Genomic DNA, 52,368 nt, shown 5'->3' on the forward strand with positions numbered 1-52,368 from the left:
GACGACTACATCCCGCAGCCGGAACGTCCGGTCGACATGCCCTTCCTGATGCCGGTCGAAGACGTCTTCTCGATCTCGGGTCGTGGTACGGTCGTGACCGGTCGCGTCGAGCGCGGCATCGTCAAGGTCGGTGAAGAAGTCGAGATCGTCGGCATCCGTCCGGTCCAGAAGACGACCTGCACGGGCGTTGAAATGTTCCGCAAGCTGCTGGACCAGGGTCAGGCCGGCGACAACGTGGGCGTGCTGCTGCGCGGCACCAAGCGTGAAGACGTCGAGCGCGGCCAGGTGCTGTGCAAGCCGGGTTCGATCACCCCGCACACCAAGTTCGTGGCCGAGGCCTACATCCTGACCAAGGAAGAGGGCGGCCGTCACACGCCGTTCTTCACGAACTACCGTCCGCAGTTCTACTTCCGCACGACCGACGTGACCGGCATCGTGAAGCTGAAGGAAGGCGTCGAGATGATCATGCCCGGCGACAACGCCGAGCTGGACGTCGAACTGATCACCCCGATCGCCATGGAAGAGAAGCTGCGCTTCGCCATCCGTGAAGGCGGCCGCACCGTCGGCGCCGGCGTCGTGGCCAAGATCGTCGCCTAAGCGATGGATCCGGGTCCTGGGACCCGAACAGTAAGCGTACCGGCCTCAAGCAGCCCGAAAGGGCGGCAGGCCAAGCGTAAAGCGTACAGAGCGGCCCCCGGAGCGATCCGGGGGCCGTTTCTGCATGCGCCGCCATCCGGAAACAGGACCGGCGCGTCGCGTGAGCGAGCGGGGGATTCCCTTGTTGAGACGAAAGAAACCGCGAACGGCGGACAACGGACGTCGGGTGCGTTCACCAAAGCTCTCAACCGTGTTGAAACAGGCCGTATGCGAGGACGCCGAGCGGAATGGAATTTGCTGGCCGTTTCGCGCAAAGGGGGAGCCATGTCCGGCGCACTGACAGTCCAAATCCGTGATGTGGCGAGCCTGACCGCTGAAGAGCGCGGCCTTTGGGCCGGGTGGCAGGCGGCCGACCCTGATCTGTCCAGCCCCTATTTCCGTCTGGAGTTCGCTGAAATCGCCTCAAGGATCAGTCCGGGCAGCGCCCTGGCGGTCTTCCGTCGGGACGGGGAGGTGGTCGGCTACTTCCCCTATCAGAAGCGCGGCGGGGCCATCCTGCCGATCGCCGCGCCCATGAATGACTATCACGGGGTCATCGGCCCGGCGGGGCGGCGTCCGACGCTGGTCGAAACGGCGGAACTGCTGGGCGGCGCGCGTTTCAGCGTCAATGGCTGGGTGGGGCGGGAACCGGGCTTCAGCGTCAATGAGAGCTTCCGCACCACCATTCCCGACGACGGCGGCTATGACGCCTGGTACGCCGCGCGTCGCTCGGCCTTCGGCAAGTATTTCAAGGACAAGGAGCGGGCGCGCCGCAGCATGGCGGCCGAGTTCGGCGATGTGGAGATTCTGATCGGCCAGCGTGACGGAGCGCTGCTGGACGAACTGATCGCCCTGAAACGCGAACAGTACCGCCGCACGGGCCGCCACGACGTCTTCGCCTGCGGCTGGACGCGGGATCTGCTGCACGCCCTGATGGCGCATGAGGGACCCGACTTCGGCGCCTCCCTGGCCGTCCTGCGGGTCGGCGGGCGTATGGCGGCGGTCGAGTATTCCCTGCATGCGGGGCGGCGGTATCATTTCTGGTTCCCGGCCTATGTCCCGACCCTGGCGCGTTGCTCGCCGGGCATCATCCTGAGCATGGAGACGATCCGGCTGGGATCGGAGGCGGGCTATTGCGACTTTGACTACGGCTTCGGCGGCGAGGCGTACAAACGCTACTTCTGCGATACGGTGCAGCCGGTGATCGAGGCGACGGTTCTGCGGTCCGGGCTTCCGGCCGTTCTGGGACAGGCCGGGGCCTCTCTGCTGTCATTGGCCGGTGCGGAGCGCGGGCGTCGCCTGCGTCAGAGCGTGCGCCGGCGCTGGAATGTCATCGAGGCGTGCGAGGTCACGTCGTCCGGCCGTCTTCGCGGGGCGGCCATGGCCGCGGGCGCGGCCCTGTCGAAAGCAGCAGGCCGGGGGAGGTCTTCATGATGGAACAGGCCCAGTCTATGTCCGGGCGCCGTACGCGCTATCCAGGTCCGATCGCGCAGGCGGGAACGATCGCCCATGATCTGATCGCCCAGGGCTTCGCGGACGACGCGGCCCTGGCGGCCCTGCTGGACCGCTATCCGGCGGACCTGTTCGACATCAACCTCTACGACTACGACGATGAGGGTCAGGTCAGTCTGAAGACCGGCGCGCGCGGCCGGCTGGACGGCGGCCAGTTGCTGGAGGCGATCCAGCAGGGACGGCTCTGGGTCAACCTGCGCGACGTCGAGACGGGCTGGCCGGAACTCTGGGCGGCGGCGATGGCGGAGTTCGCCAAGGTCGAGGCGGCCTATCCGGGGCTGAAGGCGGTCAAGAACGCCGGACAACTGATCCTGTCGTCGCCCAAGGCGCGGGTGCCCTATCATTTCGACGCCGCGGGCGTGGTGCTGTTCCACCTGCGCGGTCGCAAACGGATCTTCGTCTATCCGGGCGACGAGGCCCATCTGCCCGAGCGCAGCATGGAACAGGTCGTGGCGCGGCAGACGACCGAGGAACTGCCCTACAGGCTGACGTTCGAGGGCGACGCCCAGGTGGTGGACCTGGAGCCCGGCCAGGCCCTGACCTGGCCCCTCTACGCGCCGCACCGGGTTGAGAACCTGGACCGGTTCTGCGTCTCGCTGTCGATGGATTTTCAGACCTGGCCCTCGCGCTTCCGCAACGGCGCGCTCTACACCAATGCTGTCGTTCGCAGTCGAGGCGGCGCGCCGCGCCAGACCGACCGGATGGGGCAGGGCGAGTTGGCCCTGCGCTGGGCGGCGTCGCTGGCCCTGAAGCGCATGGGAGCGCTGAAGAGCAAGATCGCGCACTTCGAGCGCCAGTTCGAGCCGGAGGTCGGGGCGGCTGACGGCGCGGGCGCGCTCAAGGGCTGAGCGCCGGAAGGCCGTATTCTTACAACGACTTCATGACCTCGATTTAAAATGACTTGGGGCGCGGCGGGGGCCAGTTTCTCCTCACATCTGGAGAGGGACACCGCCATGAAGTTCGCAGTCTACGCCGCCGCCTCGGCCGCCGTTCTCACCGCTTTCGCCGTTCTTCCCGCGGCGGCCCAGGAAGCCGAGATCCGCAACGCCGTGGCGCGCGTCATCGTCATTCCCGAGGACCGGACGGATATCGCCGTCGAGATCACGCAGGGCTCCGCGGACCTGCCTCGGCTGACTGTCGAGCGCCGCGGCGACAAGGTCCGCATCGACGGCGGCCTGGGGCGTCGTCGCAGCATGCTGCAGTTCAACAACGACAGCATCCGCAGCTGCAACAACGGTCGTGCCGACGCCCGCCAGCCAGGCGAGGGGGCGACGGTGGAGGTCGCCGGCAAGGGGCGCATCCGTCTCGAGGACGCGCCCCTGGTGGTTGTCCGGACGCCGCGTGATGTCGATGTGAACTCGGGCAGCGGCGTCTATGGCGCGATCGGACGCGGCGCGCGGTCTGTCGAACTGGGCGCCGGGGGATGCGGCAACTGGACCGTGGCCAATGTCGACGGGCGCCTGGAGATCGGCGTCGGCGGCTCCGGCACGGTGCGCGCCGGCACGTCGCGTTCGCTGGAGGCTTCGGTGGGCGGTTCCGGCTCCATTCTGACCGGCGCGACCGGGGGGCTGGAGGCTTCGGTCGGCGGTTCCGGCAATATTGTCGTGGCCGGAGTGGATGGTCCGGCGGAGGTGTCGATCGGCGGTTCTGGCGACGTGAACATTCGCGGCGGGCGGGCGTCGACGCTGGAGGTGGCGATCGCCGGTTCGGGCAATGTCCGCTTCGACGGCGTGGCCAACAGCCTGGAAGCCTCGATCGCCGGTTCCGGCGACGTGCGCGTCGCCGAGGTGACCGGACCGGTTTCGCGTTCGATCGTGGGTTCGGGCGAGGTGCGCGTCGGACGCTGAGCCGAACCGCATCGCCATGAGAGAAGGCCCGGGAGCGTGGAACCCCCCGGGCCTTTTTCACGTCTGGTCTTCGGGCAATGAAAAACCCCGGCGGATTGCTCCGCCGGGGTTTCCCACGTCTTGCGGTCGAGGACCGCCAGGACGGCTTAGTTACCGAACAGGCCGGTGAAGGCGTTGCTGGTGCGGCCCAGGTTGGCGCCGGCTTGGTCGCGGGCTTGCAGACCGCCGCCGAAGCTGTAGCGCATGCCGATCTTGATGACGTTGGCGTCGACGTCCAGGTCCGAGGACTTGACGTAGTCGTAGCCGCCGAAGACCGAGTAGGGCGAGTTGGCGAACTGGTACTCGGCGCCCACGCCGGCCGACCAAGCGTCAACGTCGCCGGCGCCCAGGAAGATGTTGTCGGCGTCGATGTTCGAGTACGAAGCGCCGACGTTCAGGCGCAGTTGCGACGTGGCGTAGAAGGCGGCGTCGCCAGCGACGGTCCACATGTCGGCGTCAGCGGCCGTGCCGTATTCGACGACGCCGGTCAGGGTGGCGCGGTCGAGATACTTCTGACCTTCCAGACCGAAGTTGGTCATGGTGGTGTTGGCGAACTCCGAAGCGCCGACAAAGCCGCCGAAGCGCATGTCTTCGATCTTCTTCGTCAGGTGCACGGCGCCGGCCAGGGTGGTTTCGTCGCCACCGTTCTCGACGTCGGTGTAGGCGCCTTCAGCGTTGAAGGTCACGGTCCAGTCGCCGAAGACCGGCGAAGCGACGACGCCGTCGATGACGCCGCGGTTGATGTCGGTGCCATCAACGTCGGCGTAGTTGTAGGCGACGCCGACCGAGCCGACAGCGTCTTGGGCGAAGGCGGGAGCGGCGATCAGGGTCGCGGCGGCGACGGAGGCGAGGAAGACGGTTTTCATTATGAGTATCCTTTTTATGCGCCGCCGGGTTCGCACCACGACGGCAAGGGGAAGATAGGCCCCGCTTTGTCATTTTGCCGTTGTGAACTTGTCATATTTCAGCGGTTTGGGGCTGATGTTGCCGATGAGTGACGCATTGCGGCACGTTTGCGTCGCGGGTCGGGGCGACAATGCGGCGAACGATTAACCGGACGGTCATGTGGCCCCGCTTTCGCCCCAGGGGTTAATTCGGAAGGCTGTCGTCGGCCTTCGGGCCCCTGTAATAGAGAGGGCGAACCGCAGATCGGCGGCGGGCGGGCGATGAGTCGCAAACCCTTGCTGCATGGCGGTTTCGGCGCTTGACGGAAACGGAATCAAAGGGCATAAGCGCCCCTCTTGTTGGACCGGCTGTGCATCTTCGGGTGCAGACGCGGTTCGCAGGAACGACCTAAGTTACTGTTCTTTGCAGCATTCTTGGGACTTTACGGCCTTCGCGGTGTGCTGCGTGGGCCGATCGTTTTTGCGGATTTGCGTTTCCTGGGGGCATCGCCCCGAGGCTCTGGTCTTTGAAATGGTTCACAGGGACGCGGTTCCGACCGCTTGGGAATAACAACCGATATGGATCAAAGCATCCGCATCAGGCTCAAGGCCTTCGACCATCGCGTCCTCGACTTTTCGACGCGCGAGATCGTCAACACCGCCAAGCGCACCGGGGCGACCGTTCGTGGTCCGATCCCGCTGCCGACCCTGATCGAAAAGTTCACCGTGAACCGCTCGCCGCACGTCGATAAGAAGTCGCGTGAGCAGTTTGAAATCCGCACGCACAAGCGCGTGCTCGACATCATCGACCCCACCCCGCAAACCGTGGACGCGCTCATGAAGCTCGACCTGTCGGCCGGTGTGGACGTCGAGATCAAGATTTAAGAAAGAAAGAGGCGGGATCCGACATGCGTACGGGCGTGATCGCCAAGAAACTGGGTATGACGCGCGTCTTCGCTGAAGACGGCGCGCACATCCCGGTCACGGTTCTGCAGCTTGACGGCTGCCAGGTCGTGGGTCAGCGCACTCAAGAGCGGGACGGCTACGTCGCCCTGCAACTGGGCGCCGGAACCAAGAAGGCAAAAAACACCAACAAGGCTCAGCGCGAAGTGTTCGCCAAGGCCGAGGTTGAACCTAAGCACTATGTGACCGAGTTCCGCGTTGACGCGGATGGTCTGCTGGACGTGGGCGCCGAGCTGTCGGCCGATCACTTCCTGGCGGGGCAAAGGGTCGACATCCAGGGCGAGACCATCGGTAAGGGCTTCGCCGGCGCCATGAAGCGCTGGAACTTCGGCGGTCTGCGCGCCACGCACGGCGTCTCGCTGTCGCACCGCTCGCACGGCTCGACTGGCCAGCGCCAGGACCCGGGCAAGACCTTCAAGGGTAAGAAGATGGCCGGCCACTACGGCCAGGAAGTCGTCACCCAGCAGAACCTGACCGTCGTCCGCGTGGACGCCGAGCGTGGCCTGATCCTGATCAAGGGCGCTGTCCCGGGTCACGACGGCAGCTACGTCAAGGTCCGCGACGCTGTTAAGAAGGCCCGTCCGGCTGACGCCCCGTTCCCGGGCGCCGTCAAGTCGACCAAGGCCGCTCAACCCGCCTCGACGCCGGCTGAAGAAGCTCCGGCCGTTGAAGCGACCGAAGGCGGTGAAGCGTAATGAAACTCTCGGTCATCAAACTCGACGGCAAGGCTGCTGGCGACGTTGAACTGTCGGACGCCGTCTTCGGCATCTCCGACATTCGCGGCGACCTGCTGGCCCGTACCGTCAACTGGCAGCTGGCCAAGCGTCGCGCCGGCACGCACAAGGTTCAAACCCGCAACGAGAACTCTCGTACGGGCAAGAAGATGTACAAGCAGAAGGGCACCGGCGGTGCTCGTCACGGTTCGCGTCGTGCGCCGCAGTTCGTCGGCGGTTCGCGCGCCTTCGGTCCGGTCGTTCGCGACCACGGCTTCTCGCTGCCGAAGAAGATCCGCGCCCTGGCTCTGCGTCACGCTCTCAGCTCGAAGGTCAAGGCCGGCGATCTGGTCGTGGTCGACAGCGTTTCGGTCAAGGAAGCCAAGACGGCCTCGCTGCGCGAGACCTTCGGCAAGCTCGGCTGGACCAAGGCCCTGATCATCGCGGGTCCGGAAGTCGATACGAACTTCGGCCTGGCCGCTCGCAACATCCCGCACATCGACGTCCTGCCGAACGCCGGCCTGAACGTCTATGACATCCTGCGGGCCGACAAACTGGTGCTGACCAAGGCCGCCGTCGAGGCGATCGAGGCGCGCTTCGCTGAGAAGGAAGCCGCATAATGGCCGCCGCTCAACCCACCGCCAAGCACTACGACACCATCCTGGCTCCGGTGATCACCGAGAAGGCCACGATCCTGTCGGAGCAGAACAAGGTCGTCTTCCGCGTCGCCGGCACGGCGACCAAGGACGAGATCGCCGCTGCGGTCGAAAGCCTGTTCAAAGTCAACGTCCTCAAGGTCAACACCCTGGTTCAAAAGGGCAAGACCAAGCGCTTCCGGGGTATCCTCGGTCGTCGCGTGGACATCAAGAAAGCGATCGTGACGCTGGCTGACGGCCAGTCGATCGACGTCACGACGGGGCTCTAAGACGATGGCCTTGAAAACCTACAATCCGACGTCGCCGGGCCGCCGCGCCCTGGTGCTGGTCGACCGGTCCGAGCTCCACAAGGGCCGTCCCGAGAAGTCGCTCGTTGAAGGCCTGACCAAGTCGGGCGGTCGCGGGCAGGGCGGTCGCGTGGCCGTTCGCTTCCGCGGCGGCGGCGCCAAGACCCTGTACCGCAAGATCGACTTCAAGCGTCGCAAGTTCGACGCCATCGGTACGGTCGAGCGTCTGGAATACGACCCGAACCGTACGGCCTTCATCGCCCTGGTGACCTACGCCGACGGCGAGAAGACCTACATCATCGCTCCGCAGCGCCTGAAGGCTGGCGACACTGTCGTCGCCGGTGAGAAGGTCGATGTGAAGCCGGGCAACGCCATGCCGCTGCGCTCGATGCCCGTGGGTACGATCATCCACAACATCGAGATGAAGCCGGGCAAGGGCGCCCAGCTGGCCCGTTCGGCCGGCGCCTACGCCCAGCTGGTCGGTCGCGATCAGGGCTACGCCCAGATCCGCCTCGGCTCGGGCGAGCTGCGCATGGTCCTGGACTCGTGCATGGCCACCGTCGGCGCCGTGTCGAACCCGGACCACATGAACCAGAACCTCGGCAAGGCCGGTCGCGTTCGTCACATGGGCTGGCGTCCGCACGTTCGCGGCGTCGCCATGAACCCGATCGACCACCCGCATGGTGGTGGTGAAGGCCGGACCTCTGGTGGTCGTACCCCGGTTACGCCGTGGGGCAAGGACACCAAGGGCACCCGCACCCGCAAGAACAAGGCTACGGACAAGTTCATCATCCGTACCCGTCACGTTAAGAAGGCTCGCTAAGAATGGCCCGCTCCTCCTGGAAAGGCCCGTTTGTCGACGGGTATCTGCTCAAGAAGGCCGACGCCGTTCAAACGTCGGGCCGCAAGGACGTGATCAAGACGTGGTCGCGCCGCTCCACCATCCTGCCCCAGTTCGTCGGTCTGACCTTCGGCGTCCACAACGGCCAGAAGCATGTGCCGGTGATGGTCAACGAAGACATGGTCGGCATGAAGTTTGGCGAGTTCGCCCCGACCCGGAACTTCCCGGGTCACGCGGCGGACAAGAAGGCCAAAAGGAAGTAACTGATGGCCAAGTCCAACAACCCCCGCCGCGTCGGCGCCACCGAGGCTCGCGCCAAGCTGGTCAACGTTCGCATCAGCCCTCAAAAGCTGAACCTGGTCGCCGCTTCGATCCGCGGTCTGCCGGTTCAGAAGGCGCTGAACGAGCTGGAATTCAGCCACAAGCGTATCGCTGGCGACGTCCGCAAGGTCCTGTACTCGGCGATCTCGAACGCTGAGAACAACCACAACCTCGACATCGACAACCTGTTCGTCGCCGAGGCCTTCGTGGGCAAGAACCTGGTGATGAAGCGCTTCGCGAGCCGTGCTCGCGGTCGCTCGTCGCGCATCCTGAAACCGTTCAGCGAGATCACGATCGTGGTCCGTGAAGCCGGCGAGGCCGCCTGATGGGACAGAAAATCAATCCGGTCGGTCTGCGCCTTGGCGTGAACCGCACGTGGGACAGCCGCTGGTTCGCCGGCGGCGCCGACTACGCCCGCCTGCTGCACCAGGACCTGAAGCTGCGTACGTGGCTGAAGGAACGCCTGGCCGCCGCCGGCGTGTCGCGCATCATCATCGAGCGTCCGCACAAGAAGTGCCGCGTGACGATCTACGCCGCTCGTCCGGGCGTCGTGATCGGCAAGAAGGGCGCTGACATCGAGAAGCTCCGCAAGGACATCTCGGCTCGCACCGAAGGCGAAGTTCACCTGAACATCGTCGAAGTCCGCAAGCCGGAAACCGACGCGCAGCTGATCGCTGAAAACATCGCTCAGCAGCTGGAGCGCCGGATCGCCTTCCGTCGCGCCATGAAGCGTTCGATGCAGTCGGCCATGCGCCTCGGCGCCAAGGGCGTCCGCATCAACGTCTCGGGCCGTCTGGGCGGCGCCGAAATCGCTCGTATGGAATGGTACCGCGAAGGTCGCGTGCCGCTTCACACCCTGCGCGCCGACATCGACTATGGCTTCTACGAAGCCAAGACGACCTACGGCATCATTGGCGTGAAGGTCTGGGTCTTCAAGGGTGAGGTGCTCGAGCACGACCCGATGGCTCAGGACAAGCGCTGGGCCCAGGAAGCCTCGGGTCCGTCGTCCAACGAAGGCCGTGGCGGCCCCCGCGGTGATCGCGGTCCGCGCCGTGGTCGTGAGGGCTGATAGGCCATGTTGCAACCGAAAAAGACCAAGTACCGCAAGGCCTTCAAGGGCCGCATCCACGGCGCCGCCAAGGGCGGCTTCTCGCTGAACTTCGGGTCCTACGGCCTGAAGACGGTGGAACCCGAGCGCATCACTGCGCGTCAGATCGAAGCGGCTCGCCGCGCGATCACGCGTCAGATGAAGCGTCAGGGCCGCGTCTGGATCCGCGTCTTCCCCGACCTGCCCGTCACGGGCAAGCCGGCCGAAGTCCGGATGGGTAAGGGCAAGGGCGCGGTGGATTACTGGGCGGCGCGTTGCCACCCGGGCCGTATCCTGTTCGAAATCGACGGCGTGCCGGACGACGTGGCTCGTGAAGCGCTGCGCCTCGGTGCCGCTAAGCTGCCGGTCCGCACCAAGGTGGTCACCCGCCTCGACGCCGGCATCGCTCACGTTGAGGAAGCCGCCTGATGACCAAGATCGCTGATCTGCGGGCTCAAACCCCCGACCAACTGGCCGACGAGCTGCTGAAGCTCAAGAAGGAACAGTTCAACCTGCGCTTCCAGGCCGCCACCGGCCAGATGGAAAAGACCCACCGGGTCTCGGAAGTGCGCAAGGACATCGCCCGTATTTCCACGCTTCTGCGTGCGAACCGCGCGGCGGGTTAAGGAAACACCTATGCCCAAACGTATTCTCGAAGGCGTGGTCGTGTCCGACAAGGGCGACAAGACCGTCGTCGTGAAGGTCGAGCGCACTCTGCTGCACCCGGTCCTGAAAAAGACGGTTCGCCTGTCCAAGAAGTACCACGCCCACGATGAGGCCAACGGCCTCAAAGTCGGCGACGTCGCGCGCATCGTCGAGTGCGCCCCCAAGTCCAAGCTGAAGCGTTGGGAAGTCGTTTCCCCCGCCTCGGCTTCCTAAAGAAAAGGATCGGATCCCATGATCCAGATGCAAACTAACCTGGAGGTGGCCGATAACTCGGGCGCTCGCCGGGTCATGTGCATCAAGGTGCTCGGCGGCTCGAAGCGCCGCTACGCCTCGGTGGGCGACACCATTGTCGCCTCGGTGAAGGAAGCTATCCCGCGCGGCCGCGTGAAGAAGGGCGACGTCGTTCGCGCCATCGTCGTTCGCACCGCCAAGGACATCCAGCGCAAGGACGGCTCGGTCATTCGTTTTGACAAGTCGGCCGCCGTCATCGTCAACAAGCAGAACGAGCCGGTCGGCACGCGTATCTTCGGCCCGGTTCCGCGCGAACTGCGCGCCAAGAACCACATGAAGATCATCTCGCTGGCTCCGGAGGTTCTGTAACCATGGCCGCCAAGATCAAGAAGGGCGACAACGTTGTCGTCCTGACCGGCAAGGACAAGGGACGCACCGGCCAGGTGCTGAAGGTTCTGCCGACCGAAAACCGCGTCGTCGTGCAAGGCGTCAACATGGTTCAGCGCCACACGCGCCCGACCCAGGCTGACCCGCAAGGCGGCATCAAGAACAAGGAAGCCTCGCTTCACCTGTCGAACGTCGCGATCGCCGACGCCAACGGCAAGGCGACCCGCGTCGGCTTCAAGGTCGAAGGCGACACGAAGGTTCGCTTCGCCAAGACCACGGGAGACGTCATCTAATGGCTGACACCAAGTACACGCCGCGTCTCAAGACCGAATATCAGGACCGCATCCGCGGCGCCCTGAAGGAAAAGTTCGGCTACACGAACGAGATGCAGATCCCCAAGCTGGACAAGATCGTCCTGAACATGGGCGTCGGTGAAGCTGTCGCGGACTCCAAGAAGGTCAACGCGGCCCTCAAGGATCTGACGGCCATCGCCGGTCAGAAGGCTGTGCCGACCAAGGCTCGTAACTCCATCGCCGGCTTCAAGCTGCGCGAAGGCATGGTCATCGGCGGCAAGGTCACGCTGCGCGGCGCCCAGATGTACGAGTTCCTGGACCGCTTCATCACGATCGCGCTGCCGCGCGTGAAGGACTTCCGTGGTCTGAAGGGCACCTCGTTCGACGGTCGCGGCAACTACGCCACGGGTCTGAAGGAGCACATCGTGTTCCCCGAGATCAACTACGACCAGATCGATCAGATGTGGGGCATGGACATCGTCGTCTGCACCACGGCCAAGACCGATGAGGAAGCCAAGGCTCTCCTCACCGAGTTCAATTTCCCGTTCATCAAGAACTGAGCGGGAAGGGAAGAGAACAATGGCTAAGAAAAGCGCCGTAAACCGTAACGAAGCCGTCAAGGCCCTGGTTGCGAAGTATGCCGCGAAGCGGGCCGCCCTGAAGGCGACCGCCAACGACGAGAGCCTGCCGCTGGAAGAGCGTTTCGACGCTCGTCTGAAGCTGGCCTCGCTGCCGCGCAACTCCGCGCCGACCCGCATTCGCAACCGTTGCGAAGTCACGGGCCGTCCGCGGGCTTACTACCGTAAGCTCAAGATGAGCCGGATCGCGCTGCGCGAGCTGGGCAACCTGGGGCAGATCCCCGGCCTGACCAAGTCGAGCTGGTAAGGGGAGCGAACAGACATGATGATCAACGATCCCCTGAGCGACATGATCGCTCGCATCAAGAACGCGGCGACCCGCAAGCGTTCCAAGGTGCTGACCCCCGCCTCGCGTCTGCGCCAGCGCGTCCTCGACGTGCTGCAGGACGAAGGCTACATCCGCGGCTATTCGCTGGTTCAGAACCCCGGCGAGTTCCCGCAGTTCGAGATCGAGCTGAAGTACTTCGACGGCCAGCCGGTGATCGCTGAGATCGCCCGCGTGTCGAAGCCCGGCCGCCGCGTCTACTCGGCCATCAACGATCTGAAGCCGATCAAGAACGGCCTCGGCATCTCGATCCTTTCGACTTCGAAGGGCGTCATGTCTGACGCCGCCGCTCGCGACGCTAACGTCGGCGGCGAAGTCCTCTGCAGGGTCTACTGATATGTCCCGTATTGGCAAGAAAACCATCGCTGTGCCGAAGGGCGTGACTGTCACGCTCGACGGCCAGACCGTCTCGGTCAAGGGTCCCAAGGGCGAACGCACCTGGACCGTGGCCGAAGAAATCGAAGTCAAGCAGGAAGGCGACGAACTGTCGCTGACCCCGCGTTCGGACACGCCTCGCGCTCGCGCGATGTGGGGTCTGTCGCGCACCCTGGTCGACAACATGGTCACCGGCGTGACCACGGGCTTCGAGAAGACCCTGGAACTGGTCGGCGTCGGTTACCGCGCCGCCCTGAAGGGTCAGTCGCTGTCGCTGCAGCTCGGCTTCTCGCATGAAGTCGACGTCGCTCCGCCGGCCGGCATCACCTTCGTCGTGCCCAAGCAGACCGAGATCAAGATCTCGGGCAACGACAAGCAGGCCGTCGGTGAAATCGCCGCCGTCATCCGCAAGCTGCGTCCGCCGGAGCCCTACAAGGGCAAGGGCGTGCGCTATCAGGGCGAAACCGTCCGGCGCAAGGAAGGCAAGAAGAAGTAAGTCATGGCTCTTTCTCTGCAACAACAAGCCAAGCGCCGCGCCGAACGCAACCGTCGTCGCCTCAAGGCTGTCGCCAACGGTCGTCTGCGTCTGTCGGTCTTCCGTTCGGACAAGAACATCTCGGCCCAGATCATCGACGACGCCCAGGGCGTCACGGTGGCCGCCGCTTCGTCGCTGGAAGGCGGCAAGGGGTCCAAGGGTTCGGACGTCGCCGCTGCTGCTCTCATCGGCAAGCTGATTGCCGAGCGTGCGATCGAGAAGGGCGTCAAGGACGTCGTCTTCGACCGTGGCGGCTACATCTATCACGGCCGCGTCAAGGCGCTGGCGGAGGCCGCGCGTGAAGCCGGCCTGAACTTCTAAGGGATCGAGAAGCATGGCTCGTGAACCCCAACGCGGCGGCGGCGATCGTAACCGTCGCGACCGCAACGCTCCGGCGGCCGAGGCTCCGGAAAGCGACATCATCGAGAAGCTGGTGCACATCAACCGCGTCGCCGCCACGGTTAAGGGCGGACGTCGTTTCTCGTTCGCGGCCCTGATGGTCGTCGGCGACGGCAAGGGCCGCGTCGGCTTCGGTCACGGCAAGGCGCGCGAAGTGCCGGAAGCCATCCGCAAGGCGACCGAAGAAGCCAAGAAGACGATGATCCGCGTTCCGCTGCGCGAGAACCGCACCCTGCACCACGACGGCAACGGCCGTTGGGGCGCTGGCAAGATCATGATGCGCGCGGCCCCTCCCGGCACCGGCGTCATCGCCGGCGGTCCGATGCGTGCGGTCCTCGAAACCCTCGGCGTCCAGGACGTCGTGGGCAAGTCGACCGGCTCGTCGAACCCCTACAACATGATCCGCGCGACCTTCGAAGCTCTGAAGGTTCAATCGTCGCCGCGTCAGGTTGCTTCGAAGCGTGGCAAGAAGGTCGCCGACCTGATGGGCCGCCGCAACGACGGCGCCTCGGCGCCTGAAGCTGTCGAGGGCTGATAGACATGGCCAAGAAAGAACAAGCCACCGTCACGATCCGTCAGACGGCCAGCCCGATCCGCCGCAAGTCGGATCAGCGCGCCACCCTGTCGGGTCTGGGTCTGAACCGCATCGGCCGCGAGTCGACGCTGGAGGACACCCCCTCGGTCCGCGGGATGATCGCCAAGGTCGCCCACATGGTCGAAGTGGTCGAAAAATAAGACGATGCGCCCTCTCCCGATCCGGGGGAGGGCGTTTCTCTTTGAAGAAGCATCTTGCGATGCTGCGACGGGCCGCCTAGAAGCGGCCCTTCAATTTTTCCAACGCCGAGTCAGGATCGCCCTTGGCACCTGGCGCTAGAACCCGAAAGGATCAGGCATATGAAACTGAACGAAATCCGCGACAACGAAGGCGCCCACAAGAAGCGCATGCGCGTCGGCCGCGGCCCGGGTTCGGGCAAGGGCAAGACCGCCGGTCGCGGCGTCAAGGGTCAGAAGTCGCGTTCGGGCGTCGCCATCGGCGGCTTCGAAGGCGGCCAGATGCCGCTGTACATGCGTATGCCGAAGCGCGGCTTCAACAACCCGAACGCGCTGAAGCTCGCTGAAGTGAACCTGTGGCGCGTGCAGGAAGCCATCGACGCCGGCAAGCTGGACGCCAAGGCTGAAATCAACGGCGCCGCCCTGGTGGCCGCCGGCGTGATCCGTCGCGTCAAGGACGGCGTCCGCGTTCTGGGCGAAGGCGAACTGAAGGCCAAGCTGAACCTGGTCGTCTGGTCGGCCTCGTCGGGCGCCGTCAAGGCTATCGAAGCCGCCGGCGGCAAGGTCGAGCAACAGCGCATCGCCGCTGAAGCCAAGGCCGCCGCTCGCGTCGAGAAGCGCAACGCCGCCAAGGGCAAGGCTCCGGCCGCCAAGGCGCCGCTGGGCGACGCCAACAAGGTCTCGGCCCGCGCCAAGCGCGCCGCCGCCAAGGCCTAAAATCGATATCGTCATCCCGTGCGAGCGCTGCTGATGCGGTGTTCGCCGGGATCATCCGCACCGGGATGACGATTTTCCGAAAGCGGCTCTCGCAAGGGAGCCGCTTTCCGCCTATCTGACGACGGGCATAGTCGTGGGGACCGCCTGATGGCTTCGGCCGCTGAACAACTCGCCGCCAATATGAACATGGGCTCGTTCGCGAAAGCGACCGAGCTGCACAAACGCCTGCTGTTCACGCTGGGCGCGCTGCTGGTCTACCGGATCGGCACCTATGTTCCGATTCCGGGCATCAATTCCGAGGCCTTCCTGGCCTTCTTCCAGAACCCGGACGGCCAGCGCGGCATCCTGGACATGTTCAACATGTTCTCGGGCGGCGCCGTCGAACGGATGGCCGTCTTCGCGCTGAACGTGATGCCGTACATCTCGGCCTCGATCATCGTCCAGTTGATGGGCGCGGTTTATCCGCCCTGGGAAAAGCTGAAGAAGGAAGGCGGCGAAAGCGGCCGCAAGCAGCTGAACCAGTACACCCGTTACCTCACGGTCTTCCTGGCTCTGGCCCAGTCGTTCGGCATCGCCGTCGGCCTGAACGCCCAGCCTGGTCTGATCGACCAGCCGGGTCTGTTCTTCATCATCTCGACGGTCACCACCCTGACCGGCGGCACCATGTTCCTGATGTGGCTGGGCGAGCAGGTGACGGCGCGCGGCGTCGGCAACGGCATCTCCCTGATCATCTTCGCGGGCATCGTGGCGGTTCTGCCGTCCACCGTGGCCCGTCTGCTGGGCCTGGCCCAGCAAGGTCAGATGTCCGCCTTCACCCTGCTGTTCATCGCCATCATGGCCGTGGCCGTGATCGTCTTCATCGTCTTCATGGAACGCGCCCAGCGCCGGCTTCTGATCCAGTATCCGAAGCGCCAGGAAGGCAACCGCATGACGGGCGGCGAACGCTCGTTCCTGCCGCTGAAGGTCAACACCGCCGGCGTCATCCCGGCCATCTTCGCCTCGTCGCTGCTGATGCTGCCGACGACGGTGGCCCAGTTCACCGCCAACGCCAATCTGCCTGAGTGGATGAGCTGGCTGCCGCTGGTGACGGCGCAGCTGACGCACGGCCAGCCGGTCTTCATGATCCTGTATGCGGTCCTGATCGTCTTCTTCTGCTTCTTCTACACCTCGATCACCTTCAACCCCGAGGACACGGCCGAGAACCTGCGCAAGTACGGCGGCTTCCTGCCGGGCATCCGTCCGGGCAAGCGCACGGCCGAGTATCTGGACTACGTCCTGACGCGTCTGACGGTGATCGGCGCCGCCTATATCACCGCGGTCTGCCTGCTGCCCGAGTTCCTGGTCAGCAGCCTGGGCAACAGCCTCTACTTCGGAGGAACGTCTATCTTGATCGTCGTTTCGGTCACGATGGACACTGTGGCCCAGATTCAGTCCCAACTGCTGGCGCACCAGTACGAGGGCCTGATCAAGAAGGCCAAGCTGCGTGGTCGTGGCGGTCGGGGCGGCGCCGCCCCCGCCCGACGCTAATCGGGTAGGGGAGCCCGCAAGATGAACCTGATCCTGTTCGGGCCGCCCGCGGCCGGCAAGGGCACGCAAGCCAAGCGTCTGGTCGAGGAGCGGGGCATGATCCAGCTCTCGACCGGCGACATGCTGCGCGCCGCGATCGCCTCCGGCTCGGACCTGGGCCTCAAGGTCAAGGACGTGCTGGCGCGCGGCGATCTCGTCACCGACGAGATCGTCATCGCCCTGATCGAGGACCGTCTGCCGGAGGCTGAGGCCGCCGGCGGCGCCATCTTCGATGGTTTCCCCCGCAACGTGGCCCAGGCCGAAGCCCTGGACGCCATGCTGGCCAAGCGCGGCGCCCGGATCGATCGGGTCGTCCGCCTCAAGGTCGACGACGAGGCCCTGACCGCCCGTATCGGCAAGCGCTTCGCCGAGCAGGGCCGTCCGGACGACAATCCCGAGACCTTCAAGGATCGTCTGGCTGTCTACAACGCCCAGACTGCGCCCCTGCTTCCCTATTATGAAGCCCAGGGCAAGCTGACCGAGATCGACGGCATGGGCGACATCGCCACGGTCGCCGCCGCCATCGACGGCGCCCTGGCCTGACACGCCTTTGATCTGAAGCGGGCGTTCAGGCGTTATTGTCTGGATATCGGCTTCCAGGGGCGCAGATGAACAGTAGACCGTCGCCACGAAAAGCCGGACTCGGCATGGCGGCCATGGCGGTGGGCGTTAGCGCGGCGCATCTGGTCCTGTTCGGATTGCTGGGGCATCTGCGGCCCGCCGTTGCGCCCACGCCCTTTTCGCGGCCGGTCGAGGTGGAACTCGTCCGGCCGTCGCCAATTCCGCCTCCACAGGATCCGCCGCCGCCGAAGCCCGCGCCGTCGACAGGGGGCGGCGCGCCTGCCGCGCCTTCGCGTGTTCATGCATCGCCCCGGAAGAACGAACGTCCGCCGGAGTTGTCGGCGCCGGCCGTGCCCGCGCCCGAGCCGTCGCTGGTCGTCGGCGTCGCGCCGATCTCCAGCCCGGCGCCGGGGCTGGGAGCGGGCGGGGAAGGGACGGGATCCGGCGAGGGCGCAGGCGCCGGCGCCGGGCCCGGAGCGGGCGACGGCCCGCCGCGGCTGCTGCAAGGCCCTTCCAGGGGGCAGCTGCGGCAACTGCATCCGCGAGAGGCCTTCCGTCAGCGCCTGAACGGCCGCGCGAGCCTCGCATGCCGTATCCGCCTCGACACGCGGCTCGAGGCCTGCCGCCTTGTGGACGAGACGCCGCCGGGCAGAGGATTCGGTGCGGCGGCCCTTGCGGCCTCGGTTCATTTCCGCTTTCGTCCCCCGACACGTGACGGACGTCCTGTCGAGGGACGCGAGATCACCGTTGGCGTGGAGTTTGGTCCGTGAGGTCCGCGGAGAACCGGGCGCCCGTTGACGCCGATAGAATCCCCTGTATAAGGGCCGCTTCCGCGAAGGGCGCACACGTTCCAGGTCTGTTGACCGGAGCGGTTTCCGCGTCTGTTTAAGCGTATCTGGAGATTCTCGTGGCCCGTATCGCTGGCGTCAACATTCCGACCAACAAGCGCGTCGAAATCGCGCTTCAGTACATCCATGGCATCGGCGCGCACGCCGCCAAGGAAATCACCGCGAAGGTCGGCATTGAGCCCGCTCGCCGCGTCAACTCGCTGACCGATGCCGAAATCCTGCAGATCCGTGAAACGATCGACAAGGACCACACCGTCGAAGGCGACCTGCGTCGCGAAACCTCGATGAACATCAAGCGCCTCATGGACCTGGCCTGCTACCGCGGCCTGCGTCACCGCAAGGGCCTGCCGGTCCGCGGTCAGCGCACGCACACCAACGCCCGCACCCGCAAGGGCCCGGCCAAGCCGATCGCCGGCAAGAAGAAGTAAGAGAAAGAGCTGACCGATGGCTAAGGAACCGGGTCGCGTTAAGCGCCGCGAACGCAAGAACATCACGTCGGGCGTGGCTCACGTGAACGCCTCTTTCAACAACACCATGATCACGATCACGGACGCCCAGGGGAACGCGATTTCCTGGTCGTCGGCCGGTCACATGGGCTTCAAGGGCTCGCGCAAGTCGACGCCGTACGCCGCCCAGATGGCGGCTGAAGACGCCGGCAAGAAGGCTGCTGAGCACGGCGTGAAGACGCTGGAAGTCAACGTTTCGGGCCCGGGTTCCGGCCGTGAATCGGCTCTGCGCGCCCTTCAGGCCGTGGGCATGACGATCACCACCATCCGCGACGTCACGCCGATGCCGCACAACGGTTGCCGTCCGCCCAAGCGCCGCCGCGTCTAATCGCGACTGCGTTCCAGGCACCCCCAATCTCCGTCGGCTCCACCATGGCCTCGTCGACAAGGCCGGAGCCGACGAAACCCGTTCGAGGGACTCTATGATCGAAAGAAACTGGCAAGAGCTGATCCGTCCCGAGAAGCCGCAAGTCGAGGGTGGTTCCGATCCGCTGCGCAAGGCGCGTCTGGTCGCTGAGCCTCTCGAGCGCGGTTTCGGTGTGACGCTCGGCAACGCGCTTCGTCGCGTTCTGCTGTCCTCGCTGCAAGGCGCGGCCGTCACCGCCATCCAGATCGACGGCGTTGTTCACGAGTTCTCGTCGCTGGAAGGCGTGCGGGAAGACGTGGTCGACATCGTTCTGAACATCAAGCAACTGGCGCTGCGCATGCACGCCGAAGGCCCCAAGCGCATGACCCTGCGCGCCACGGGCCCCGGCGTCGTCACGGCGGGCCAGATCGAAGCTCCGGCGGACATCGAGGTTCTGAACCCCGATCACGTCATCTGCACCCTGGATGACGGCGCTTCGATCCGCATGGAACTGACGGTCCAGAACGGCAAGGGCTACGTCGCCGCCGAACTGAACCGTCCGGAAGATGCGCCGATCGGCCTGATCGCCGTCGACGCCCTGTACTCGCCGGTCAAGCGCGTCGCCTATCGCGTCGAGCCGACCCGCCAGGGCCAGTCGATGGATTACGACAAGCTGATCCTGGAAGTTGAAACCAACGGCGCCGTCTCGCCGGTTGACGCGGTGGCCTACGCCGCCCGCATCCTGCAAGACCAGCTGCAGATCTTCATCACCTTCGACGAGCCGACCAAGGCGGTCGAGGCCTCGGACGGCAAGCCTGACCTGCCGTTCAACCCGGCCCTGCTCAAGAAGGTGGACGAACTGGAGCTGTCGGTCCGTTCGGCCAACTGCCTGAAGAACGACAACATTGTCTACATCGGCGACCTGATCCAGAAGACCGAGGGCGAAATGCTTCGCACCCCGAACTTCGGCCGCAAGTCGCTGAACGAGATCAAGGAAGTTCTCGCGACGATGGGCCTGTCGCTCGGCATGGACGTGCCGAACTGGCCGCCCGAAAACATCGAAGACCTGGCCAAGAAGTTCGACGACCAGATCTGATCATCAACCCTCCGCCCAGCGCCCATCGGGCGCGGATGGGGCGGTTAGAATGAAAAGGCCCCAGGTCCCGCCCCCTTTAGTTCAGGGCCGGAAACCAGGGTTGAGTAGGAGAGACCCCGATGCGCCACGGCGCCGCCTATCGTAAGCTCGGCCGCACGGTCAGCCACCGCCAGGCCATGTTCGCCAACATGGCTGCCTCGCTGATCAAGCACGAGCAGATCACCACCACCCTGCCCAAGGCGAAGGAGCTGCGTCCCTTCGTCGAGAAGCTGGTCACCCTCGCCAAGCGCGGCGACCTGCATGCCCGCCGTCAGGCCATCAGCGCCGTCCGCGACGTGCCGCAAGTCGGCAAGCTGTTCGAAACGATCGGCCCGCGTTACGCCGACCGTAACGGCGGCTACATCCGCATCATGAAGGCCGGCTTCCGTCACGGCGACAACGCCGCGATGGCCGTGATCGAGTTCGTCGATCGCGACACCGCCGCCAAGGGCCTGGACTCCGGTCCGGTCTTCGCCATCGAGGGCGACGAAGCCTGATCGGCTTCTTCGAACCTGAAGACATGAAAGGGCGGCTGGAGCGATCCAGCCGCCTTTTTCATTGTCCGTCGGCATGTGGGGGGCGATAGAGCGGGCATGAGCCAGTTCGAAGATCACATTGTCGCCTACACCCCCGACCGCCGCGACGCCTGGAAGCGGCTGAACACCGACTGGCTGGTCGAAGGCGGCTTCGCGCTGGAGGCCAAGGATCACCTCACTCTGGATGATCCCGAGGGGCAGATCCTGTCCCGCGGCGGCCATATCTTCCTCGCTGAGCGTGACGGCCTGCCGGTCGGGTGCTGCGGACTGATCGCCATGTCTGACGGCGGCTATGAGGTCACCAAGATGACGGTGCGCCCCGAGGCGCGGGGCGGCGGCCTGGCCCTGCGTCTTCTGGAGGCCTGCGAGGCGGCGGCCCGGAACGCGGGCGCGCACCGCCTCTATCTGGAAACCAGCTCGACCCTGGGACCGGCTCTGGGACTTTACGCCCGCTTCGGCTTCGTGAACCTGCCGCCCCAGCCGACGCCCTATGCGCGCGCCGACGTCTGGATGGAGAAGCGGCTATAGCCGCTACTCTTTCGACAGGTCCTGGCGGCTGAACCACCATAGCGACAGGCCAAAGGGGATGAAGCTCCACAGGGCCAGGCTGGCGACAGCGCGCCACACGACGCCTTCCGCCAGGACCGCCGCGGGGACGCCGCCCAGTATGACGGCCTTCAGGGTCTCATAGGCGGCGCCGGGGAAAAGCAGCTGGGTCTGCCAGTCGACGGGGCTCCAGCCCAGGATCGGGGTGGCGGTCACCAGAAGGCCCTGGGCCACGCCGACGACCAGGGGCACGAACAGGGCGGCCAGTTGCGAACGCGTCAAGGTTGCGGCCAGCAGGCTGAGCAGCAGGAACTGGATCACCCGCACATAGCCCAGCAGGAAGAGCAGGGCGAAATCGCGTGTCTCCTGGCCGCCGAAGTCGAAGATCAGGTTCCTGTCGAGGATCAGTCCCTTGGCGACGGCGCCGATCAGGGCGGCCAGCAGGAACAGCAGGAGGCCGGTCAGGGTCATCAGTTTGACCGCCCCGGCCTTGCCCATAATCAGGTTGGCGCGACTGTTGCGCGCGGTGATCAGGCGCCAGGTTTCCCAGCGATAGTCGCCGGCGAAGATCGTCGCCGCGCCGATCAGCAAAAAGGCCAGCAGGGCGGGATTGGCCAGCTGGCCGGCGCTCGAGATCAAGATCGTGCCGATGTCGAGGGCGCTGTTGGCGGCCGTCACCTGGGGCGGGAGTTGATCCGCCATGCGCTCGACCCTGGCGTCGAAGAAGGCGCCGCCGATCGCTGCGGCCAGGACGATCACCGGAACGAAGATCAGGCTCCATGACAGGACCGTGCGGTTTCGTGTCAGCCGATAGGCTTCGGAACGGATGGCGTCAGCCAGCATGGAGGGCCTCGCGGATTTGCGCCTCGGTGCGCGCGGGGCCGGTTTCGGCCATGAAGACGCTTTCCAGATCGGCGCCGACCCAGCGGGCCTCGTCGATGTCCACACCCTGTTCGATCAGGGCGCGCAGCAGGGCGGGGCCCTCGGCGCGGGGAATCGCGGCCAGAACGGCGTCGCCGTCCAGCGTCGCCTTGTCACCCAGCACAGTCATGACCCTGGCCAGCGGCGTGGCCGACAGGCGCAGACGCTCGCCCGCGGCGGTCAGTTCGCTGACCTTTCCCTCGGCAGCCAGGGTCCCGCGATTGAAGATGGCCACGCGGTCGCAGACGCGCTGAACCTCCAGCAGCTGGTGGCTGGCCAGGATGATGGTCACGCCGTCGTCGTCGGCCAGGCTGCGGATCAGGGCGCGCATTTCCTGGATGCCGGGCGGGTCCATGCCGCTGGTCGGCTCATCCAGGATGACCAGATCGGGTTTGGTCATCAGGGCGGCGGCGACGCCGAGCCGTTGCAACATGCCGACCGAGAAGCCGCGCACGCGGCGGTTGGCGGCCTCGGTCAGACCGACGCGGTCCAGCCAGGCGTCGATGGCGGCGTCCTTGTTCATGCCGTGAGCGAGGGCCAGCCATTCCAGCACCTGACGCGCGGTCATGTAGGGCGGAAAGCGGGGCGTCTCGATCATGGAACCGACGCGGCGCATGACGGCGGGATCGCCCGCGTGCTGGCCCAGGACCCGGACCTCGCCCGCCGTCGGGCGGATCAGTCCCAGCAGTATACGGAACAGGGTGGACTTGCCGGCGCCGTTCGGCCCCAGCACGCCGTAAACCCCGCCGCGCGGAATGGAGAGGCTGAGGCCGTCCAGAGCGCGCACGGCGCCATAGGTCTTGGTCAGGCCGGTCGTTTCGATAACAGCGGTCATGCGGTCGAGCTTGGCCCGGTGGGGATAAACCGGCAAGGCGTCTTCTGCCTGTCGCAGATTAAGCTTAGGCAATCTCCCCGAAGTCGCTTCGGAGTTTACATGTTTTCTCGTGTCGCGGGCCTGTGTCTGGCCCTGTTGCTGACGGCCTGCGCCACCACGCCCGTTCCGACCCCCGAACCGCAGCCGGTCGAGCCGCCGCTGGTCATGTTGATCTCCATCGACGGGTTCCGCGCCGATTATCTGGACCGGGGCGTCACGCCCAATCTGTCGCGACTGGCGGGCGAGGGGGCGACGGGCCCGATGCGGCCGTCCTTCCCCAGTGTGACCTTCCCCAATCACTATACGCTGGTGACAGGGCTGCACCCTGACCACCACGGCATCGTCGGCAACAACATGATCGACGACGAGCTGGGCCGCTTCTCCCTGGGCAACAAGCAGGCGGTGACCGACCGTCGCTGGTGGGATCAGGGCGAGCCGATCTGGGTCTCGGCCGAGAAGGCGGGGCTGAAGACAGCCACCATGTTCTGGCCGGGCTCGGAAGCTGACATTCGCGGCGTGCGCCCGACCTACTGGACCACCTTCGATCAAGGCATGCCCGGCGACGCGCGGGTAGATCGTGTGCTGGAATGGATGGACCTGCCGACGGATCAGCGGCCGCAGCTGACCACCCTCTATTTCGACATCGTCGACACCCAGGGCCACCACAACGGCCCCGACGCTCCCGAAACCACTGAGGCCATCCGTTCGGTCGACGCTTCCATCGGCCGTCTGGTCGAGGGGCTGAAGGCGCGCGGTCTGTATGAGCGCACCGTACTGGTGGTGGTGTCCGATCATGGCATGGCGGCGACCTCGCCCGAGCGGGTGACCTGGATCGACGACCTGATCGACCCGGCGGCGATCCGGATCGTCTATTCCGGCGCGGTGACCTTCCTGAATCCGGTGGCGGGGCGCGAGGCCGAGGTCGAGGCGGCGCTGCTGGGTTCGCGTCCCCATCTGGACTGCTGGAAGAAAAGCGAGATCCCGGCGCGGTTCGTGCTGGGCTCCAACCCGCGCGTCTCGGTCATCGTCTGCGCCTCCGAGCCGGGCTGGACCTTCACGACCAGGGCGCGACCGGTGACCAGGCCGGGCGGGGCGCACGGCTATGACAACTTCGCCCCGGACATGGCGGCCATATTCATCGCCCACGGTCCGGGCGTGGTGCAGGGGCGGCGACTGACCGATCTGGACAGCGTGGACGTCCAGCCCTTCCTGGCGCGCCTGCTGCATGTGGACGCGCCGCGTGGCGACGGTCGGCCGGAGGACACGCTGGCGGTGACGACGCGCTGATCCGCGTCTACAAGACCGATCCAACAGATCGGCGTTTCATGTCCCTGCATCACCCCAAGGTTCGCCGCGCGGCGATGGCCTTCATCTTTGTCACGGCGGTGCTCGACATCGTGGCCATGGGGATCGTCATCCCCGTGCTGCCGCATCTGATCGAGACCTTTGTCGGCTCGAACGCGCGGGCGGGGCTGCTGAACGGGGTCTTCGTGGCCCTGTGGGCGGGAATGCAGTTCCTGGCCTCGCCGGTCATCGGCTCGCTGTCGGACCAGTACGGGCGCCGGCCGGTCATCCTGATCAGCTGCGCCGGTCTGGCGGCGGACTATGTGCTGATGGCCCTGGCGCCCAACCTGTGGTGGTTGGCGGTCGGGCGGCTGATCGCGGGCGTCACCTCGTCCAGCTTCACGACCATCTACGCCTATATGGCCGACATCACCGAGCCGGATAAACGGGCGCGGGCCTATGGTCTGATCGGCGCGGCCTTCTCGGGCGGCTTCGTCCTGGGGCCGGTGCTGGGCGGTTTCCTGGGCGAGTTCGGACCGCGCGTGCCCTTCTGGGTGGCGGGCGGTCTGTCGGGCGTGGCCTTCCTCTATGGCCTGTTCATCCTGCCCGAGAGCCTGGCGCCCGAGAAGCGGATGAAGTTCAGCTGGCGACGGGCCAATCCCGTCGGGGCCATGATCCTGCTGAAACGCCATGCCGAACTGACCGGCCTCGCGGTCGTGAACTTCCTGCTCTACTTCGCCCACCACGTCTTTTCGGCGGTCTTCGTCCTCTACGCCGGGCTGAGGTACGACTGGGGGCCGTGGCAGGTCGGGATGCTGCTGGCCCTGGTGGGCGTGCTGGACATGATCGTCCAGGGCGTTCTGGTCGGGCCGGTTTCCAAGAAGCTGGGCGACCGGATGACCATGATCCTTGGTCTGTGCGGCGGCACGGTCGGCATCGCCATGATGGGCTGGGCTCCGACGGGCGTGGCCTTCATCATCGCCATGCTGCCCAACGCCCTGTGGGGTCTGGCCATGCCGACCCTGCAGTCCCTGATGACGCGCCGGGTCAGCGAGAGCGAGCAGGGCCAGTTGCAGGGCGCGAACATGAGCGTCGCCTCCATTGCCGGGGTGGCCTCGCCGCTGTTCTTCGGCTGGGTCTATTCGGAGTCGGTGGAGCAGGGGATGTGGGCGCCCAATCCGGGCCTCGCCTTCTATCTGGCCGCGGTCGTCCTGGCCCTGGCGGCCCTGATCGGCTGGATCACGGTGCGCCGGGCGGAACGGGACGAGGTCACGGTCGTTTGATCGCGAGTGGCGTCAGGCTTGGCCGTTGGCCTTGATCCTGTCCCAAAACCGTTGCGCAATGCCTTGTAAACTCAGCCTTCCGAACGAGACCGGGACGAGATGAAGACTTCCAGACTGGCCATCGCCGCCGCCCTGATGCTGTCCGCCTGCGGCCAGCCGCAACCGTCCAAGGCGCAGGAGGGGGTCTTCGCCGAGCAGCCGCGTCAGGCCCCGCGCGACGCCGGAACCATGAAGTCCAGCTTCGCCCCCGTGGTGCGCGAGGCCGCGCCCGCGGTGGTCAATATTTCGGCGCGTGGCGTGCAGCAGGTCCGCGATCCCTTCTTCGAGCTGTTCGGCGGCGGACCGCAGTCCCGCGTGACCGGCTCGATCGGTTCGGGCGTCATCGTGCGCGCCGACGGGGTGGTGGTGACCAACAACCATGTCATCCAGAACATGCAGCAGATCCGCGTCACCCTGAACGACCGGCGCGAGTATCCGGCCCGCGTCCTGCTGGCCGACGAACGCTCCGACATCGCCGTGCTGCAACTGGAACAGGTGGACGGCGATCTGCCGGTGCTGCGTATCGACGATCAGGAAGAGCAGCAGGTCGGCGATCTGGTCCTGGCCATCGGCAATCCGTTCGGTGTGGGCCAGACGGTGACCAACGGCATCATCTCGGCGGTGAACCGCACCGAGACGGGGATCAGCGATTCCGGCTCCTTCATCCAGACCGACGCGGCCATCAATCCCGGCAACTCGGGCGGCGCCCTGGTCGATATGGACGGCGACCTGATCGGCATCAACACGGCCATCTTCTCGCGCACCGGCTCCTCGACGGGGGTGGGTTTCGCCGTGCCGGCGACCATGGTGAAGCGGGTGGTGGATTCCGCCGTCGGCGGGGCCAAGTCCGTCGTACGCCCCTGGCTGGGCGTGAAGGGCGACACCGTCAGCGCCGACATCGCCCGCAGCCTGGGCCTGTCGCGGCCGCAGGGCCTGATCATCACCGAGGTCTATCCTCAGGGACCAGGCGCGCGCGCCGGTCTGGAGCAGGGCGACGTCATCACCGCCGTGGATGGGGCCGAGATCAATGATCAGGGCGGCCTGAACTTCCGCGTCGGCACCCGCTCACCCAATGACACGGTGGCCGTGACCATTCTGCGCGACGGACGGACCCAGACGGTCAACGCCCGCGTCTCGACCCTGCCGGGCGACGCCGATCCGGGCCAGGGCACGACCGTGGGGCAGGGGGCTCTGGCCGGCCTGCAGGGCGTGGCGCTGAATCCCGCCCTGGCCGACCGTCTGGGCGGCGACCCCTTCACCAGCGGCGTGGTTGTGACCGGCCTGCAGCGCAACAGCATCCCCGCGCGCATCGGCCTGCGCCCCAACGACCTGATCGTTCAGGTGGACGGCCGTCCGGCGACCTCGGTCGCGGCGCTCGGCCGGGCTCAGCGCGGGACGGAGCTGACCATTGTGCGCGGTGGGCGCAGGTTGACGGGGCGCTTGCCGTAGGGACGGCCGCTGCCTTTCCCTCCCCACCCGGTCCTCGCTTCGCTCCGACCACCCTCCCCGAACGGGGAAGGGAGAAGGGTTTTGGTCGTTCAGCCCTTGGGCCGGCCGCCGATGGACCAGGTGTGGCCGAAGGGGTCGCGGACCTGACCGTAGCGGTCGCCCCAGAACTGGTCCTCCAGCGGCATGACGGGGATGGCGCCCGCCACCAGGGCGCGGTTCCACCATTCGTCCGGATCGTCGACCTGAAGGTGCAGGGTTACGCCTCTGGGCGTGATGTCGGCCTCGCCGGTCCATTCGGGGAATTCGTCGGCCAGCATCAGGCTGGCGCCGTTGATTTTGAGGTGGGCGTGCATCAGCCGCTCGCCGTCCTCGGCGGGCATGCGCATGATCTCCTCGGCGCCGAAGGCCCGACCGTAGAATTCGATCGCCGCCTGGCCGCCCCGCGACGGAATGGTCAGGTGGGGCGTGACGCCGCCGGTGGGCCCCTGGTTCGGCTGGGACGCGGTCATGGTATCTCCGGGCCGTTAGAAGTGCGTGTATTCGCCTGAACGAACGCCTATCTAGGCTGTTCCATGATTGATCTGTTCGAAGCCTCCGGCATCCACGCTCCTGACGCCCCCTTGGCCGACCGTTTGCGCCCGCAGACGCTGGAACAGGTCGTGGGCCAGGACCACCTGCTGGGCGAGGGCGGGCCGATCCGCCGCATGATCGAGGCCGGGCGTCTGGGCTCCATGATCCTGTGGGGACCTCCGGGGACCGGCAAGACCACCATCGCCCGGCTGCTCGCCAAGGCGGCGGGCTATGAATACCAGTCGATCAGCGCTGTATTCTCAGGCGTCGCGGACCTCAAGAAGGCGTTCGAGGCCGCGCGGATGCGCCGCGCCGCGGGTCAGCAGACCCTGTTGTTCGTCGACGAAATCCACCGCTTCAACCGCGCCCAGCAGGACGGCTTCCTGCCCTTCGTCGAGGAGGGGATCGTCACCCTGGTCGGGGCCACGACGGAAAACCCCAGCTTCGAGCTGAACGGCGCCTTGCTGTCGCGCTCGCAGGTCTATGTGCTGAAGCGTCTGGACGACGCGGCGCTGGATCAGCTTCTGGATCGGGCGGCGGCTTTGATGGAGCGGCCCCTGCCGCTGACGCCGGAAGCGCGTCAGGCCATGCTGGCCCTGGCTGACGGCGACGGCCGCTATCTGCTGACCATGTCCGAGGTTCTGTTCGACCTGCCTGAAGGCGACTTGCTGGACGTTCAGGCCCTGGCGGGCGTGTTGCAGAAGCGGGCCCCTGCCTACGACAAGTCGCGTGAGGAGCACTACAACCTCATTTCAGCCCTGCATAAGTCGGTGCGCGGTTCGGACCCGGACGCGGCGCTCTACTGGCTGGCGCGGATGCTGAACGGGGGCGAGGACCCGCTCTATCTGGCGCGGCGCATCGTGCGGATGGCGGTCGAGGACATCGGTCAGGCCGATCCCCTGTCCATCCTGGTCGCCAATGCGGCCAAGGACACCTACGACTTCCTCGGCAGCCCCGAGGGCGAACTGGCGCTGGCTCAGGCGGTGGTCCATCTGGCCACCGCGCCCAAGTCGGTCGGGGTCTATGAGGCCTTCAAGGCGGCGAAAAAGGCGGCGCACGAAACCGGCTCCCTGATGCCGCCCGCCCATATCCGGAACGCCCCGACCAAGCTGATGAAGCAGCTTGGTTACGGCAAGGGCTACCAGTACGACCCTGACACGCCCGAGGGCTTCTCCGGCGCGAACTTCTTCCCCGACGAGATGGAACGCCGCACCTTCTACAAGCCCAAGGGCGAGGGCCACGAAGAGAAGGTCAAGGCGCGGCTGGAACGCTGGGCGGCCATGCGGGCACGGGCGCAGAAGCACGAGACCTAAGGCTTTCCTCCCCAGGGAGGGGGACCGCGTAGTGGTGGAGGGGGCGGCGCAACGCCAGCCGTCGAGACGCCCCCTCCGTCACGTGCGCTTCGCGCCCGCGCCACCTCCCCATGAAATGGGGAGGAAAGGGAGAGTGATCGCTGTTCATTGTTAAGCATGGCGGTTCGGGATTAGCCTCCTCCCATCGGCAACCTGGGGAGGGAACATGACCGATATTGCAAGACGGGCGGCGACGCCTTGGCATCTCTGGCTGGTGGGGGTGTTGTCGCTGTTGTGGAACGGCTTTGGCGGATACGACTTCATCCAGACCACCACGCGTGGCGAAGCCTATATGCGTGAATCCGGTTTCGGCGACGACATGATCGCCTATTACAACGCCATGCCGACATGGATGTACGTGCCATGGACGCTGGGCGTCTGGGGCGCGGTGATCGGGTCTCTGCTGTTGCTGGCGCGCAGTCGCTGGGCGGTTCACGCCTTCGCCTTGTCGTTGCTGGGGGCAGTGGTCAGCCTGATCTACTCCAAGTTCATCAACCCGCCGCCGGCCCTGCCGCCGGAGTTGGCGATGATGGAATGGATGCCCTACGTCATCACGGTCATCGCGGCCCTGTTGCTCTGGTATGCCTCGGCCATGGCGAAGAAGGGCGTCCTCCGCTAAAGGCTCGGCGGGTGAAAACCCGCCAGCCCGCTTCCCTGACCGAAGAAGACATCGCCGCCGTCCGTTCGTGGGTCATCCACGAGGACGCGCACATCATCGCCTTCAACAAGCCCTCGGGCCTGTCGAGCCAGGGCGGACGCATTCAAGCCCATACCCTGGACGACCTGCTGTGGGCCTTCGCCCGCTCGAACGGCAAGCGGCCGGAGCTGGTTCATCGGCTGGACCGCGACACCTCGGGCGTCATACTGGCGGCCAAGACCAAGCCCGCCGCAGGCTTCCTGGGCAAGGCCATGCAGATGCGCCGGTTCCAGAAGACCTATCTGGCCCTGATCTCCGCCGCACCCGAGCCCAAGTCGGGCCGCATCACCGCCGCCCTGCGCCGCGAAGAGATCGGCCGCGAGAGCTATATGCGGGTGGTCGAGTTCGATGCGCCGGGCGCGCAAGGCGCCGTCAGCGGCTATCGCACCCTGGCCGCTAGCGAGGACGGGGCTCTGGTCGAGCTGTCGCCCGAGACGGGACGGATGCACCAGCTGCGTGTCCATATGGCCTCGATCGGTCGACCCCTGGTCGGGGACGTGCGTTACGGCGGGGCCCTGACCTTCGCCGGGCGCGGCGCGTCGCGCCTGATGCTGCACGCCGCCAAACTGTCCTTCCCTCATCCCGAGAGCGGCGAGCGCGTGACGCTGGAGGCGCCCCCGCCCGAGGACTTCATGGCCCTGAAGGCGGCGGCGGCTCTGTGAGCCATCCTCCCCCCGCGTAGCGGGGCAGTTCAGCCTCTGTTCAGGTTCGCAGCGGAACATCCGGGCAGGCCCGGCGCTAATCGGGCAAGGAGATCGCCGATGAAACGCCTGACCCTTAGCCTGATCGCCGCCTCAGCCCTGGCGCTGGGCGCCTGCGCCAGCCTGGCCCCCTATGGCCCGCAGCAGTCGGGGCGCGGGCAGGGGTTCAGCGAGCAGCAGATCGAATCCAACCGTTTCCGCGTCACCTACAACGGCGTCGGCGCGCCCGGCCCGGTGGTCGATCGCGCCCTTTTCCGCGCGGCGCAACTGACCGTGGATCAGGGCTATGACTGGTTCGAGGTGACGCAGCGCTGGATCGACGGTCGTCCCGACAGCGCCGGCGGCGTGCGTCCCAGCGTCTCGATCGGCGCGGGCTCCAGTCGATATGGCGGCTATCGCTCGTCGGGCGTCGGCGTCGGCCTGGGCTTCGATCTCAGCGGCCCCCAGCCGACCTCGACCACGCTCGAGGTCGTCATGGGACGCGGCGCCAAGCCGGATCGTTCCGAGGCCTATGACGCGCGGCGGGTCCAGGACGCGATCCGCAACCGGCTGTAGCCCGCCGCCGACCGCTGTCATTCCCGCCGTGTCGGTGTAGAAGCCCGACATGATGCAATTTCTTCTCGTCGCCGTCGGCGGCGCCCTGGGGGCCATGGCCCGCTACGGCCTGGGTCTGACGGCGGGGCGGCTGGCGCCCGGCGCGGCCTGGCCGTGGGGCACCTTCGTCGCCAATACCACGGGTGGTCTGCTGATGGGGCTTCTGGCCGGCTGGCTGGCGCTGAAGGCGGGCGCGGGGCAGGAGGGCGTCCGCCTGTTCGCCGCCGTCGGCGTGCTGGGCGGCTTTACGACCTTTTCCGCCTTTTCACTGGAAGCGGCCTTGATGATCGAACGCCGTGAACTGGCCACGGCTTTCGTCTATGCGGTGGGTTCGGTGGTTCTTTCCATCGCCGCCCTGTTCGTCGGCCTGATGATCGCGCGCAAACTGTTTACCGGAGTGGGCGCATGAGCCGCGAAGTCCAGACCCTCTACGTCGCTGAAGACGAGCACGACATCCGGCTGGACCGCTGGTTCAAGCGCCGCTGGCCGCACCTTACGCATATTCAGGTGGAGAAGATGGCCCGCAGCGGCCAGATTCGCGTCGACGGCTCGCGGGTCAAGCCGCAGGACCGCCTGACCGCCGGCGCCGCCGTGCGCGTGCCGCCCCTGCCCGAGGCCAATCCGCGCAAGCCCGGCGATGTGCACGAACTGTCGGAACGCGACGTGGCCTACGCCAAGTCGCTGGTTCTCTATGAAGACGACATGGTCATCGCCCTGAACAAGCCGCACGGACTGGCCGTGCAGGGCGGCACCAAGACGACCAAGCACGTCGACCGCCTGCTGTCGGCGTGGGGCGAGGGGATGGACCGGCCGCGTCTGGTCCACCGCCTGGACCGCGACACCTCGGGAGTGCTGCTGCTGGGCAAGGGGCCGGAGGCGGCCAAGCGTCTGGCCGGGGCCTTCGCCCGCCGTCAGGCCAAGAAGACCTATTGGGCCATCGTCATCGGCAACCCCAAGCCTTCGGCCGGTCAGATTGACATGGCGCTGAAGAAGACCGGCATCAACGACTTCGAGATGATGCGCCCTGCCGATCCCAAGGACCCCAGGGGCGAACCGGCCGAGACCGCCTTCGCCACCATCAGCCGCGCCGCCCATCGCGCCGCCTGGATGGCCCTGCGCCCCTTCACCGGCCGGACGCACCAGTTGCGCGCCCACATGGCGGCCATCGGCCATCCCATCCTGGGCGATCCCAAGTACGGCGACGAGAAGTCCCGTGAACTGTCCGGCGTGCTGAAGCTGCAACTGCACGCCCGCCGCATCGAACTGGACCACCCGCGCGGGGGCAAGCTGATCGTCGAGGCGCCGCTCAGTCCCGAGATGAAGGCCGGCTTCGCCCACTTCGGCTTCGCCGAGGACGAGAGCGAGGGCGATCCCTTCGAGGGGGTCAAGCGCCAGCGATGATGTCCACCGACCGCCTTGTCCAGCAGGCGGAGTTCCTGCTGGACCAAAACCGTCCGGCAGAGGCTCTGGCGGTCATCCAGCGGGTGACGGCGGTCAGCGGCGCGCCGTCAGCGGCCTTCACCTATCACGCCAACGCCCTTCAGGCTCTGGGGCGTGGTGATGAAGCCCTGCCTCTGGCGCGACGGGCCGTGACGATCGCCCCTGCCAGCGTGTCCGCTCGCCATAACCTGGCCGCCCTGCAAGGGGATCTGGGATTGTGCGCCGAGGCGGAGGCTGCGGCGCGCCAGGCGCTTGATCTGGGCGGCGACGCTCCGGAAACCTGGCTGGTCCTGGGGCGGGCCTTGCAGGGTCAGAACCGCTTTGACGAGGCGGAGGCCGCATTCCGCGCTGCGGCCGCCCGACGCCCCGGCGATGTGGACGCCTTGAGGGATCTGGCCCACCTGATCTGGATGCGGACCGCCGATCTGGACGCGGCGACCGTCGAGCTGGACGCGGCTATCGCGCGAACGCCGGCGCATGAGGCCCTTCGCGCCGCCAAGGCCCGTTTGCAGGAATACGCCGGAGCGGCGCAGGCCGGTTACGCGACGCTCGCCACGGGTCTGCTGAGCCCGGCGGGGCACCTGGCGGCGGCCCGACTGGCGCTGCAGTTTGATCCGGCGAAGGCGATGCATCATGTCCGTCAGGCGGGCGCCCAGGGTCGGCACGCGGCGCATCCGGTGCGCCTGGCCATGGCGGAATGCCATATCGCCCTGGGCGAGCCCGGCGAGGCGCTGGAGCAGATTTCGCATCTGCGCGAGGCGACGCCGCTGGATCAGTATGTCTTGGCCCTGCAGGCGACGGCGATGCGGATGCTGGACGAGCCAGGCTATCGGGCGCTCTATGACTATCAGGCCTTGGTCCGCCCGGCGGTGATCGACACCCCTGAGGGGTGGCCGGACCTGGCCGCCTATCTGGCGGATCTGCAAACGGCCCTGGTCGAGCTTCACGGATTGAAGACCCATCCTGTCGGGCAGTCCCTGCGCGGCGGTTCCCAGACGTCCAGTTCTCTGCGGACCAGCGATCATCCCGCCATTCAGGCCTTCTTCCAGGCCATTGACGGCCCGATCCGCCGCTACCTGGCGGCGCTTGGGCCGGGCGACGATCCCTTGAGGTCGCGCAATACAGGGGATTACAGGATCGCGGGCTGCTGGTCTGTTCGGTTGCAGCCCAACGGCTTCCACGCCGATCACGTCCATCCCCAGGGGTGGCTCTCGTCAGCCTTCTATATCCAGCTGCCGGCGACGCTGGACGATGGCGACCGGCAAGGTTGGATCAAGTTCGGCGAGCCGCCGTTGCGGACGCCGGCGGGGCTGCCCGCGGAGCATGCCGTGCGACCGGAGCCGGGGACCCTGGTGCTGTTCCCCTCCTACATGTGGCACGGGACCGTACCGTTCAGCGGCGAGGACACCCGTCTGACGATCGCCTTCGATGTTGTTCCCGCATGACGCGCCCGCTCGCCGTCTTCGATATTGACGGGACCCTGGTGGACAGCCGGGCCTCGATCCATCGCGCCTGCTGCGAAGCCGCGCGCGAGCTGGGCCTGCCCGAGCCGTCCTATGACCGGGTGCGCCAGATCGTCGGCCTGACGCTGGACAAGGCGCTGCACGTTCTGGAGCCGGACCTGACGCTGGCGGAGCTGGCGGACTTCGTCGCCGCCTTCCAGGCCAGCTTCCGCGCCATGTACGACGCCGGGCACGAGGAGCCCCTCTATCCCGGCGTCATGGACACCCTGCGTCGTCTGAAACGCGAAGGCTGGCGGCTGTCGCTGGCGACGGGCCAGAACCGACGCGGGGTGGCGCGCAATCTGGCCCGGCCGGAATGGAGCGACCTCTTCCTGTCCAGTCACTGCGCCGCCGACGGGCCGGGCAAGCCTGATCCGGCCATGCTGTTCGCCGCCATGACCGCCTGCGGGGCCGATGCGGCCTCGACCGTCATGATCGGCGACACCAGCCATGACATCCTGATGGCGCTGAACGCGGGGGTCCATCCGCTGGGCGTCGGCTGGGGTTTCCACACCCATGAGGAACAGGTCGCGGCGGGCGCCCGTCACGTCGCCGTCGACTGTCCAGATCTGGAGGCGGCGCTGGATCGCTTCGCCTCGACCGCAATCGCCGCCTAGAAGAGCGCCATGTCCCACATCCCCCCGCTTGATCCCAACGTCGCCGCCCGCAAGGGCTTTCGCGAGTCCGAGGAGCGCGTCAAACGCTTCTGGAAAGCCGTTGATGTGACCAGGGATGACGGCGGCTGGACCGTGCGTCTGGACGGGCGCACCCCCAAGACCCCGGCGGGCGCCACCCTGACCTTGCCGACCGAGGCCGCCGCGCAACTGGTCGCGGACGAATGGGCGGCGCAGGGCGAGTTCGTGGAGCCGGGGACCATGCCCGCCACCCGCCTGGCCTCGACCGCCATCGACCGGGTCAGCCAGACGCGCGAGCCGGTGGCCGCCGAGATCGCCGCCTATGCCGGGTCGGACGTCATCTGCTACCTGGCCGAACATCCGGCGAACCTGATCGAGCGCCAGCAGGCCGAATGGGGACCGTGGCGCGACTGGGCGGCGCGTGAACTGGATGTGGTCCTGCACGCCGCCGAGGGCATTGTTCACCGGCCCCAGGCGCCGGAGGCGCTGGAGCGGGTCAAGGCTCTGGCCCTGGCGATGGACGACCACAGCCTGACCGGACTGGCGACGGCCGTGCCGCTGTTCGGCTCGGCGGTGCTGGGCCTGGCGGTCCAGCGCGGCGCCCTGTCGGGCGAGGCGGCGCTGGATCTGTCGCGTCTGGACGAGGCCTTCACCGAGGAACGCTGGGGCGTGGACGAGGAAGCCGCCGCGCGCATCGCCGCCCATCGCGCCGAGGCGACCCTGCTGCAGCGATGGTTCGAGGCGCTGCGGGCCTGATCAGCCCGCCGAGCCGTTGATCAGGGCTTCGCGCTCTTCGGGCGTGATCATCCGCCACCTGCCTTCGGGCAGGTTGTCCAGACGGATCGGGCCGACGCGGATGCGCAGCAGGTCCGTGACCTCAAGGTCCACCATCTCGCACATCCGGCGGATCTGACGGTTGCGGCCCTCGGTCAGGATGAAGCGCAGGCGGTTCTGCTCCATGCGCGAGACCTTGGCGTACTTCAGCACCCGTCCGTCCAGCATCAGGCCGCGCCGCAGCAGGGCCAGCTTCTTTTCGGTGACGTCGCCCGCCACGCGGACCAGGTATTCCTTGTCCAGATGCGACTGCGGCCCGATCACGGCCTTGGCCACCACCCCGTCGGACGACAGCATCAGCAGGCCGCGCGAATCCTCGTCCAGACGGCCGATGGGCGGCAGGGAGGCGTCCTCGGCCGGGACGGCGCCCTCGCCGACACGATTGGCCTCGCTCAGCAGGCGCACGGCGGGAATCTTGTCCGGCTCGGGCTGGCCCGAGACATAGCCGATCGGCTTGTGCATCAGGATGGTCACGCCCGAGGCCAGGGCGGCCTCGCCCCGGTCGTTCAGGGTCAGGGTCTGGCCCGGCTCGATCTTGCGGCCGGCGTCGGTGACGGTCTCGCCGTCGATGGCGACCATGCCGGCGGCGATCAGGGCCTCGGCCTCGCGGCGCGAGCAGACGCCGGTTTGGCCCAGCCACTTGTTGATGCGGACAGGCTCGGGGCCGTCGTAGGTGCGGGTGAAAGCCATGGGAACCGTCCTCAAAGATGCCGCTCTGTAGAAGGCCGGGGGCAGGGCAGGCAAGGCGTCAGACGAGCAGCGTGCGGAAAGATTTCAAACACAGCGTCTGAATATCGCTGAGATCAAATGGTCTGGATCTGACATTGACCCTCAGCGCAGCGGGCCTATATGTTCAATCACCCTTAAAAACTGATCCAGATCGCGTTCGGCCACGCCGTGACGCGGCGATTTGCGTTTTCAGTTCCTCTTCAGGGGCATTTCACCCGATCCATTCTGAACGGGTGATCGAATATTGAACGACAACCTTCGAAGGAGACGTCTTGTCCGCTCAACGCAACACCTCGACCGCTGCTCGCCCTCGTCAGGGCTTCAACCGACCCGCCCCCGTGCGCCTGCGCATGGGTCTGATCATGCGCAAGGGCATGGATTTCGGCTCCCTGGGCGACATGGAGACCGCGCTGCGCTTTGACGGCGTGTCCTTGGCGCCGATCTCGACCGGCGACGCCAGTCTGGTCAGCGGCGGCGTGACCGTGCTGGCGACCGCGACGGCGGACGACATCACCAGCGGACGGGTGAAGGGCGTGGTCGTGCCGGGCGGTGCGGCGGACGAGGCGGGCCTGGCTCAGGTCAAGGCGTTGCTGGGTCTGGCCAAGGCGCAGGGCCTGCCGGTTCTGGCCTTCGCCGACGGCGTGGCTCTGGCGGCTGAAACCTTCGGCCTGACGGCGGATGCGCCGGGCGCCGTCTTCCAGGGCGACAAGGTGGCGTTGATCAACGCGCGCGCCCAGCTGTCGGCGGTGGTCGCGACGATCTCGTGATCGCGCGCCCGGCTAGGTTCGTCTGAACAGAAGGCTGATGTTGTTGGCGGGCATCTCCGTCCGCAACGTCAGCGTCAGGCCGTGTGATCGGGCCAGGGCGACGACCGCGTCCCGGTCGCGCAGACCCCAGGCCGGATCGCGGGTCTTCAGGCTGGCGTCGAAGGCCTGGTTCGACGGCGCCAGCGCAACCTCGGCCTCGCGATAGGGGCCGTAGAGATACAGCAGGCCGCCGGGGCGGGGCAGGGCGCGCTCCGCCAGCTTCATCAGCCCCTCTGTCGCCGCCCAGGGACTGATGTGGATCATGTTGATGCAGATCAGGGCGTCGAAGCCGCCTTCGGGCCAGGTCGCCTCGTCCAGACAATCCAGCGCCAGCGGCGGGTGAAGCCGGTCCGTCCCGGCCTCGGAGGCCCATGCGGCGATGCTGGCGCGCGCGTCCGGGCTGGGGTCGCTGGGCGTCCAGTCCAGACCGGGCAGGGCGCTGGAAAAGAAGACGGCGTGCTGGCCCGAGCCGGCGGCGATTTCCAGAATCCGTCCGCTTTTCGGCAGGTGGGCGCGCAGGATGCGCAGGATCGGATCCGCATTGCGAAGCGAGGCCGGGGAGGCCAGAGCCCCGTCGGGACGGGCGGTCAGGGTGTCCATGGTGCGCATCTGACTGTGGTATCCCTGTACGGCGCGACGAGCGACCTGAAAACATGCTGCGCCGCACCATTTTTATTCGGCTGGAAGTGAATTCCGGCAACGGTTGACCTTGCGTCGTCTCCGGTGGCATTGCGCCTGTAACAGGGCGTGATCGGCGCCCGACTCGTCACGACGGCGTCAGATCGTCGGGCGGTACGGTTCAGGAGACCATTTACTGTGACTGCAGACGTATCGATTCCCGGACTCTATCCGGCGCCCACCGAACACAAGGGCCTGGTCGCCTGGGTCGCCCAGATCGCCGCCCTGACCAAGCCGGACCGGGTTCACTGGTGCGACGGCTCGGAAGCCGAGAAATCGGCCATCATCGCCGACCTGATCGACAAGGGCACGCTGAAGGAACTGGATCAGTCCAAACGCCCCGGCTGCTACTACGCCGCCTCGGACCCCAAGGACGTGGCTCGCGTCGAAAGCCGCACCTTCATCTGCTCGGAAGACGAGGCCGACGCCGGCCCAACCAACAACTGGGCTGATCCGATCGAGATGCGCGACCGTCTCGACGGCCTGTTCGACGGCTGCATGAAAGGCCGGACGATGTATGTCGTTCCGTTCTGCATGGGTCCGCTGGGCTCGAAGATCTCCGCCCTGGGCGTCGAGATCACCGACAGCGGCTATGTCGCCGTGTCGATGGGCGTCATGACCCGCATGGGCAAGGGCGCGCTGGACATGCTGGGCGCCGACGGCGTCTTCGTTCCCGCCGTTCACACCCTGGGCGCGCCCCTGGCCGAAGGTCAGGCCGACGTGCCGTGGCCCTGCAACGACGACAAGTGGATCGTCCACTTCCCTGAAACCCGCGAAATCTGGTCCTACGGCTCGGGCTACGGCGGCAACGCTCTGCTGGGCAAGAAGTGCTACGCCCTGCGCATCGCCTCGATCATGGCCCGCGACGAGGGGTGGCTGGCCGAGCATATGCTGATCCTCAAGCTGACCAGCCCCGAGGGTGTGTCCAAGTACGTGGCCGCCGCCTTCCCGAGCGCCTGCGGCAAGACCAACCTGGCCATGCTGCAACCGGCTCTGGCGGGCTGGAAGGCCGAGACGGTCGGCGACGACATCGCCTGGATGCGCTTCGGCGACGACGGCCGCCTGTACGCGGTGAACCCGGAAGCGGGCTTCTTCGGCGTCGCGCCGGGCACCAGCCGCAACACCAACCACAATGCGCTCGAGACCCTGGCGAAGAACACCATCTTCACCAACGTCGCCCTGACCGCGGACGGCGACGTCTGGTGGGAAGGTCTGACCAAGGAAGCGCCTGCCGGCCTGACGAACTGGAAGGGCCAGCCGCACGATCCGGCCTCGGGCGAGCCCGCCGCTCACCCGAACGCCCGCTTTGCAGCGCCTGCCGGCCAGTGCCCGGCCATCGCGCCCGAGTGGGAAGACCCGGCGGGCGTGCCCATCGACGCCATCCTGTTCGGCGGTCGTCGCGCCTCGGCCGTGCCGCTGGTGACGGAAGCCTTCGACTGGGAGCACGGCGTCTTCATGGGCTCGACCGTGGCTTCGGAAGGCACCGCCGCCGCCGAGAACAAGGTCGGCGAGCTGCGCCGCGACCCCTTCGCCATGCTGCCCTTCTGCGGCTACAACATGGGCGACTACTTCGGTCACTGGCTGAAGATGGGCGAGAAGGCGGATGCGTCGAAGCTGCCGCGCCTCTTCTTCGTCAACTGGTTCCGCAAGAACGAGGACGGCAAGTTCGTCTGGCCGGGCTTCGGCGACAACGCCCGCGTGCTGAAGTGGATCGTCGAGCGTCTGGACAGCAAGGCCGAGGCCGTGGACACCCCCGTCGGCCGCGTGCCGTCCAAGGCCGCGCTGGACCTGTCGGGTCTCAGCCTGTCGGACGCCGACCTGAAGATCCTGCTGGACGTCGACGCTGACGTCTGGACCGAGGAAGCGGCGCTAATCCCCGCCTTCTACGAGAAGTTCGGCGACCGCCTGCCCAAGGCCTTGTGGGGCCAGCACGCGGCCCTGACCAAGCGTCTGGAAGAGGCGCGCGCGGCCAGGCTCGCCGCCGAATAGGACAAAAGCCGGGTTGAAATCGGGGCGCGGGAGGTCGAAGGACAGCCCGTGCCCCTTTTCAATTCTCAAGACATCCTGGTGGTCGGCGCGGGCGTTCTCGGCCTGTGTGCGGCGGCCGAGCTGGCCCGGCGTGGTCATGCGGTGACCGTGGTCGATCCCGGCGGGCTGAACGCCTCTGCGGTCGCGGCGGGGATGATCGCCCCGGCGATGGAAAGCGCGGTCGACGACCTGAGCCCCGACCACGCCGCCCTGCTGCGCCGCGCCCGGGACGCCTGGACCGATTTCGCGGCGGCGACCGGGGTCCGGCTGGACCGCGACCCGGCCGAATGGCGGGGCGAGAACGTCGAGGTTTTGGCTGCGCGGTTGTCCGCCTTGGGCTTTGACCACGCCTGCGACCCCGACGCCGGGCGGCTGACGACAGACGAAGACTGGAAGGTCGAACCGGCCCAGGCGCTGGCGGCGCTCGGTCGCCGCGTTCGCATGGTTGAGGCCAGGGCGACCGGATTGAGTCGTGACGGCGAGCGCTGGCGGATCGACACGACGGCGGGGCCGCTTTCGGCTGATCAGGCCGTGCTGGCCACTGGAGCCTCCGACCTGATGGAAGGCCTGCCGGAAGACGCCGCTCGGTTGCTGGGCATGATCGCGCCGATCCGGGGGCAGATCGGTCTGGTGGGGGAACGACTGGTCGAGCACGTCGTGCGCGGTCCCGGCGCCTATATCGCGCCCATGGGGCAGGGCGGCGTCATCGGCGCGACCATGGAGGCCGGCGAGCGGTCGCTGACGCCTGATCTCGAACGTTGCTCTCGGATGCTCGACGCGGCCTGGGCCGTGCTGGGCCAGGCGCCGCGTCCGCTGACCATCGAATGGCGCGCCGGGGTGCGCGGCGCCACGCCTGACGGCCTGCCGATGGCGGGCGCGGTCGAGCGGGGGCTGCACCTGGCCCTGGGGCCGCGTCGCAACGGCTGGCTGTTGGGGCCGCTGGTCGCCGGTGTGGTCGCCGACGAAGTCGAGGGCCGGCCCTCGAAAGAACCGACCCTCGTCCCCCGTCGCTTCATCTAGCCTTCGAGGACGGTCCTACTCGGGCAGGGTGAAGCGAATGGCCATGCTGACGCGGGCGCCGTCGACGGCCTGACCATCGACAGTGCGCGGGCTCAGGCGGAAGTAGCGCGTCAGGCCCAGGGCCGCCCGTCCGAAGCCCTGATTGCCCGGGGTTTCCGACGACACCGAGCATCCGGTCAGGGTTCCATCGACCCGCACCAGGCAGGACAGGTTGGCCACGCCGCTGACGCCGCGCGCCTCGGCGGCGGACGGATAGGCCCGCATCATCTGGTCCGCTGACGGTCTCCTGACCCAGTCAGGGTTGGTGATGACCGGCGGCGTCCGCACCGGCTCCGCGCTGACCGCCGTTCCGGTCGAAGGCTCGCTGGCGGGAGCGGTGAGATTGATCACCGGCCCCGTATCGGTCGAGGTGACCGGAGCGACCGGAATCACCAGCGGCTTCACATCGGATGCGATGACGTTTTCGGCTCGATGAATGGGCGGCGTCGGTGCGGGCGGATCCTTGGGCGCGACGGTCGGTTGGGGCGGCTTGGGCATGGGGATGATGTCAATGACGGTGGTCGGCGTGTCCTCGATCGCCGGGATGTCCGCCAGTTCGAAACGCTGATTGTACAACCACACCCCGACGCCGACGTGCACCAGGGCCGACACTCCGATCGCCGCCCACATCCAGCGCGGAATCGGCTTCTTCCGTTCGGAAAAGTCTATCGGGCTCACCAGTCCGGGGCCGCCCGCGGTTCTGATCATCATGGCCTTCAACGTCTCCTGTCGTTGGCCCTCCCCAGAGCCCACGGAACAAAGGTCGCGCTCAGCTTGCGGCTTTATTGCGGCGCTTGTTTATTAGGCATTCATTAACCTTGGTTAGCGACCGTCAACCATATGAGCGTAGGAGCGATTCCATCATCCGGCGGGGTTGAGGCGGCCATCCGGCGTGCGTCCAGCACGACCGGGGTGGACTTCGATTTCCTGATGAAGACGGCGCGCCGCGAGAGTGCGATGAACCCGTCCGCGCGGGCCTCGACCTCGTCCGCTTCTGGCCTGTTCCAGTTCATCGAGCAGACCTGGCTGGCCACGGTGAAGCAGCACGGCGCCAAGCACGGATACGGTCAGTACGCCGACCTGATCCATCGTGGCGACGACGGCCGCTGGCGCGTCCAGGGCTCGGCTCGCAATGTGGTGCTGGACCTGCGTTTCGACGCCCAGGCCGCCTCGACCATGGCGGCGGAGCTGACGGCCTCCAACGCCGCCTATCTGCGCGGGCGCACGGGGCGGGAGCCCGGCGCCGGCGATCTCTACGCCGCCCACTTCCTCGGGCCGGCGGGCGCCGCCAAGCTGATGGAGGCCATGCAGTCGCGGCCGGGCGCCAGCGCGGCGTCGCTGTTCCCCGACGCCGCCTCGGCCAATCGCTCGATCTTTTATCGCAACGGCCGTCACGCCACGGTGGCCGAGGTCCACGCCAACCTGCAGCGCACGGCGGGCGAAGGCGCGCCGGCGGCGGGGGCCGGCTCGGTCCAGGGCGTCACGACGCCGGACCTGAGTGAAAAGGACCGTTTGCTGGCCGCGCGTCTGGATCGGTTGAAGCAGGACCAGAGCCTGTTGGCGCTGCTGCTGGGCCAGGACGGCCAGGGCGGCAAGAGCAGCGGCTTCGGCGGGGCCTTCGCGCCCCCCTCGGAAACGGCTGCCTGAACCGACAGGGTTTCGTCTCACTCCTAACGAGACGTTAACTATGTAAAGCTAAGCGTGACGATTGATTCTTCGTCCGCCCAGCTCACGAGCTCCCGTATGACCGCCTACCGCGCACGACTGACGGAAAGCGACATTCGGCGCCTGATCAAGTCCGACGCCGAGGACGAACGGGCCGCAGCGGCGCACAAGCTGTGCCGCAGCATCGACCGGATGTCGCTGGACGACATCGAACGCGAAGCGGCGCAGAAAATCCTGACGGTCATGGCGAATGACACGGCCGAACTGGTGCGCCGGGCGATGGCTGTGACGCTCAAGGCCTCGGCCCTGATGCCGCGCGAGGTCGCCCGTCGCCTGATCGCCGACGTGGACAGCGTGGCTCTGCCCATCATCGCCAGTTCACCGGTCTTCACCGATGATGACCTGATCGAGATTGTCCGGGCAGGGTCGCCGGTGCGCCAGAACGCCGTGGCCGCGCGCGATCGCGTGCCGCGCGACGTCGCTGATGTCCTGGCCGCCGAAGGCTGTCAGTCCGCGGTTCGCGCCCTGGCGGCCAACGACAACGCCGACCTGTCCGAGAAGACTCTGGGCCTCGTCATCGATCGGTTCGGCGCAGAGCAGGATATCGTGTCCGTCGTGGCCTATCGCCAGGTTTTGCCGCTGTCGGTGACAGAACGCCTGGTCTCCCTGGCCAGCGACGCGGTGCGCGAACACCTGGTGACCCGCCACGCCGTGGCCCCGGAGACGGCGATCCAGTTCGCCCGCTTCACGCGCGAGCGGGCGACGGTCGATCTGGTGGATCAGGCGCGGGTCAGCAACGACCTGCCGGCCTTCGTCGTCGGTTTGAACGCCCGCAGGGCCTTGACGGCTTCCTTGTTGCTGAGAGCCCTGGCTCGCGGACAGATGGCCCTGTTCGAGCACGCCCTGGCCGAGCTGGCCGGCACGCCTCACCATCGCGCCTGGCTGATGGTGCATGACGCCGGCCCGCTTGGGTTGAAGGCCATCTATGATCGGGCCGGTCTGCCGCCGCGCCTGTTCCAGGCCTTCCGCGCTGGCGTCGACACCTGGCGCGCCCTTCAGGCCGAGGGCGGGGACACCGCCGGCGAGGACTTCCGTCGTCGGATGCTGGAGCGTTTCCTGAGCCAGCGCCCCAACACTTCGCGCGAAGATTTGGCCTATCTGATGGAGCGGCTGGATCAGCATCCGGCCCAGGGCGTGGAGGCGGTCGTTAGCGCCGCCTGACACGGGTATGGCTTCATGAAAAAGGCGCCCCCGGATCGAGGGCGCCTTTCGCCTGTCCGAGGCTTGGGGTCAGGCCAGATGTTCGGCGACGCGGGCTTCCAGGGTTTCCGCCAGGGCGCGGCCCGTCGGGTGTTCGTCTGTCTGGATCTCGTCTCGCACCACGGCGCGAATGGCGTCGATGTGGGCGTCCAGCAGGGCGGCGGGCGCCTGCATCCGCTTGTCGGCGTCGTCCATCATCCGGCACAGGGAACCGGCGATACGCGTCACCAGCGGATACTGATAGGTGGCGCCCAGACCCTTCAGATCGTGGGCGCGGAAATAGAGCCCCTCGGCGGTTTCCGGGGTGTAGCCCTTGGCGCGGATGTCGGCCTGGGCCTGGTCCAGCTTGGCGATTTCGTCGTTCAGCCACTGTCCGAACTGGGCCGACATGGCTTTGAGGGCCGCTTCGGCCTTGGCGATGGCGTCGGCGTCGATGCCCCCGAAGCCGCCGACCTTGGCGCGCAGTGGGTTGGGCGGGCGAATGACCTGGGGAGGGTTGCTCACGGTACGGCTCCTGACTCTTGAAACCGAGACTAGACGCGGAGCCTTAAAAACCCGTGACGTTTCAGCTGGCGAATTGCTCGGCCATGACGCGTTCCTCGAAGGAGCGCCCGGCGTCGAACAGCATGGTCAGGCTGATGTCGCGGCGTTCGCGCACCTCGACCCGGGTGACGCGGCGGACCTCGAAGTTGTCGGCGGTTGCGCTGACGGGCCGTTTGTCAGGCTCCAGCACCTCGAAGCGGACGCGCGCCGTGTGCGACAGCAGGGCGCCGCGCCAGCGCCGGGGCCGGAAGGCGCTGATCGGCGTCAGGGCCAGGCTGGGCGCGTCCAGGGGGATGATGGGGCCGTGGGCCGACAGGTTGTAGGCGGTCGAGCCGGCGGGTGTGGCGACCATGCAGCCGTCGCAGCTCAGCTCCTCCAGCCGCACCTTGTCGTTGATGCTGACCCGCAGCTTGGCGGTCTGGCGTGTCTGACGCAGCAGGGAGACCTCGTTGATGGCCAGGCCGCTATGGACCTCGCCGCTCTCGACCCAGGCGTCCATCTGCAAGGGGTGGATGACGGTGCGGTCGGCCTCCGCCAGACGGGTCAGCAGATCGTCCTCGTCATAGTCGTTCATCAGGAAGCCGACCGAGCCGCGGTTCATCCCATAGACGGGGGTACGCAGCTGCAGGTTGTTGTGCAGGGTCTCCAGCATGAAGCCGTCGCCGCCCAGGGCCACGATGACGTCCGCCTGGCTCACGAGAACCGAGCCATAGCGTTCGCTCAGGCGCAGGCGGGCCTGTTCCGCCTCGGGGCGGTCGCTGGCGACGAAGGTGAGGGCGAGGGAGGCGGTCACGACGCTAGGCAAGCGGAGCAGGCGGCCCGTGTCAAACGGAAGCGTCGCCGATTTCAGCCATCAACAGCCGAAACTCATAGGCGGCCTGATCCGCCGAGCGCTCGGCCAGGCGCCAGGCCGAGCTGTCTGGATCGTGAGGGAAGCCCTTGTTCAGCTTTCGGATTTCGGTCAGCAGGGCGGGAAAGGCGGCGCGGTCCAGGCCGACGGCGACGCAGGCCAGGAACAGGGGGCGTGCTGTGTCGCCCTGAAGGGCCCGGTGGATCTGACCGATCTCGAACCGTCCCAGGACGGCCAGGCCATGGGCGAAGACGCCCAGTTTTCCCTCGCGCAGGGCGCGGATCAGATAGGCGGGACGAAGCTGGCCGGCCGCATGCAGCTTGGCCACGAGGCGGGCGTCCAGGTCGTCATCGGCGGCGGGCAGGGCGACTACGGCTCCCCATTCCACGGCGGCCGCGCTGCGGCTTGCGCCTTCGGCGGCCTGGGCGAGTCTGGCGGGGTCGATGACGAAGCGATCGCTGATGGCCTGACGCAGGGCCTCGCCGACCCATTGGTACAGACGCAAGGCCAGGGTTTCGTCCAGTGACGGATGGCGCGTCAGCGGCGCACGCAAGGCAGCCACGCGGCGCGACTGGGCGACCAGTTCGGCGAAGGTCGCGGTCTCGATCCGGGCGCTGCGGTTGGTGGCCAGGGCTGTCATGACCGCCGGATCGCGCCCATCGACGATGGCGCGCGCCACGACGGCGCCGATGTCGGGGCGCAACGCCACCTGAATTTGATGTTCGATCGAGCAATCGGCCAGAAGCCGCAGCAGGTCCTCGTCCTGCAACAGGGGGCTGGCGGCGATGACGGGGCGGGCGATTTCAATCTCGTCGGCGGCCAGCATCCGCACCAGGGCCGGCGGCGCCCAGTCGACCTTCGCCAGGCGGTGCGCCAGGGTCTGGCGGATCTCGCGTTCAGCGCTACGGGCCAGGCCGATGAAGATGTCCGTCAGGGCGGCGGGCGCGGACCCTTCGGCGGTCGAGCTCTCATAAAGGCCGGCGACGCCCAGCAAGAGGCGGCGCTGGTCGTCCGGCGTGCGGCTGGCGGCCAGATGCAGCAACTGGTCCAGTCCCGACAGCGGGATGGCGTGCGTCGGGACGGGCGGAACGACTGTGGACACCGGGGCTCCGCGCAATAGGGGACGGTCGTGTCGGACCGCGGTTCATAATCCTCGTGCCGCGTGAAAACAGGGTTAACGAAAACCTTCCGTCGTCAGTGGAGCGTCGCTTGACGGCGGCCCGGACCGGCGCGACCTTCAACAGAACAATGATAAGGGAGGTCGTCATGGCGGACGGAACGGCGGCGACGCTGAAGTCGCGGGTGTCGGAATCAGAGTGGCAGGCGCGTGTCGAACTGGCCGCGCTTTATAGGCTGGTGGCATTGCACGGGTGGGACGACATGATCTTCACCCATATCTCGGCCCGCGTGCCAGGCCCCGAGCACCACTTCCTGATCAACCCCTACGGTTGGTATTTCGACGAAATTACAGCCTCTTCCCTGGTGAAGGTCGATCTGGACGGCAATATTGTTCAGGACACGACCAGCTTCATCAATCCGGCCGGTTTCACCATCCACTCGGCGGTCCATGCGGCGCGTGAAGACGCCAAGTTCGTCATCCATCTGCACACGGTGAACGGCGTCGGCGTGGCGGCCCAGAAGGACGGCTTGCTGCCGATCAGCCAGAACGCCTGCCTGCTGCAACACCAGGTCGCCTATCACGGCTATGAAGGCCTGGCGCTGAACCACGACGAGCGCGAGCGGCTGGTGGCGGATCTGGGCGACAAGCCGCTGATGCTGTTGCGCAACCACGGCACGATGGCTGTGGGCGAGACGGCGGCCCAGGCCTGGGTCGGGATCTTCTTCCTGGAACGCGCCTGCGCCCAGCAGGTGGCGGCCCTCTCGGGCGGGCGCGATCATGTCCTGACCGCTCCGGATGCAGCTCAGGCCGAGACGAAGGATCAGGGGCGCGGCATCGGCTTCGTCTCCGCCCTGGCCTGGCCCGGCGCCTTGCGGCAGCTTGAACGAAAATCGCCGGGTTACGACGTGTGAAGGCGGTCGGGGGGCTGCTGATCATGGCGGGGCTGGCGGGGGCCGGGACGCCCGCCGCCGCCGGGGCCTGGAACCTGCCGAAAGGGCAGGGTCAGGTCATTGTCAAATATGAAGACATGCGCGCCGACCAGGCCTTTGTCGCCGACGGCGAGGTCGATCTGCCGACCGAGCGCGTGGATCGCGCGACGTCGCTTCTGGTCGAATACGGCCTGGCCGATCGTCTGACTCTGCAATTGAAGAGCGAGTGGCAAACCGGGCGGGACGAATACGCCGCCTACGACGGGCAGGGGCCTCTGGAGCTCGGCGCCCGGTGGCAGGTCTATCGGGACCCGGCCAACGTCGTCTCCGTTTATGGCGGCTATGCCCGGTCAGGTTCGGGGCGAAACGCCGGCTATGCGCCGCCGGGCGTGGGCGACAGCGACTGGGAGGCGCGCCTGCTGGTCGGTCGATCATTCGACGGTTCCGGCCGGAAATGGGGGCCGCGGCGCGGCTTTGTCGAGGCGCAGGCGGCGCGGCGATGGCGTCAGGGATTGCCGGACGAGGTTCGGCTGGACGTGACGGCGGGCGCCCATGTCGGCGAGGACTGGATGCTGATGGCGCAGGGCTTCGGCGGCGCGGTCGATGGCGGCGGCGCTCGCTGGCTGTCGCTGGAAATCTCGGCCGTGAAGGACTGGGGCCAGTGGAGCGTGCAGGGGGGCTGGCGTCAGGCGATCGCTGGTCGCGACACGCCCGCGGCCGGCGGCCCGGTCGTGGCGATCTGGCGTCGATTTTAACGCATCTTCCGCGACGGAAGCCGACGGTTCCCACGTTACAGATACTTTATTTGCGTAACGGCCATGACCCGCTAAGCGGGACCGCTTGTAGTCGGGGAGATTGCGTCGCGTGTTTAAACGCCACTTTTTCATTATCGCGGCGGCGTGTCTGGTGGGGCTCATGGCCCTCGCAGCGGTCCTTAAGGTCACTCTCGCCGACGACAAGTCGGGAGGCGCCGGTCCTGGCGGTCGTGGCGGCGGGCGGGGTCAGGCTGTGGCCGAAGCGATCGCGGCGCCCCGCGAGTTCGCGGACCAGATCCGGGTGCTGGGCGTGGCCCGCAGCAAGCGATCGGTCAACATCACCTCGAACACGACCGAGCTGATCACGCGCGTCATGTTCACTGACGGTCAGCGGGTGGCCGCCGGCGCCCCCCTGGTCGAACTGCAGGCGCGCGAGGAGGATGCGGACCTGATCCAGGCGCGTGCGCAACTGGCCCAGGCTCAGCGCGAATACGACCGTTACAGGATCCTGGCCGAACGCGGCGTCGCGCCGCGCGTCACCGCCGAAACCGCTGAAACTGCGCTGCAGACGGCTCGCGCCGCCGTTGCGGCGTCCGAGGCTCGACGCGGCGATCGCGTGCTGCGCGCACCCTTCGCCGGCGTTCTGGGGCTGACGACGGTGACGCCGGGCACCTTGATCTCGCCCGGTTCCGTCATCACCACCCTGGACGACACCAGCGCCATTCGCGTCGATTTCCCCCTGCCGGAACGCTACCTGGGCGTTCTGGAGGTCGGCACGCCTCTGGTCGCCACGGCCGACGCCTATGCGGGCGAAACCTTCAACGGCCGCATCGCCCTTCTGGACACGCGGGTGAATGAACAGACGCGGGCCGTCATCGCCCGGGCCGAGTTCGCCAATCCCGGCGCCCGCATCCGTCCCGGCATGATGATGCGCGTCGCCGTGCAACAGGGCCGCCGTCAGAGCCTGTCGGTGCCCGAGGCCGCGGTCCAGTATGAAGGCCAGGGCGCCTTCGTCTATCGCATTGCGCGCGGAGAAAGCGGCCTGACCGCTCAGCGTGTCGAGGTGCAGGCCGGAGCTGTCGAGGGCGGCTTCGTCGAAATCCTGTCGGGCCTGGACAACAATGATCGTGTCGTCGCGTCCGGCCTGAACCGCATCCAGCCGGGCGCGCCCGTCACGGTCGGCGGCGCGGCTCGGAAGGGCGGCGCGAGCGCGGCTCCGGCGGCTCGCCCATGATGTTGTCAGATGTTTCGGTCCGTCGCCCCGTCTTTGCGGCGGTGGGGGCCATCGTCCTTTGCGTCATTGGTCTGGCGGCCTTCTTCTTCCTGCCGGTGCGTGAACTGCCGGACGTCGATCCGCCCATCGTCTCGGTCAACACCAGCTACGCCGGCGCCTCGGCCGAGGTGATCGAGAGCCGGATCACCGAGCCGATCGAGCAGCAGATCGCCGGCATCCAGGGCGTCGAACGCATCAACTCGACCAGCCGCGACGGCCGTTCCAGCGTCAACATCGAGTTCTCGCTGGACCGCAACATCGACGACGCCGCCAATGACGTGCGCGACCGGGTCTCGCGCGTGCAGGGACGTCTGCCGGATCAGGCTGACCCGCCGGAAGTGGCCAAGGCCGACTCCGACAGTCAGCCGATCATGATCATGTTCCTGCGGTCCACGACCATGAACCGCATGGAGCTGACGGATTACGCTGATCGCTATCTGGTGGACCGCTTCGCCACCGTGCCCGGCGTGGCCCAGGTCAATATCTTCGGCGAGCAACGCTACGCCATGCGGATCTGGCTGGACGCCGCCGCCATGGCCGCGCGCGGTCTGACGGTCGCCGATGTCGAAACCGCGCTGACCAACCAGAACGTCGAGCTGCCCGCCGGCTCGCTGGAGTCGGCGCAGAAGGACTATACGGTTCGCGTGGCCCGCACCTATTCGCGGCCCGCCGACTTCGCCCAACTGCCGATCGGCACGCGCGGATCGGCTTCGACGGCCACGGGCGCGCAAAGTTCGGGCACTCTGGCGGCCGCCACAACGGCCATGACCAACGGCGTGACGGGCGCTCTTCTCGGCAACGCCGCCTATGTCACGCGTCTGGGCGATATCGCCCGTATCGAAGAGGCCCCGGCCGAAGATCGCCGCCTGTTCCGTGGCAACGGCGTCGATCAGATCGGTCTGGCCATTACGCGTCAGGCCCAGTCCAACGACCTGGCCATTTCCGAGGGCGCGCGCGCGCTGATGGAGCAGGTCACGCCGACCTTGCCGCCCGGCACGACGCTGGAGGTCGGGTCCGACAACTCGGTCTTCACCTCACACGCCATCGACGAGGTCTGGATCACCATCGGCATTTCGATGGCGCTGGTGGCCCTGGTCAACTTCATCTTCCTGGGCAGCCTGCGGGCGGCGATCATCCCTTCGGTGGTGGCGCCCATCTGCCTGCTGGCGACCTTCATCGTCCTGGCGCCCCTGGGCTTCTCGCTGAACCTGCTGACCCTGCTGGCCCTCGTGCTGGCCATCGGTCTGGTGGTCGATGACGCCATCGTCGTCGTCGAGAACATCCAGCGGCGTCTGGACCACGGCGAGCCGCCGCTGATCGCCGCCGAGCGCGGCGCGCGTCAGGTCTTCTTCGCCGTCGTGGCGACGACTGTGGTCCTGCTGTCGGTGTTCGCACCCCTGCTGTTCCTGCCGGGATACGTCGGCCGTCTGTTCGTCGAGCTGGCGGCGGCCATCGCTGCGGCCGTGGCCTTCTCGGCCTTCCTGGCGCTCAGCCTGTCGCCCATGCTGGCGTCGAAGATCCTGAAGCCGGCTCACACCGGCGGCTGGGTGGCGCGTCACGTCGACCGGGCCATGGATGCGCTGAAGAACTCCTACGCCAACTCTCTGGACGCCCTGCTGGGCCGTCGCATCGCCGTGGGCGGAGTGGTGGGCCTGATCGTTCTGGTCGCGGCCGGGGCGACGGGCATCTTCCTCCACCTGCCCAATGAACTGGTGCCGAACGAGGACCGGGGCCGCGTGACCCTGCGCATCGCCGGCCCGGAAGGCGCGGGCTTCGACTATACGCGCAAGATCATGCTGGGCCTGGAGCCCATCCTGGCCGAGTACCGGGACAGCGGCGAGGCGGCCAACTTCCTGATCTCCGCGCCCGGTTTCGGCGGTTCGGGCTTCAGCTCGGGCAGCGCGGTTCTGAATTTGGCCGACTGGTCCGAGCGCGAGCGTTCGGCGGACGAGATCGCTCAGGAGCTGAACGGCAAGCTGCGCGGCCAGACCGACGCCCAGGTCAACGCCTCCACTCCCGGCGCCTTCCAGCGCGGCGGCGGCAACTCCAACTCGGTCGAGATGATCGTGACGGGATCGGAATACGGCCCGCTCTACAACTGGCTGCAGCCCATTCTGGCGGCGGCGCTCGAGAACCCGGGTCTGTCGCGACCGCGTCTCAATTATGAGCCGAACGCCCCGCGTCTGCTGGTGGATGTCGATCCGCAGAAGGCCGCCGCTCTCGGCGTGTCGTCGCAGCAGATCGGCCGCGCGCTCGAGACCATGTTCGGGTCGCGCCGCGCGACGACCTACATCAAGGGCGGTCAGGAATACGACGTCATCCTGCAGACCGACCGCGAGAACCGGCGCGGCGTGGCGGACCTGGAGGCCCTCTATGTCTCGACCGGCGCGGGCCAACTGGTGCCGCTGTCGGCGGTGGTCACGACCCAGACGTCCGGCGACACGCCTGATCGTCGCCGTCTGGACCGTCAGCGGGCCATCACCCTGCAGGCCGACCTGAACCCCGGCACCACCATCGACGACGCCGTGGCCTTCCTCAACGCCGAGGTCGCCAAGCAGCCGCAAGGTCTGGCCACCATCCGCTGGGGCGGCGCCGCACGCGATCAGCAGGAGGCGGGCAGCGCCGTGGGTTGGGCCTTCGCCCTGGCCCTGTTGCTGGTCTTCCTGGTGCTGGCGGCCCAGTTCGAGAGCTGGATCACCCCGGCGGTCATCATGCTGACCGTGCCCCTGGCGGCGGCGGGCGGGCTGTTCGGCCTGTTGATGGCGGGCTCCAGCCTGAACATCTACAGTCAGATCGGCCTGATCATCCTGATCGGGGTGGCGGCCAAGAACGGCATCCTGATCGTCGAGTTCGCCAACCAGCTTCGGGATCAGGGGCGGACGATCCGCGAGGCGATCATCGAGTCCTCTTCGCTTCGCCTGCGCCCGATCATCATGACCTCGATCGCCACGGCCTTCGGCGCCCTGCCGCTGGTGCTGTGGCAAGGCGCGGGCGCCGGCAGCCGCCAGACCATCGGCGTGGTCATTTTCACCGGGGCGATGTTCGCCACCATGCTGACCCTGTTCGTGGTGCCGGTCATCTATGGCGTGCTGGCGCGCTTCACCCGGTCGCCGGAATACACGGCTCGCAAGATCGAGGAGTGGGAGGCCCAGGAGATCGCCGACGGCAAGACCCCAGACATGAGCCCGGGTTAGGTCTGCTCTGGTCTAACGATCAGGAAGCGGGGGTCGTCGCGGCAGCGGCGGCCTCTGTCGTTTCCGGCTTGTAGCCCGTCTCCACCTTCAGGAAGGCGATGACGTCGCGGCGGTCCGTGGCGTCGCGCAGGCCAGCG

65 protein-coding genes (2 of these 65 only partly in view) are annotated in these 52,368 nt (G+C 67.0%); 54 read left to right on the forward strand and 11 right to left on the reverse strand.

The features are described from left to right. The 4 genes from tuf to ACZ5XO_RS05765 all read left to right on the forward strand — a co-directional run. Window positions 1–597, forward strand: partial view of an elongation factor Tu gene (tuf, locus tag ACZ5XO_RS05750; protein WP_464164304.1) — the 3' portion only. It extends 594 nt beyond the left edge of the window; only the last 597 of its 1,191 coding nucleotides appear in the window; its start codon lies off the left edge, out of view; its stop codon occupies window positions 595–597. A 324-nt stretch (window positions 598–921) separates the two neighbouring features. Continuing rightward, entirely contained in the window at window positions 922–2,070 is a 1,149-nt protein-coding gene (locus ACZ5XO_RS05755) for a GNAT family N-acetyltransferase (protein WP_464164334.1), read from the forward strand. A gap of 17 nt (window positions 2,071–2,087) precedes the next feature. Beyond that, window positions 2,088–2,996: a cupin-like domain-containing protein gene (locus ACZ5XO_RS05760; protein WP_464164335.1), complete on the forward strand. Its 909-nt coding sequence runs from the start codon at window positions 2,088–2,090 to the stop codon at window positions 2,994–2,996. Between the two features lie 105 nt (window positions 2,997–3,101). Beyond that, entirely contained in the window at window positions 3,102–3,995 is an 894-nt protein-coding gene (locus ACZ5XO_RS05765) for a GIN domain-containing protein (protein WP_464164336.1), read from the forward strand. 146 nt (window positions 3,996–4,141) lie between these two features. Here ACZ5XO_RS05765 and ACZ5XO_RS05770 read toward each other — a convergent pair whose 3' ends face one another. After that, the gene (locus ACZ5XO_RS05770) at window positions 4,142–4,900 is read right to left on the reverse strand and encodes an outer membrane protein (protein ID WP_464164337.1); all 759 of its coding nucleotides are present in this window, start codon (window positions 4,898–4,900) and stop codon (window positions 4,142–4,144) included. 597 nt (window positions 4,901–5,497) lie between these two features. Here ACZ5XO_RS05770 and rpsJ point away from each other — a divergent pair. The 29 genes from rpsJ (at window position 5,498) to ACZ5XO_RS05915 (ending at window position 21,149) form a co-directional block, all read left to right on the forward strand. Further along, complete coding sequence (gene rpsJ, locus ACZ5XO_RS05775; protein ID WP_105563630.1) at window positions 5,498–5,803, forward strand: 30S ribosomal protein S10; 306 nt, start codon at window positions 5,498–5,500, stop codon at window positions 5,801–5,803. A 23-nt stretch (window positions 5,804–5,826) separates the two neighbouring features. After that, on the forward strand, window positions 5,827–6,576 hold the full coding sequence (rplC, locus tag ACZ5XO_RS05780) for a 50S ribosomal protein L3 (protein ID WP_464164338.1): 750 nt from the start codon (window positions 5,827–5,829) through the stop codon (window positions 6,574–6,576). Then, the gene (gene rplD / locus ACZ5XO_RS05785; RefSeq protein ID WP_464164339.1) at window positions 6,576–7,214 is read left to right on the forward strand and encodes a 50S ribosomal protein L4; all 639 of its coding nucleotides are present in this window, start codon (window positions 6,576–6,578) and stop codon (window positions 7,212–7,214) included. Before rplC ends, rplD begins: the two co-directional genes overlap by 1 nt. Further along, window positions 7,214–7,519 (forward strand): 50S ribosomal protein L23, encoded by a 306-nt coding sequence (locus tag ACZ5XO_RS05790; RefSeq protein ID WP_003170030.1) that lies wholly within the window; start codon window positions 7,214–7,216, stop codon window positions 7,517–7,519. The genes rplD and ACZ5XO_RS05790 overlap by 1 nt, the downstream gene beginning before the upstream one ends. Window positions 7,520–7,523: 4 nt before the next feature. Beyond that, on the forward strand, window positions 7,524–8,360 hold the full coding sequence (rplB, locus tag ACZ5XO_RS05795; RefSeq protein ID WP_464164340.1) for a 50S ribosomal protein L2: 837 nt from the start codon (window positions 7,524–7,526) through the stop codon (window positions 8,358–8,360). Window positions 8,361–8,362: 2 nt separating this feature from the next. Beyond that, complete coding sequence (gene rpsS, locus ACZ5XO_RS05800) at window positions 8,363–8,641, forward strand: 30S ribosomal protein S19 (protein ID WP_184272436.1); 279 nt, start codon at window positions 8,363–8,365, stop codon at window positions 8,639–8,641. A gap of 3 nt (window positions 8,642–8,644) precedes the next feature. Further along, the gene (gene rplV, locus ACZ5XO_RS05805; protein ID WP_464164341.1) at window positions 8,645–9,025 is read left to right on the forward strand and encodes a 50S ribosomal protein L22; all 381 of its coding nucleotides are present in this window, start codon (window positions 8,645–8,647) and stop codon (window positions 9,023–9,025) included. Further along, complete coding sequence (gene rpsC / locus ACZ5XO_RS05810; protein ID WP_312783787.1) at window positions 9,025–9,768, forward strand: 30S ribosomal protein S3; 744 nt, start codon at window positions 9,025–9,027, stop codon at window positions 9,766–9,768. Before rplV ends, rpsC begins: the two co-directional genes overlap by 1 nt. A 6-nt stretch (window positions 9,769–9,774) precedes the next feature. Beyond that, complete coding sequence (gene rplP / locus ACZ5XO_RS05815) at window positions 9,775–10,215, forward strand: 50S ribosomal protein L16 (protein WP_207826397.1); 441 nt, start codon at window positions 9,775–9,777, stop codon at window positions 10,213–10,215. Beyond that, complete coding sequence (rpmC, locus tag ACZ5XO_RS05820; protein ID WP_207826400.1) at window positions 10,215–10,412, forward strand: 50S ribosomal protein L29; 198 nt, start codon at window positions 10,215–10,217, stop codon at window positions 10,410–10,412. Before rplP ends, rpmC begins: the two co-directional genes overlap by 1 nt. Before the next feature lie 10 nt (window positions 10,413–10,422). After that, the gene (gene rpsQ, locus ACZ5XO_RS05825; protein ID WP_207826403.1) at window positions 10,423–10,665 is read left to right on the forward strand and encodes a 30S ribosomal protein S17; all 243 of its coding nucleotides are present in this window, start codon (window positions 10,423–10,425) and stop codon (window positions 10,663–10,665) included. A gap of 18 nt (window positions 10,666–10,683) precedes the next feature. Beyond that, on the forward strand, window positions 10,684–11,052 hold the full coding sequence (gene rplN, locus ACZ5XO_RS05830) for a 50S ribosomal protein L14 (protein ID WP_021698481.1): 369 nt from the start codon (window positions 10,684–10,686) through the stop codon (window positions 11,050–11,052). Window positions 11,053–11,054: 2 nt separating this feature from the next. Next, on the forward strand, window positions 11,055–11,363 hold the full coding sequence (gene rplX, locus ACZ5XO_RS05835) for a 50S ribosomal protein L24 (protein WP_207826405.1): 309 nt from the start codon (window positions 11,055–11,057) through the stop codon (window positions 11,361–11,363). Beyond that, window positions 11,363–11,923, forward strand: coding sequence for a 50S ribosomal protein L5 (gene rplE, locus ACZ5XO_RS05840; RefSeq protein ID WP_207826408.1), 561 nt, complete (start codon window positions 11,363–11,365; stop codon window positions 11,921–11,923). The genes rplX and rplE overlap by 1 nt, the downstream gene beginning before the upstream one ends. A 19-nt stretch (window positions 11,924–11,942) precedes the next feature. Then, window positions 11,943–12,248: a 30S ribosomal protein S14 gene (gene rpsN, locus ACZ5XO_RS05845; protein WP_207826417.1), complete on the forward strand. Its 306-nt coding sequence runs from the start codon at window positions 11,943–11,945 to the stop codon at window positions 12,246–12,248. A gap of 15 nt (window positions 12,249–12,263) precedes the next feature. Further along, a complete protein-coding gene (gene rpsH, locus ACZ5XO_RS05850) occupies window positions 12,264–12,662 on the forward strand; it encodes a 30S ribosomal protein S8 (RefSeq protein WP_207826419.1) in 399 nt (132 codons plus the stop codon). A 1-nt stretch (window position 12,663) separates the two neighbouring features. Next, entirely contained in the window at window positions 12,664–13,197 is a 534-nt protein-coding gene (rplF, locus tag ACZ5XO_RS05855) for a 50S ribosomal protein L6 (protein ID WP_464164342.1), read from the forward strand. A 3-nt stretch (window positions 13,198–13,200) separates the two neighbouring features. After that, window positions 13,201–13,557: a 50S ribosomal protein L18 gene (gene rplR, locus ACZ5XO_RS05860; protein WP_207826423.1), complete on the forward strand. Its 357-nt coding sequence runs from the start codon at window positions 13,201–13,203 to the stop codon at window positions 13,555–13,557. A gap of 13 nt (window positions 13,558–13,570) precedes the next feature. Beyond that, window positions 13,571–14,170: a 30S ribosomal protein S5 gene (gene rpsE / locus ACZ5XO_RS05865; RefSeq protein ID WP_464164343.1), complete on the forward strand. Its 600-nt coding sequence runs from the start codon at window positions 13,571–13,573 to the stop codon at window positions 14,168–14,170. Window positions 14,171–14,175: 5 nt separating this feature from the next. Continuing rightward, window positions 14,176–14,370: a 50S ribosomal protein L30 gene (rpmD, locus tag ACZ5XO_RS05870; protein WP_464164344.1), complete on the forward strand. Its 195-nt coding sequence runs from the start codon at window positions 14,176–14,178 to the stop codon at window positions 14,368–14,370. 159 nt (window positions 14,371–14,529) lie between these two features. Continuing rightward, entirely contained in the window at window positions 14,530–15,123 is a 594-nt protein-coding gene (rplO, locus tag ACZ5XO_RS05875) for a 50S ribosomal protein L15 (RefSeq protein WP_464164345.1), read from the forward strand. Between the two features lie 147 nt (window positions 15,124–15,270). After that, on the forward strand, window positions 15,271–16,650 hold the full coding sequence (gene secY / locus ACZ5XO_RS05880) for a preprotein translocase subunit SecY (protein WP_464164346.1): 1,380 nt from the start codon (window positions 15,271–15,273) through the stop codon (window positions 16,648–16,650). Between the two features lie 21 nt (window positions 16,651–16,671). Continuing rightward, window positions 16,672–17,232 carry an adenylate kinase gene (locus ACZ5XO_RS05885; RefSeq protein ID WP_464164347.1) on the forward strand — a complete coding sequence of 187 codons (561 nt, stop codon included), beginning with the start codon at window positions 16,672–16,674 and terminating at the stop codon, window positions 17,230–17,232. A 104-nt stretch (window positions 17,233–17,336) separates the two neighbouring features. Further along, entirely contained in the window at window positions 17,337–18,020 is a 684-nt protein-coding gene (locus ACZ5XO_RS05890) for an energy transducer TonB (RefSeq protein ID WP_464164348.1), read from the forward strand. A gap of 137 nt (window positions 18,021–18,157) precedes the next feature. Beyond that, window positions 18,158–18,526 (forward strand): 30S ribosomal protein S13, encoded by a 369-nt coding sequence (rpsM, locus tag ACZ5XO_RS05895; protein WP_105563653.1) that lies wholly within the window; start codon window positions 18,158–18,160, stop codon window positions 18,524–18,526. Between the two features lie 16 nt (window positions 18,527–18,542). Continuing rightward, window positions 18,543–18,932, forward strand: a complete 390-nt coding sequence (gene rpsK / locus ACZ5XO_RS05900) for a 30S ribosomal protein S11 (RefSeq protein ID WP_242914264.1) — start codon at window positions 18,543–18,545, stop codon at window positions 18,930–18,932. Between the two features lie 94 nt (window positions 18,933–19,026). After that, window positions 19,027–20,046, forward strand: coding sequence for a DNA-directed RNA polymerase subunit alpha (locus tag ACZ5XO_RS05905; RefSeq protein WP_464164349.1), 1,020 nt, complete (start codon window positions 19,027–19,029; stop codon window positions 20,044–20,046). A 119-nt stretch (window positions 20,047–20,165) separates the two neighbouring features. Beyond that, a complete protein-coding gene (rplQ, locus tag ACZ5XO_RS05910) occupies window positions 20,166–20,582 on the forward strand; it encodes a 50S ribosomal protein L17 (protein ID WP_464164350.1) in 417 nt (138 codons plus the stop codon). Window positions 20,583–20,678: 96 nt separating this feature from the next. Continuing rightward, window positions 20,679–21,149 (forward strand): GNAT family N-acetyltransferase, encoded by a 471-nt coding sequence (locus tag ACZ5XO_RS05915; RefSeq protein ID WP_464164351.1) that lies wholly within the window; start codon window positions 20,679–20,681, stop codon window positions 21,147–21,149. Window positions 21,150–21,152: 3 nt separating this feature from the next. On the opposite strand, the gene ACZ5XO_RS05920 is transcribed toward ACZ5XO_RS05915, so the two are convergent. Together ACZ5XO_RS05920 and ACZ5XO_RS05925 are read right to left on the reverse strand one after the other, a co-directional pair. Beyond that, window positions 21,153–22,010, reverse strand: a complete 858-nt coding sequence (locus tag ACZ5XO_RS05920; RefSeq protein WP_464164352.1) for a hypothetical protein — start codon at window positions 22,008–22,010, stop codon at window positions 21,153–21,155. Next, entirely contained in the window at window positions 22,000–22,923 is a 924-nt protein-coding gene (locus tag ACZ5XO_RS05925; RefSeq protein WP_464164870.1) for an ABC transporter ATP-binding protein, read from the reverse strand. The genes ACZ5XO_RS05920 and ACZ5XO_RS05925 overlap by 11 nt, the downstream gene beginning before the upstream one ends. A gap of 99 nt (window positions 22,924–23,022) precedes the next feature. On the opposite strand from ACZ5XO_RS05925, the gene ACZ5XO_RS05930 reads away from it, so the two are divergent. The 3 genes from ACZ5XO_RS05930 (at window position 23,023) to ACZ5XO_RS05940 (ending at window position 27,017) form a co-directional block, all read left to right on the forward strand. Next, window positions 23,023–24,249, forward strand: a complete 1,227-nt coding sequence (locus ACZ5XO_RS05930) for an alkaline phosphatase family protein (protein ID WP_464164353.1) — start codon at window positions 23,023–23,025, stop codon at window positions 24,247–24,249. Between the two features lie 38 nt (window positions 24,250–24,287). Further along, window positions 24,288–25,529: a TCR/Tet family MFS transporter gene (locus tag ACZ5XO_RS05935; protein ID WP_464164354.1), complete on the forward strand. Its 1,242-nt coding sequence runs from the start codon at window positions 24,288–24,290 to the stop codon at window positions 25,527–25,529. Window positions 25,530–25,628: 99 nt separating this feature from the next. Beyond that, complete coding sequence (locus ACZ5XO_RS05940; RefSeq protein WP_464164355.1) at window positions 25,629–27,017, forward strand: trypsin-like peptidase domain-containing protein; 1,389 nt, start codon at window positions 25,629–25,631, stop codon at window positions 27,015–27,017. Window positions 27,018–27,106: 89 nt separating this feature from the next. Here ACZ5XO_RS05940 and ACZ5XO_RS05945 read toward each other — a convergent pair whose 3' ends face one another. Beyond that, a complete protein-coding gene (locus ACZ5XO_RS05945) occupies window positions 27,107–27,526 on the reverse strand; it encodes a VOC family protein (protein WP_464164356.1) in 420 nt (139 codons plus the stop codon). Window positions 27,527–27,589: 63 nt separating this feature from the next. Between ACZ5XO_RS05945 and ACZ5XO_RS05950 the strand changes: the two genes are divergently transcribed. The 9 genes from ACZ5XO_RS05950 (at window position 27,590) to ACZ5XO_RS05990 (ending at window position 35,264) form a co-directional block, all read left to right on the forward strand. Next, window positions 27,590–28,900, forward strand: coding sequence for a replication-associated recombination protein A (locus ACZ5XO_RS05950; protein WP_464164357.1), 1,311 nt, complete (start codon window positions 27,590–27,592; stop codon window positions 28,898–28,900). A gap of 205 nt (window positions 28,901–29,105) precedes the next feature. Beyond that, entirely contained in the window at window positions 29,106–29,558 is a 453-nt protein-coding gene (locus tag ACZ5XO_RS05955; RefSeq protein WP_464164358.1) for a hypothetical protein, read from the forward strand. Window positions 29,559–29,569: 11 nt separating this feature from the next. Further along, window positions 29,570–30,298, forward strand: a complete 729-nt coding sequence (locus ACZ5XO_RS05960; protein WP_464164359.1) for an RluA family pseudouridine synthase — start codon at window positions 29,570–29,572, stop codon at window positions 30,296–30,298. A gap of 99 nt (window positions 30,299–30,397) precedes the next feature. After that, on the forward strand, window positions 30,398–30,892 hold the full coding sequence (locus ACZ5XO_RS05965) for a CC0125/CC1285 family lipoprotein (RefSeq protein ID WP_464164360.1): 495 nt from the start codon (window positions 30,398–30,400) through the stop codon (window positions 30,890–30,892). Window positions 30,893–30,941: 49 nt separating this feature from the next. Then, window positions 30,942–31,340, forward strand: a complete 399-nt coding sequence (crcB, locus tag ACZ5XO_RS05970) for a fluoride efflux transporter CrcB (protein WP_464164361.1) — start codon at window positions 30,942–30,944, stop codon at window positions 31,338–31,340. Beyond that, complete coding sequence (locus tag ACZ5XO_RS05975; RefSeq protein WP_464164362.1) at window positions 31,337–32,332, forward strand: RluA family pseudouridine synthase; 996 nt, start codon at window positions 31,337–31,339, stop codon at window positions 32,330–32,332. Before crcB ends, ACZ5XO_RS05975 begins: the two co-directional genes overlap by 4 nt. Further along, window positions 32,329–33,816 (forward strand): 2OG-Fe(II) oxygenase family protein, encoded by a 1,488-nt coding sequence (locus ACZ5XO_RS05980; protein ID WP_464164363.1) that lies wholly within the window; start codon window positions 32,329–32,331, stop codon window positions 33,814–33,816. The genes ACZ5XO_RS05975 and ACZ5XO_RS05980 overlap by 4 nt, the downstream gene beginning before the upstream one ends. Beyond that, a complete protein-coding gene (locus tag ACZ5XO_RS05985; protein ID WP_464164364.1) occupies window positions 33,813–34,490 on the forward strand; it encodes an HAD-IA family hydrolase in 678 nt (225 codons plus the stop codon). Before ACZ5XO_RS05980 ends, ACZ5XO_RS05985 begins: the two co-directional genes overlap by 4 nt. Before the next feature lie 9 nt (window positions 34,491–34,499). Beyond that, a complete protein-coding gene (locus tag ACZ5XO_RS05990) occupies window positions 34,500–35,264 on the forward strand; it encodes an ATP12 family chaperone protein (protein WP_464164365.1) in 765 nt (254 codons plus the stop codon). Here the strand turns inward: ACZ5XO_RS05990 and ACZ5XO_RS05995 are convergent, their stop codons facing one another. Next, complete coding sequence (locus tag ACZ5XO_RS05995; RefSeq protein WP_464164366.1) at window positions 35,265–36,032, reverse strand: pseudouridine synthase; 768 nt, start codon at window positions 36,030–36,032, stop codon at window positions 35,265–35,267. Window positions 36,033–36,343: 311 nt separating this feature from the next. Between ACZ5XO_RS05995 and ACZ5XO_RS06000 the strand changes: the two genes are divergently transcribed. After that, complete coding sequence (locus ACZ5XO_RS06000) at window positions 36,344–36,838, forward strand: hypothetical protein (RefSeq protein WP_464164367.1); 495 nt, start codon at window positions 36,344–36,346, stop codon at window positions 36,836–36,838. 12 nt (window positions 36,839–36,850) lie between these two features. Here the strand turns inward: ACZ5XO_RS06000 and ACZ5XO_RS06005 are convergent, their stop codons facing one another. Further along, entirely contained in the window at window positions 36,851–37,477 is a 627-nt protein-coding gene (locus ACZ5XO_RS06005) for a DUF938 domain-containing protein (protein ID WP_464164368.1), read from the reverse strand. 216 nt (window positions 37,478–37,693) lie between these two features. Here ACZ5XO_RS06005 and ACZ5XO_RS06010 point away from each other — a divergent pair, with 216 nt between their 5' ends. Together ACZ5XO_RS06010 and ACZ5XO_RS06015 are read left to right on the forward strand one after the other, a co-directional pair. Beyond that, window positions 37,694–39,544 (forward strand): phosphoenolpyruvate carboxykinase (GTP), encoded by a 1,851-nt coding sequence (locus ACZ5XO_RS06010; protein WP_464164369.1) that lies wholly within the window; start codon window positions 37,694–37,696, stop codon window positions 39,542–39,544. 48 nt (window positions 39,545–39,592) lie between these two features. Continuing rightward, entirely contained in the window at window positions 39,593–40,603 is a 1,011-nt protein-coding gene (locus tag ACZ5XO_RS06015; RefSeq protein ID WP_464164370.1) for an NAD(P)/FAD-dependent oxidoreductase, read from the forward strand. A 15-nt stretch (window positions 40,604–40,618) separates the two neighbouring features. On the opposite strand, the gene ACZ5XO_RS06020 is transcribed toward ACZ5XO_RS06015, so the two are convergent. Next, window positions 40,619–41,353, reverse strand: a complete 735-nt coding sequence (locus ACZ5XO_RS06020) for a TonB family protein (RefSeq protein WP_464164371.1) — start codon at window positions 41,351–41,353, stop codon at window positions 40,619–40,621. A gap of 129 nt (window positions 41,354–41,482) precedes the next feature. Between ACZ5XO_RS06020 and ACZ5XO_RS06025 the strand changes: the two genes are divergently transcribed. After that, on the forward strand, window positions 41,483–42,289 hold the full coding sequence (locus ACZ5XO_RS06025) for a transglycosylase SLT domain-containing protein (protein ID WP_464164372.1): 807 nt from the start codon (window positions 41,483–41,485) through the stop codon (window positions 42,287–42,289). Between the two features lie 96 nt (window positions 42,290–42,385). Continuing rightward, complete coding sequence (spbR, locus tag ACZ5XO_RS06030; RefSeq protein ID WP_464164373.1) at window positions 42,386–43,528, forward strand: SpbR family protein; 1,143 nt, start codon at window positions 42,386–42,388, stop codon at window positions 43,526–43,528. A gap of 69 nt (window positions 43,529–43,597) precedes the next feature. Here the strand turns inward: spbR and ACZ5XO_RS06035 are convergent, their stop codons facing one another. From ACZ5XO_RS06035 to ACZ5XO_RS06045, 3 genes are all read right to left on the reverse strand, one after another. After that, on the reverse strand, window positions 43,598–44,071 hold the full coding sequence (locus ACZ5XO_RS06035) for an Hpt domain-containing protein (protein ID WP_464164374.1): 474 nt from the start codon (window positions 44,069–44,071) through the stop codon (window positions 43,598–43,600). Window positions 44,072–44,132: 61 nt separating this feature from the next. Beyond that, window positions 44,133–44,903, reverse strand: a complete 771-nt coding sequence (locus ACZ5XO_RS06040; RefSeq protein ID WP_464164375.1) for an NAD kinase — start codon at window positions 44,901–44,903, stop codon at window positions 44,133–44,135. Between the two features lie 31 nt (window positions 44,904–44,934). Continuing rightward, a complete protein-coding gene (locus ACZ5XO_RS06045) occupies window positions 44,935–46,062 on the reverse strand; it encodes a DUF2336 domain-containing protein (RefSeq protein ID WP_464164376.1) in 1,128 nt (375 codons plus the stop codon). 164 nt (window positions 46,063–46,226) lie between these two features. Here ACZ5XO_RS06045 and ACZ5XO_RS06050 point away from each other — a divergent pair, with 164 nt between their 5' ends. The 4 genes from ACZ5XO_RS06050 (at window position 46,227) to ACZ5XO_RS06065 (ending at window position 52,231) form a co-directional block, all read left to right on the forward strand. Then, complete coding sequence (locus ACZ5XO_RS06050; RefSeq protein WP_464164377.1) at window positions 46,227–46,991, forward strand: class II aldolase/adducin family protein; 765 nt, start codon at window positions 46,227–46,229, stop codon at window positions 46,989–46,991. After that, the gene (locus tag ACZ5XO_RS06055) at window positions 46,988–47,764 is read left to right on the forward strand and encodes a hypothetical protein (protein WP_464164378.1); all 777 of its coding nucleotides are present in this window, start codon (window positions 46,988–46,990) and stop codon (window positions 47,762–47,764) included. Before ACZ5XO_RS06050 ends, ACZ5XO_RS06055 begins: the two co-directional genes overlap by 4 nt. A gap of 109 nt (window positions 47,765–47,873) precedes the next feature. Next, a complete protein-coding gene (locus tag ACZ5XO_RS06060; RefSeq protein ID WP_464164379.1) occupies window positions 47,874–48,998 on the forward strand; it encodes an efflux RND transporter periplasmic adaptor subunit in 1,125 nt (374 codons plus the stop codon). After that, entirely contained in the window at window positions 48,998–52,231 is a 3,234-nt protein-coding gene (locus ACZ5XO_RS06065) for an efflux RND transporter permease subunit (RefSeq protein ID WP_464164872.1), read from the forward strand. Before ACZ5XO_RS06060 ends, ACZ5XO_RS06065 begins: the two co-directional genes overlap by 1 nt. Window positions 52,232–52,250: 19 nt before the next feature. On the opposite strand, the gene ACZ5XO_RS06070 is transcribed toward ACZ5XO_RS06065, so the two are convergent. Continuing rightward, window positions 52,251–52,368, reverse strand: the 3' portion of a protein-coding gene (locus ACZ5XO_RS06070) for a c-type cytochrome (protein ID WP_464164380.1). It continues 416 nt past the right edge of the window; the window shows 118 of its 534 coding nt (coding positions 417–534); its start codon lies beyond the right edge, outside the window; the stop codon is at window positions 52,251–52,253.

Source organism: Brevundimonas sp. T2-11 (assembly GCF_055397675.1).

Coding starts and splice junctions, on each gene's coding strand:
- crcB (WP_464164361.1), top strand. CDS start 30,942: ATGATGCAATTTCTTCTCGTCGCCGTCGGCGGCGCCCTGGGGGCCATG.
- ACZ5XO_RS05770 (WP_464164337.1), bottom strand. CDS start 4,900: ATGAAAACCGTCTTCCTCGCCTCCGTCGCCGCCGCGACCCTGATCGCC.
- ACZ5XO_RS06050 (WP_464164377.1), top strand. CDS start 46,227: ATGGCGGACGGAACGGCGGCGACGCTGAAGTCGCGGGTGTCGGAATCA.
- rplE (WP_207826408.1), top strand. CDS start 11,363: ATGGCTGACACCAAGTACACGCCGCGTCTCAAGACCGAATATCAGGAC.
- rpsS (WP_184272436.1), top strand. CDS start 8,363: ATGGCCCGCTCCTCCTGGAAAGGCCCGTTTGTCGACGGGTATCTGCTC.
- ACZ5XO_RS05790 (WP_003170030.1), top strand. CDS start 7,214: ATGGCCGCCGCTCAACCCACCGCCAAGCACTACGACACCATCCTGGCT.
- rplF (WP_464164342.1), top strand. CDS start 12,664: ATGTCCCGTATTGGCAAGAAAACCATCGCTGTGCCGAAGGGCGTGACT.
- ACZ5XO_RS05760 (WP_464164335.1), top strand. CDS start 2,088: ATGTCCGGGCGCCGTACGCGCTATCCAGGTCCGATCGCGCAGGCGGGA.
- rpsC (WP_312783787.1), top strand. CDS start 9,025: ATGGGACAGAAAATCAATCCGGTCGGTCTGCGCCTTGGCGTGAACCGC.
- rplD (WP_464164339.1), top strand. CDS start 6,576: ATGAAACTCTCGGTCATCAAACTCGACGGCAAGGCTGCTGGCGACGTT.
- rpsK (WP_242914264.1), top strand. CDS start 18,543: ATGGCTAAGGAACCGGGTCGCGTTAAGCGCCGCGAACGCAAGAACATC.
- ACZ5XO_RS05920 (WP_464164352.1), bottom strand. CDS start 22,010: ATGCTGGCTGACGCCATCCGTTCCGAAGCCTATCGGCTGACACGAAAC.
- rplP (WP_207826397.1), top strand. CDS start 9,775: ATGTTGCAACCGAAAAAGACCAAGTACCGCAAGGCCTTCAAGGGCCGC.
- ACZ5XO_RS05975 (WP_464164362.1), top strand. CDS start 31,337: ATGAGCCGCGAAGTCCAGACCCTCTACGTCGCTGAAGACGAGCACGAC.
- ACZ5XO_RS05980 (WP_464164363.1), top strand. CDS start 32,329: ATGATGTCCACCGACCGCCTTGTCCAGCAGGCGGAGTTCCTGCTGGAC.
- ACZ5XO_RS05940 (WP_464164355.1), top strand. CDS start 25,629: ATGAAGACTTCCAGACTGGCCATCGCCGCCGCCCTGATGCTGTCCGCC.
- spbR (WP_464164373.1), top strand. CDS start 42,386: ATGACCGCCTACCGCGCACGACTGACGGAAAGCGACATTCGGCGCCTG.
- ACZ5XO_RS05945 (WP_464164356.1), bottom strand. CDS start 27,526: ATGACCGCGTCCCAGCCGAACCAGGGGCCCACCGGCGGCGTCACGCCC.
- ACZ5XO_RS06005 (WP_464164368.1), bottom strand. CDS start 37,477: ATGGACACCCTGACCGCCCGTCCCGACGGGGCTCTGGCCTCCCCGGCC.
- rpmD (WP_464164344.1), top strand. CDS start 14,176: ATGGCCAAGAAAGAACAAGCCACCGTCACGATCCGTCAGACGGCCAGC.
- ACZ5XO_RS05890 (WP_464164348.1), top strand. CDS start 17,337: ATGGCGGCCATGGCGGTGGGCGTTAGCGCGGCGCATCTGGTCCTGTTC.
- ACZ5XO_RS05765 (WP_464164336.1), top strand. CDS start 3,102: ATGAAGTTCGCAGTCTACGCCGCCGCCTCGGCCGCCGTTCTCACCGCT.
- ACZ5XO_RS05950 (WP_464164357.1), top strand. CDS start 27,590: ATGATTGATCTGTTCGAAGCCTCCGGCATCCACGCTCCTGACGCCCCC.
- rpsE (WP_464164343.1), top strand. CDS start 13,571: ATGGCTCGTGAACCCCAACGCGGCGGCGGCGATCGTAACCGTCGCGAC.
- rpsJ (WP_105563630.1), top strand. CDS start 5,498: ATGGATCAAAGCATCCGCATCAGGCTCAAGGCCTTCGACCATCGCGTC.
- secY (WP_464164346.1), top strand. CDS start 15,271: ATGGCTTCGGCCGCTGAACAACTCGCCGCCAATATGAACATGGGCTCG.
- rplB (WP_464164340.1), top strand. CDS start 7,524: ATGGCCTTGAAAACCTACAATCCGACGTCGCCGGGCCGCCGCGCCCTG.
- rpsH (WP_207826419.1), top strand. CDS start 12,264: ATGATGATCAACGATCCCCTGAGCGACATGATCGCTCGCATCAAGAAC.
- ACZ5XO_RS05755 (WP_464164334.1), top strand. CDS start 922: ATGTCCGGCGCACTGACAGTCCAAATCCGTGATGTGGCGAGCCTGACC.
- ACZ5XO_RS05915 (WP_464164351.1), top strand. CDS start 20,679: ATGAGCCAGTTCGAAGATCACATTGTCGCCTACACCCCCGACCGCCGC.
- rplR (WP_207826423.1), top strand. CDS start 13,201: ATGGCTCTTTCTCTGCAACAACAAGCCAAGCGCCGCGCCGAACGCAAC.
- ACZ5XO_RS06065 (WP_464164872.1), top strand. CDS start 48,998: ATGTTGTCAGATGTTTCGGTCCGTCGCCCCGTCTTTGCGGCGGTGGGG.
- ACZ5XO_RS06025 (WP_464164372.1), top strand. CDS start 41,483: ATGAGCGTAGGAGCGATTCCATCATCCGGCGGGGTTGAGGCGGCCATC.
- rplN (WP_021698481.1), top strand. CDS start 10,684: ATGATCCAGATGCAAACTAACCTGGAGGTGGCCGATAACTCGGGCGCT.
- ACZ5XO_RS06020 (WP_464164371.1), bottom strand. CDS start 41,353: ATGATGATCAGAACCGCGGGCGGCCCCGGACTGGTGAGCCCGATAGAC.
- ACZ5XO_RS05990 (WP_464164365.1), top strand. CDS start 34,500: ATGTCCCACATCCCCCCGCTTGATCCCAACGTCGCCGCCCGCAAGGGC.
- ACZ5XO_RS05985 (WP_464164364.1), top strand. CDS start 33,813: ATGACGCGCCCGCTCGCCGTCTTCGATATTGACGGGACCCTGGTGGAC.
- rpsN (WP_207826417.1), top strand. CDS start 11,943: ATGGCTAAGAAAAGCGCCGTAAACCGTAACGAAGCCGTCAAGGCCCTG.
- ACZ5XO_RS05885 (WP_464164347.1), top strand. CDS start 16,672: ATGAACCTGATCCTGTTCGGGCCGCCCGCGGCCGGCAAGGGCACGCAA.
- ACZ5XO_RS05965 (WP_464164360.1), top strand. CDS start 30,398: ATGAAACGCCTGACCCTTAGCCTGATCGCCGCCTCAGCCCTGGCGCTG.
- ACZ5XO_RS05955 (WP_464164358.1), top strand. CDS start 29,106: ATGACCGATATTGCAAGACGGGCGGCGACGCCTTGGCATCTCTGGCTG.
- rplX (WP_207826405.1), top strand. CDS start 11,055: ATGGCCGCCAAGATCAAGAAGGGCGACAACGTTGTCGTCCTGACCGGC.
- ACZ5XO_RS05905 (WP_464164349.1), top strand. CDS start 19,027: ATGATCGAAAGAAACTGGCAAGAGCTGATCCGTCCCGAGAAGCCGCAA.
- rpmC (WP_207826400.1), top strand. CDS start 10,215: ATGACCAAGATCGCTGATCTGCGGGCTCAAACCCCCGACCAACTGGCC.
- rplV (WP_464164341.1), top strand. CDS start 8,645: ATGGCCAAGTCCAACAACCCCCGCCGCGTCGGCGCCACCGAGGCTCGC.
- ACZ5XO_RS05935 (WP_464164354.1), top strand. CDS start 24,288: ATGTCCCTGCATCACCCCAAGGTTCGCCGCGCGGCGATGGCCTTCATC.
- ACZ5XO_RS05995 (WP_464164366.1), bottom strand. CDS start 36,032: ATGGCTTTCACCCGCACCTACGACGGCCCCGAGCCTGTCCGCATCAAC.
- ACZ5XO_RS05930 (WP_464164353.1), top strand. CDS start 23,023: ATGTTTTCTCGTGTCGCGGGCCTGTGTCTGGCCCTGTTGCTGACGGCC.
- rpsQ (WP_207826403.1), top strand. CDS start 10,423: ATGCCCAAACGTATTCTCGAAGGCGTGGTCGTGTCCGACAAGGGCGAC.
- ACZ5XO_RS05925 (WP_464164870.1), bottom strand. CDS start 22,923: ATGACCGCTGTTATCGAAACGACCGGCCTGACCAAGACCTATGGCGCC.
- rplC (WP_464164338.1), top strand. CDS start 5,827: ATGCGTACGGGCGTGATCGCCAAGAAACTGGGTATGACGCGCGTCTTC.
- rplQ (WP_464164350.1), top strand. CDS start 20,166: ATGCGCCACGGCGCCGCCTATCGTAAGCTCGGCCGCACGGTCAGCCAC.
- rplO (WP_464164345.1), top strand. CDS start 14,530: ATGAAACTGAACGAAATCCGCGACAACGAAGGCGCCCACAAGAAGCGC.